At 45.5% G+C, this 57,671-nt stretch carries 47 protein-coding genes (2 of these 47 cut by a window edge); 21 read left to right on the top strand and 26 right to left on the bottom strand.

Annotated features, from left to right (window positions below):
- The 3 genes in view from thiB to F7R24_RS05045 are tightly spaced (each overlapping or abutting the next) and all read left to right on the top strand, a layout consistent with a single transcriptional unit that may run on beyond the window.
- Positions 1–455 carry the 3' end of a thiamine ABC transporter substrate binding subunit gene (gene thiB / locus F7R24_RS05055; protein ID WP_240775993.1) on the top strand. Its footprint begins 553 nt before the window's first position, so the window shows 455 of its 1,008 coding nt (coding positions 554–1,008); the start codon falls outside the window, past its left edge; it ends in the stop codon at positions 453–455.
- The gene (locus F7R24_RS05050; protein ID WP_151670164.1) at positions 439–2,034 is read left to right on the top strand and encodes an ABC transporter permease family protein; all 1,596 of its coding nucleotides are present in this window, start codon (positions 439–441) and stop codon (positions 2,032–2,034) included. The genes thiB and F7R24_RS05050 overlap by 17 nt, the downstream gene beginning before the upstream one ends.
- Positions 2,031–2,657, top strand: a complete 627-nt coding sequence (locus F7R24_RS05045; protein WP_168926780.1) for an ATP-binding cassette domain-containing protein — start codon at positions 2,031–2,033, stop codon at positions 2,655–2,657. Before F7R24_RS05050 ends, F7R24_RS05045 begins: the two co-directional genes overlap by 4 nt.
- Before the next feature lie 46 nt (positions 2,658–2,703).
- On the opposite strand, the gene F7R24_RS05040 is transcribed toward F7R24_RS05045, so the two are convergent.
- Complete coding sequence (locus tag F7R24_RS05040; RefSeq protein WP_151670162.1) at positions 2,704–4,422, bottom strand: hypothetical protein; 1,719 nt, start codon at positions 4,420–4,422, stop codon at positions 2,704–2,706.
- A 177-nt stretch (positions 4,423–4,599) separates the two neighbouring features.
- On the opposite strand from F7R24_RS05040, the gene F7R24_RS05035 reads away from it, so the two are divergent.
- Positions 4,600–5,205 carry a MarC family protein gene (locus F7R24_RS05035; RefSeq protein ID WP_151670161.1) on the top strand — a complete coding sequence of 202 codons (606 nt, stop codon included), beginning with the start codon at positions 4,600–4,602 and terminating at the stop codon, positions 5,203–5,205.
- A 22-nt stretch (positions 5,206–5,227) separates the two neighbouring features.
- Here the strand turns inward: F7R24_RS05035 and F7R24_RS05030 are convergent, their stop codons facing one another.
- From F7R24_RS05030 to dbpA, 6 genes are all read right to left on the bottom strand, one after another.
- A complete protein-coding gene (locus F7R24_RS05030) occupies positions 5,228–5,893 on the bottom strand; it encodes an anthranilate synthase component II (protein WP_151670160.1) in 666 nt (221 codons plus the stop codon).
- Positions 5,890–7,296 (bottom strand): anthranilate synthase component I family protein, encoded by a 1,407-nt coding sequence (locus F7R24_RS05025; protein WP_151670159.1) that lies wholly within the window; start codon positions 7,294–7,296, stop codon positions 5,890–5,892. Before F7R24_RS05025 ends, F7R24_RS05030 begins: the two co-directional genes overlap by 4 nt.
- 24 nt (positions 7,297–7,320) lie before the next feature.
- A complete protein-coding gene (locus tag F7R24_RS05020; protein ID WP_151670158.1) occupies positions 7,321–7,566 on the bottom strand; it encodes a Trp family transcriptional regulator in 246 nt (81 codons plus the stop codon).
- A 40-nt stretch (positions 7,567–7,606) separates the two neighbouring features.
- The gene (locus F7R24_RS05015) at positions 7,607–8,401 is read right to left on the bottom strand and encodes a lytic transglycosylase domain-containing protein (RefSeq protein ID WP_151670157.1); all 795 of its coding nucleotides are present in this window, start codon (positions 8,399–8,401) and stop codon (positions 7,607–7,609) included.
- Between the two features lie 84 nt (positions 8,402–8,485).
- Complete coding sequence (gene amt / locus F7R24_RS05010) at positions 8,486–11,914, bottom strand: ammonium transporter (RefSeq protein ID WP_151670156.1); 3,429 nt, start codon at positions 11,912–11,914, stop codon at positions 8,486–8,488.
- A gap of 207 nt (positions 11,915–12,121) precedes the next feature.
- Entirely contained in the window at positions 12,122–13,528 is a 1,407-nt protein-coding gene (gene dbpA / locus F7R24_RS05005) for an ATP-dependent RNA helicase DbpA (protein WP_240775991.1), read from the bottom strand.
- Positions 13,529–13,716: 188 nt separating this feature from the next.
- Here dbpA and F7R24_RS05000 point away from each other — a divergent pair, with 188 nt between their 5' ends.
- Both F7R24_RS05000 and F7R24_RS04995 read left to right on the top strand, forming a co-directional pair.
- A complete protein-coding gene (locus F7R24_RS05000; protein ID WP_151670155.1) occupies positions 13,717–15,003 on the top strand; it encodes an MFS transporter in 1,287 nt (428 codons plus the stop codon).
- Positions 15,004–15,251: 248 nt separating this feature from the next.
- The gene (locus tag F7R24_RS04995) at positions 15,252–15,818 is read left to right on the top strand and encodes a TMEM165/GDT1 family protein (protein WP_151670154.1); all 567 of its coding nucleotides are present in this window, start codon (positions 15,252–15,254) and stop codon (positions 15,816–15,818) included.
- 13 nt (positions 15,819–15,831) lie between these two features.
- Here the strand turns inward: F7R24_RS04995 and F7R24_RS04990 are convergent, their stop codons facing one another.
- The 3 genes from F7R24_RS04990 to F7R24_RS04980 form a co-directional block, all read right to left on the bottom strand.
- Entirely contained in the window at positions 15,832–16,473 is a 642-nt protein-coding gene (locus F7R24_RS04990) for a 2OG-Fe(II) oxygenase (RefSeq protein WP_151670153.1), read from the bottom strand.
- Between the two features lie 123 nt (positions 16,474–16,596).
- On the bottom strand, positions 16,597–17,049 hold the full coding sequence (locus tag F7R24_RS04985) for an NUDIX hydrolase (protein ID WP_151670152.1): 453 nt from the start codon (positions 17,047–17,049) through the stop codon (positions 16,597–16,599).
- 108 nt (positions 17,050–17,157) lie between these two features.
- The gene (locus F7R24_RS04980) at positions 17,158–19,335 is read right to left on the bottom strand and encodes a malate synthase G (RefSeq protein ID WP_151670151.1); all 2,178 of its coding nucleotides are present in this window, start codon (positions 19,333–19,335) and stop codon (positions 17,158–17,160) included.
- A 234-nt stretch (positions 19,336–19,569) separates the two neighbouring features.
- On the opposite strand from F7R24_RS04980, the gene F7R24_RS04975 reads away from it, so the two are divergent.
- Positions 19,570–20,577 (top strand): alpha/beta hydrolase, encoded by a 1,008-nt coding sequence (locus tag F7R24_RS04975; RefSeq protein ID WP_168926779.1) that lies wholly within the window; start codon positions 19,570–19,572, stop codon positions 20,575–20,577.
- A 29-nt stretch (positions 20,578–20,606) separates the two neighbouring features.
- Here F7R24_RS04975 and serA read toward each other — a convergent pair whose 3' ends face one another.
- Complete coding sequence (serA, locus tag F7R24_RS04970) at positions 20,607–21,839, bottom strand: phosphoglycerate dehydrogenase (RefSeq protein ID WP_151670149.1); 1,233 nt, start codon at positions 21,837–21,839, stop codon at positions 20,607–20,609.
- 270 nt (positions 21,840–22,109) lie between these two features.
- On the opposite strand from serA, the gene F7R24_RS04965 reads away from it, so the two are divergent.
- Genes F7R24_RS04965 through F7R24_RS04955 form a run of 3 tightly spaced genes read left to right on the top strand, consistent with a single transcriptional unit; the run spans position 22,110 to position 28,118 of the window.
- Entirely contained in the window at positions 22,110–23,678 is a 1,569-nt protein-coding gene (locus tag F7R24_RS04965; RefSeq protein ID WP_151670148.1) for a bifunctional metallophosphatase/5'-nucleotidase, read from the top strand.
- 10 nt (positions 23,679–23,688) lie between these two features.
- Positions 23,689–25,293 carry a GGDEF domain-containing protein gene (locus F7R24_RS04960; protein ID WP_151670147.1) on the top strand — a complete coding sequence of 535 codons (1,605 nt, stop codon included), beginning with the start codon at positions 23,689–23,691 and terminating at the stop codon, positions 25,291–25,293.
- Positions 25,290–28,118 carry an EAL domain-containing protein gene (locus tag F7R24_RS04955; protein WP_151670146.1) on the top strand — a complete coding sequence of 943 codons (2,829 nt, stop codon included), beginning with the start codon at positions 25,290–25,292 and terminating at the stop codon, positions 28,116–28,118. The genes F7R24_RS04960 and F7R24_RS04955 overlap by 4 nt, the downstream gene beginning before the upstream one ends.
- Here the strand turns inward: F7R24_RS04955 and F7R24_RS04950 are convergent.
- Positions 28,084–28,959, bottom strand: coding sequence for a LysR family transcriptional regulator (locus F7R24_RS04950; RefSeq protein WP_151670145.1), 876 nt, complete (start codon positions 28,957–28,959; stop codon positions 28,084–28,086). The two genes, F7R24_RS04955 and F7R24_RS04950, sit on opposite strands and share 35 nt — an antisense overlap.
- Before the next feature lie 111 nt (positions 28,960–29,070).
- On the opposite strand from F7R24_RS04950, the gene F7R24_RS04945 reads away from it, so the two are divergent.
- The 6 genes from F7R24_RS04945 to F7R24_RS04920 all read left to right on the top strand — a co-directional run bounded on the left by F7R24_RS04945 (position 29,071) and on the right by F7R24_RS04920 (position 37,043).
- Positions 29,071–30,285 carry an MFS transporter gene (locus tag F7R24_RS04945; RefSeq protein ID WP_151670144.1) on the top strand — a complete coding sequence of 405 codons (1,215 nt, stop codon included), beginning with the start codon at positions 29,071–29,073 and terminating at the stop codon, positions 30,283–30,285.
- Positions 30,286–30,346: 61 nt separating this feature from the next.
- Positions 30,347–31,006: a fumarylacetoacetate hydrolase family protein gene (locus tag F7R24_RS04940; RefSeq protein ID WP_151670143.1), complete on the top strand. Its 660-nt coding sequence runs from the start codon at positions 30,347–30,349 to the stop codon at positions 31,004–31,006.
- 159 nt (positions 31,007–31,165) lie between these two features.
- A complete protein-coding gene (locus tag F7R24_RS04935) occupies positions 31,166–32,800 on the top strand; it encodes a putative bifunctional diguanylate cyclase/phosphodiesterase (protein ID WP_151670142.1) in 1,635 nt (544 codons plus the stop codon).
- A 116-nt stretch (positions 32,801–32,916) separates the two neighbouring features.
- Positions 32,917–34,437, top strand: coding sequence for an acetaldehyde dehydrogenase ExaC (exaC, locus tag F7R24_RS04930; protein WP_151670141.1), 1,521 nt, complete (start codon positions 32,917–32,919; stop codon positions 34,435–34,437).
- A 102-nt stretch (positions 34,438–34,539) separates the two neighbouring features.
- Positions 34,540–35,697: a nitric oxide-sensing protein NosP gene (gene nosP / locus F7R24_RS04925; protein WP_151670140.1), complete on the top strand. Its 1,158-nt coding sequence runs from the start codon at positions 34,540–34,542 to the stop codon at positions 35,695–35,697.
- Complete coding sequence (locus tag F7R24_RS04920) at positions 35,694–37,043, top strand: hybrid sensor histidine kinase/response regulator (RefSeq protein ID WP_151670139.1); 1,350 nt, start codon at positions 35,694–35,696, stop codon at positions 37,041–37,043. The genes nosP and F7R24_RS04920 overlap by 4 nt, the downstream gene beginning before the upstream one ends.
- Here the strand turns inward: F7R24_RS04920 and F7R24_RS04915 are convergent.
- Both F7R24_RS04915 and F7R24_RS04910 read right to left on the bottom strand, forming a co-directional pair.
- Positions 37,040–37,696, bottom strand: coding sequence for a response regulator (locus tag F7R24_RS04915; RefSeq protein WP_151670138.1), 657 nt, complete (start codon positions 37,694–37,696; stop codon positions 37,040–37,042). The two genes, F7R24_RS04920 and F7R24_RS04915, sit on opposite strands and share 4 nt — an antisense overlap.
- 179 nt (positions 37,697–37,875) lie before the next feature.
- A complete protein-coding gene (locus F7R24_RS04910) occupies positions 37,876–38,157 on the bottom strand; it encodes a transcriptional repressor LexA (protein WP_151670137.1) in 282 nt (93 codons plus the stop codon).
- Between the two features lie 220 nt (positions 38,158–38,377).
- Here F7R24_RS04910 and F7R24_RS04905 point away from each other — a divergent pair, with 220 nt between their 5' ends.
- Positions 38,378–38,797, top strand: a complete 420-nt coding sequence (locus F7R24_RS04905) for a CopD family protein (RefSeq protein WP_151670136.1) — start codon at positions 38,378–38,380, stop codon at positions 38,795–38,797.
- A gap of 18 nt (positions 38,798–38,815) precedes the next feature.
- Here F7R24_RS04905 and F7R24_RS04900 read toward each other — a convergent pair whose 3' ends face one another.
- The 10 genes from F7R24_RS04900 to F7R24_RS04855 all read right to left on the bottom strand — a co-directional run bounded on the left by F7R24_RS04900 (position 38,816) and on the right by F7R24_RS04855 (position 50,289).
- Entirely contained in the window at positions 38,816–39,424 is a 609-nt protein-coding gene (locus tag F7R24_RS04900; RefSeq protein WP_151670135.1) for a ubiquinone biosynthesis accessory factor UbiJ, read from the bottom strand.
- A gap of 17 nt (positions 39,425–39,441) precedes the next feature.
- The gene (ubiE, locus tag F7R24_RS04895) at positions 39,442–40,200 is read right to left on the bottom strand and encodes a bifunctional demethylmenaquinone methyltransferase/2-methoxy-6-polyprenyl-1,4-benzoquinol methylase UbiE (RefSeq protein WP_151670134.1); all 759 of its coding nucleotides are present in this window, start codon (positions 40,198–40,200) and stop codon (positions 39,442–39,444) included.
- A gap of 64 nt (positions 40,201–40,264) precedes the next feature.
- On the bottom strand, positions 40,265–40,642 hold the full coding sequence (locus F7R24_RS04890; RefSeq protein ID WP_151670133.1) for a gamma-butyrobetaine hydroxylase family protein: 378 nt from the start codon (positions 40,640–40,642) through the stop codon (positions 40,265–40,267).
- Positions 40,643–40,731: 89 nt separating this feature from the next.
- Positions 40,732–42,063 (bottom strand): ATP-dependent protease ATPase subunit HslU, encoded by a 1,332-nt coding sequence (gene hslU / locus F7R24_RS04885; protein ID WP_151670132.1) that lies wholly within the window; start codon positions 42,061–42,063, stop codon positions 40,732–40,734.
- On the bottom strand, positions 42,063–42,605 hold the full coding sequence (gene hslV / locus F7R24_RS04880; protein ID WP_151670131.1) for an ATP-dependent protease subunit HslV: 543 nt from the start codon (positions 42,603–42,605) through the stop codon (positions 42,063–42,065). The genes hslU and hslV overlap by 1 nt, the downstream gene beginning before the upstream one ends.
- Before the next feature lie 104 nt (positions 42,606–42,709).
- Positions 42,710–43,441, bottom strand: coding sequence for an SPOR domain-containing protein (locus F7R24_RS04875; protein WP_151670130.1), 732 nt, complete (start codon positions 43,439–43,441; stop codon positions 42,710–42,712).
- Positions 43,442–43,444: 3 nt separating this feature from the next.
- Positions 43,445–45,202 carry an arginine--tRNA ligase gene (argS, locus tag F7R24_RS04870; RefSeq protein ID WP_151670129.1) on the bottom strand — a complete coding sequence of 586 codons (1,758 nt, stop codon included), beginning with the start codon at positions 45,200–45,202 and terminating at the stop codon, positions 43,445–43,447.
- Between the two features lie 142 nt (positions 45,203–45,344).
- On the bottom strand, positions 45,345–47,552 hold the full coding sequence (locus F7R24_RS04865; RefSeq protein ID WP_240775990.1) for a primosomal protein N': 2,208 nt from the start codon (positions 47,550–47,552) through the stop codon (positions 45,345–45,347).
- Between the two features lie 635 nt (positions 47,553–48,187).
- On the bottom strand, positions 48,188–49,888 hold the full coding sequence (locus F7R24_RS04860) for a hypothetical protein (protein ID WP_151670127.1): 1,701 nt from the start codon (positions 49,886–49,888) through the stop codon (positions 48,188–48,190).
- Between the two features lie 44 nt (positions 49,889–49,932).
- Positions 49,933–50,289, bottom strand: a complete 357-nt coding sequence (locus tag F7R24_RS04855; RefSeq protein WP_151670126.1) for a hypothetical protein — start codon at positions 50,287–50,289, stop codon at positions 49,933–49,935.
- Between the two features lie 228 nt (positions 50,290–50,517).
- Here F7R24_RS04855 and F7R24_RS04850 point away from each other — a divergent pair, with 228 nt between their 5' ends.
- The 3 genes from F7R24_RS04850 (at position 50,518) to F7R24_RS04840 (ending at position 52,883) form a co-directional block, all read left to right on the top strand.
- Positions 50,518–50,982 (top strand): hypothetical protein, encoded by a 465-nt coding sequence (locus F7R24_RS04850; RefSeq protein ID WP_151670125.1) that lies wholly within the window; start codon positions 50,518–50,520, stop codon positions 50,980–50,982.
- A 234-nt stretch (positions 50,983–51,216) separates the two neighbouring features.
- Entirely contained in the window at positions 51,217–51,435 is a 219-nt protein-coding gene (gene rpmE, locus F7R24_RS04845) for a 50S ribosomal protein L31 (protein WP_151670124.1), read from the top strand.
- A 182-nt stretch (positions 51,436–51,617) separates the two neighbouring features.
- Positions 51,618–52,883 (top strand): malic enzyme-like NAD(P)-binding protein, encoded by a 1,266-nt coding sequence (locus F7R24_RS04840; protein WP_151670123.1) that lies wholly within the window; start codon positions 51,618–51,620, stop codon positions 52,881–52,883.
- A 157-nt stretch (positions 52,884–53,040) separates the two neighbouring features.
- On the opposite strand, the gene uvrA is transcribed toward F7R24_RS04840, so the two are convergent.
- Positions 53,041–55,884: an excinuclease ABC subunit UvrA gene (uvrA, locus tag F7R24_RS04835; protein ID WP_151670122.1), complete on the bottom strand. Its 2,844-nt coding sequence runs from the start codon at positions 55,882–55,884 to the stop codon at positions 53,041–53,043.
- Between the two features lie 147 nt (positions 55,885–56,031).
- Here uvrA and ssb point away from each other — a divergent pair, with 147 nt between their 5' ends.
- A complete protein-coding gene (gene ssb / locus F7R24_RS04830; RefSeq protein WP_151670121.1) occupies positions 56,032–56,559 on the top strand; it encodes a single-stranded DNA-binding protein in 528 nt (175 codons plus the stop codon).
- 104 nt (positions 56,560–56,663) lie between these two features.
- Here the strand turns inward: ssb and F7R24_RS04825 are convergent, their stop codons facing one another.
- Positions 56,664–57,671, bottom strand: the 3' portion of a protein-coding gene (locus F7R24_RS04825) for an ABC transporter ATP-binding protein (RefSeq protein ID WP_151670120.1). 843 nt of this gene lie beyond the right edge of the window; the window shows 1,008 of its 1,851 coding nt (coding positions 844–1,851); its start codon lies off the right edge, out of view; its stop codon occupies positions 56,664–56,666.

Genomic DNA, 57,671 nt, shown 5'->3' with positions numbered 1-57,671 from the left:
AGAATGATGCAGTGAATGCATGGCGTCAGTTATCTGGAAACACCGTGACCGTTACCAAGGGTTGGTCGGAAGCCTATGCGATGTTTTTACAAGGCGAAGCGGATTATGTGTTGAGTTACACCACTTCACCTGCTTATCACCAGTTGGTTGAAGAGAATGACCAATACGCCGCAGCAACTTTTTCGGAAGGTCATTTAGCGCAAATAGAGGTAGCTGCCGTTTCAGCCTTTAGTCAGCAACCGGATTTAGCTAGAGAGTTTCTTACCTTTTTATTAGAAGTGGATACTCAGTCAATCATCGCCCAGAATAACTGGATGCTTCCGGTTCGCAGTGATGTTGAGCTACCCGATGCATTCAATTCAGCAGAGCGTTCGGCCTTGTCGCTATCTCCAGATGCGGCGGAAGAGAACAGACGTGAGTGGTTGAGGGTATGGCGAAGTGCCGCAGGCCGCTAAACTTAATTCACAGAGATATAGCCAAGGGTTAACACTCGTTTCCAAACAGTGGTTAGGGCTGTTGAGCCTTGGTTTTATCGTCACGCTCAGTTTACTTGCGTTCGTCTCACTGGCGGGTTGGAGTGGTGAGTCTGCTGCAACCTATCTTTGGAAAGATCCTTGGTTTTGGCAAGTGATCCGCTTTTCCTTATGGCAAGCGGGCCTGAGTGCTTTGCTATCTGTCTTGCTAGCCCTTCCTATCTCCAGAGCCTTAGCCTTAGACCCAAAACTACCAGCCCGCCGAGCATTTTTACGTTGGTGCCTGCTGTGTTTTGTGATGCCATCGCTTATTTTAATTACAGGATTAGTAGCGCTGTTGGGACGTTCAGGAGTCTTGACGCCTTGGTTGAGTGATGGTTGGCGGCTTTACGGTTTAAATGGAATTTTATTAGCGCATATTTTCTTAAATTTACCCTTTGCGATACGCGTCTTAACACTTCAGTGGCAATCTATTCCCTCTGCCGCTTGGAAGCTTTCAGCACAACTGGGCTTTTCTGGCTGGCAGCGCTTTTATCTGGTTGAATGGCCGGTGCTGCGAGGAGTGTTACCTGCCGTGATCGGGTTTATCTTCTTACTCTGTTTTAATAGTTTTGCTGTGGTCCTAGCGCTCGGTGGAGGACCTGCGGCAAGTACGCTAGAAGTCGCCATTTTCCAATCACTTAAATATGATTTCAATCCATCAGAAGCCTTGTTCTTGGCATGGACGCAATTGCTGCTGGCTGGCAGTATTTACGTGATGTTGAGTCGCTTTGGTCGTTTTCAGTGGTTGGCTCCTGCTCAGTCAGGCCAATCTGACTGGATACCTCAACAATCACTGTCGATGACGCTACTGGGTCGTATCGGTTATGTGATGGCATGGCTGTATCTGACCTTGCCTATTATGGTATTGCTCCCCTTGGCTAAGCAGGCGAACTGGCAACTATTATTGAATACAGGTTTATTGTCGATTCTTAGTCGGTCTCTGTTTTTAGCGGTGTCTGCCTCCCTATTATCCTTGGTGTTTGCTTTGTCTATTCTGTCTGTATGGGCCGCCTTGCGGCATAGTCGTTGGCATATGTGGGTATCCAGTATTGCTCTTTACCCTTTAGTGGTGCCTACCATGGTGCTATCCGTAGGATTGTACATCTTGATGATGCCCTATTTAGATTGGTATCGCTGGGGGTGGGTGGCGATAGTGCTGATGAATGCGGTTGTGGTTTTGCCTTTTGTGTTTAAACAGCTGCACCCCAGGGTCGCCAGTTATCAACAGCAATATGGGCGGTTACAAGCCGATTTGAATCAGGACCGCTTTACCTGTTGGAGGCACATCTATCTGCCTTACTTAAAGCCAGTGCTCTTACAAGTCATGGCGATGAGTTTTGTGCTGGCGCTAGGAGATATGTCGATTTTTGCCATCTTTGGTAATGACGATTGGCGAACTCTGCCGTGGTTAATTTATACGCTTGCGGGTAGCTATCGTTTGGCTGAAGCCGCACTGGTGTCTTTGTTGTTATTGGTTTTTGCTTATTTAGGACTGAGATGGTTGGAAAGGTCAGCATGAGAAAGTGGCAGGGTGATCTTCATATTGAGCACTTATGTATTCAAAGAGGTGAGCTAGAGTGGCGGCATCACTTTGACCTCATACCTGGGAAAATATTAGTGTTAATGGGACAAAGCGGCTCGGGAAAAACCAGCCTGCTTGAATGCTTGGGAGGTTTTCTGCCGGCGAAATCTGGTCATGTCGTGTATGCAGATCAACGGATAGACACGTTAGCGCCCGAGCAGCGTCCGGTGTCCAGTTTGTTTCAACAACATAATCTTTTTGAACATCTCTCCGTTGAACAAAATCTGAAGCTGGGTTTTCAACGAGGAAAGCCATCAAGTGTTCAATGGCAAGCAGTACTGAGTGCATGCGAGCGTTTGGGTGTTTTAGCCTTGATTAAGCGATTCCCTAGTGAGCTTTCTGGTGGGCAGCGTCAGCGAGTGGCTTTGATACGAACGGTATTACGAGAGCAGCCAATATTGCTGTTAGATGAACCCTTCAGTGCCTTAGATGATGAAACAAGAAGTGTTGCTGGTGATTGGATGAAAGATCAACTTTTAGAGACTGGGCAGTGTGCGATATTGGTATCACATCAACAGAGTGATAGTGAACGCTTAGCTGATCAGATCTTGCGGATCTGATCAGCTAAGTAGGGTTGTTACTTCAGCTCAACTGCTATCAGCTCAACTACTTAAGCTCAACTTCAACACCCAGTTCAAAACCTGAACCATCAACTCCCAGCCAGAAAGCCACTTTTTCATAGATTTCCGCCATGTAAAGCAGTTCAGCGGTATCCATACCGTCGGTATTCGGAAGTTGTGAACTAACCTCTGCAAGCGTTGCGAAAGTGTCGCTGCTTAAGTGTCCATACATCATTAAGTCAGCACGCCCAGCGCTTTGTTGTAGCTCAGAGGTCAGTTGTGCAGGATTATCTAAACCAACGCCCAACAAAATGGCACTGTTAGACATAGCCGCATGAACGCTAGGAAGATCGGGTGGTAACAAGCTAGGCTCAACTTGTTTTACATCACCATTGCTTTGCAGGTTCAGACTAGCAATTTGAGGCACAAACATGCTGATGGCAGAGATCAAACCTTGAGCATTAGGCGATGCAAATGCAACAACACCAGTGCCGCTCGGTTCGATCGGATCCATGTCAAAGCTGTCTATACGAACATTGACACCCGTCAGCGCAGGACCTACCAGCATGGTCATCGGATTATTAGTGAGAAGACCTAGCTCGCCCCACATGTCATTAATGCCTTGTAATTCTGGGCATGTAAATGGAATAGTGCGTACCTGACCGGCGTACTTTTGCAATGCACGTGTTACCGCCGGGATATCTAAAGCGATTCCCAAGCTGGCGATACCTTGACCTGTTCCTAAACCGGGAACAGATGTAGTGAAACTGCCCAGGTCATCAGCAACATTCGAGCTAGTTGCCAGTCTAACGCTGCCACTGATGCGTTGGGTATCGAGCGAGTGAACCCCCATGACAATAGCTGGGAAAAGGTCTGTTAAACGGTCAATATCATTACGGCATTGCTCAACATTAAACGCATCAGCATTACCTATAGCCATCAGTGCCTGAGTAGCAGGATGGGTTGGATTAATAATCTCATTGACGATCTGCTGAGTAGATAAGCGTCCACTCCCGTAGGGACTGTATCGATAGCGCTGTTCTAGCTGCTCAATAGCACCACTTTGCAACAAGCTCAGTGATGGAGGAGTGATACCAAACAGCTGCTCAATAACGGCTTGCTCAACCGTCGAAGGTAGAAGACCGATAATGACTTGCTGATCTTTGATGGTGATAAAGCTTTGTAAGACGTTATCCGCTGATGTGTGCCAGTAATGCGTATCACCGAGTTGCGAGGATTGAATATCAGCATCTAATTCAGCTAGCAGACCCTCAAAAAAGGCTTTGAAGCGTTCTTCATCATGCAGTTCAACTCGAATAGCTGGTAGCAGGCCAAGTCCGTAAATAGCCGAACGTGCATTCGGCATCATGCCTCGCTCGTGATAATCCTCTAATGTTTCGACTTCGCCAAAGGCTCTTAACACATTAATGGTGATGTATAAAAATTGCGCGATGGCTGGATCATCGCTGGTATCTCGCAGTTCTTCCAATTCCGCTATCTGAATATCCATATCATCCATGCTGCCCAGCTTTTCAATCAACGCCATCGCATCGGCTTCAGATAAGCGCTCACGGCTAACGAAAAAATAGGGTGTACTGGCTGGAATGTGACTTAACCAGCGATCTTCAGAAACTGCAGGAGTTGTTTGATCAGATGAGGTTTGTGCCGGTTCATCATTGCTGCATCCACTGAGTAGAAGAGTGACACTCAGTAGTGATGTGGTAGCAAAACTGGCTGATTTAAAGCGTGATAAACTGCTCGGCATGATGCTTTTCCTGTATTCCCTGTCCGCGGTTCGTAAATGCTGTTAAGTAGAACACCTTAGCGCCTGTCTGGCAATGTTGAAAAGGTTAGATTTTGATCTTCAGTTATGACTCTGGCTAGACATGGCGATGACATTCGAGGATTATGCGCAATTGTATATTTGGATATGATCATTTCTATGTCAATTCTGCTTTCCATTAGTTTTAAATTCATTTTTTTGTTTGCCCCTTTCTTTGTGGTGTCGATGTTTTTGTCTTTGACTCGAACCGATACGCGGAAAACACGCCAGTCCATTGCTAACCGAGCCGTGTTTGCGGCGCTATGTATCAGTTTGATTTTGTTTTTCTTCGGCGCGCAACTTTTTGAGGTGCTGGGGATAACGCTAGATTCATTCCGAATAGGGGCGGGTATTTTGCTGTTTTTATCCGGGGTTAGTCTGGTGCGAGATGGTGTGCGTGCTAATGCGGAAGTCCCTAACGAGCAGCGAGATGATATCTCTGTTGTACCTTTAGCCATCCCCACCATTATAGGACCCGCTTCTATCGGTGCGATTCTCGTGTATGGCGCTGAGCTTGAAGGGATTGATATGGTGTTTGGTGTTATTGGATTACTGCTAGCGCTATTGTTTTTACTCGCCTGCCTGCATTTAGCCTCATGGTTAGAGAAGATTTTAGGCCGAACAGGCTTAAATGTGCTGAGTAAGGTGACCGGATTAGTCTTAGCTGCAATGGCCTCACAAATTATCCTGACAGGCATTCACGGTTTTATGACCAGTATGGGCTAAGACTAAACCTTACATTTCCTTCTTAATGCTGCTGAAACAGAAAGTTAGCAATTAACTCTTTACCACCTTCGGTGGCAAAAGACTCAGGATGAAACTGTATCCCTTGAATTGGGTGTTCTTTATGACGAACGCCCATTATTTCAAAATCACCACCTTGTCTGATTTTAGCGTGGTTGTTGAAATCTACCTGATTAAGGTCACCGACACTGGCGGTCACTTCAAGGCATTCCGGTAAGCTTTGTGCCTCGGCAATTAACGAGTGATAGCGCATGATCTCCAATTGATCGGGAATGCCACTAAACATATCTTCACTGTTATGGTTAATTGGGCTGATTTTTCCATGCATCGGCAGTTGTGCTTTCACCACCTTGCCACCAAACACATGGACGATTCCCTGCATCCCTAAACACACACCCAGTAAAGGGGTCGAAGGACCGATTTCACGAATGACCGCAGCACAGATGCCAAAATAGTGCTCATCATCAGGTGATCCGGGTCCCGGAGAAATGATAATCCGATCTGGATTGAGCTGGCGCACCTCTTCTAAGGAAATTTGATCGTTACGTTTTACCTGAATATCAAAGCTATCTAACTGTCCATGAATTTCAGCAGTGGATAGAATTTCACCAATATATTGATAAAGGTTATAGGTAAAGGAATCGTAGTTATCGATAATCAAAATTTTCATAGACTGCTTCCTTTACTTCCTTCAGCCGCTAAAAATGGCTCTAAGGCTTTACGAGTACCGGCAAACTTACGACGAATCTCTTCATATTCATCTTCTGGATTAGAATCATAAACATTGCCCCCGCAGGTCTGAACATATGCTTGTTCACCCTTAGCAAAGACGGTGCGAATTGGAATCGCAAAGGTGCAATCACCATTAAACGAGAAGTTACCTACCGCACCACCATAAGGTCCGCGACCATCGGTTTCCAGGGCATCAATAATCTTCATCGCTTCGATTTTAGGCGCACCAGTGAGGGTTCCTGCAGGGAAATTGCTGGCTAATGCTGAGAACATGTCTTCTTTTTCGGAGATAATGCCGACAATTTCACTAGAAATATGTTGTACATGGCTAAAGCGTTTAATGTCCATCAAACTACGAACCTTGACGGTGCCAAAGCGTGCTACACGACCAATATCATTACGATGTAGATCGACAATCATATTGTGCTCAGCAATCTCTTTGGGGTCGTTCAGTAAAACTCGCGCCAATTGGGTATCTTCAGCACTGTCTTTACCTCGGCGTGTGGTGCCTGCAAGAGGGAAGGTTTCCATTTCACCTTGACGTAGACGGAAAAGAAGCTCTGGGCTAGCACCAATCAGTTTTTGATCACCAAACTTGAGATAGTACATTTGCGGTGACGGATTGACTTCACGAAGTTGTTGGTAAAGATTGAGTGTGTCACCTTTGAGACTGAGGTATTTCTTAAAACCAACTTCGCATTGGAATACCTTGCCTTCAATAATGTCCTGCTTCACTTTCATAACCGCATCAGCATGTTGCTCGCGAGTCATGGTTTCGCCGGTAAATTCGATCTTTAGCTCACCATTATCAGGACTTGGCGCTGCGATAAGCTCATTGACTAAATCCATGCGATTTTCCGCATAGTGGAAATAGATGACCTCGCCCGTCATTTTGTCGAGAATTAAACCATCTTTGTATAGGCCAAAACGAAAGGCATCAAACCAGTCACTGGTTTTCAGTGTCAGGCTAGGTTCAAAATAGCCCATCGCATCGTAGCCGATATAACCCGTTAAGCCACCCGCATATTTTCGCGAAATAATATTCTGCGGCATGATGTCACGCAGCAGATAGTAAGGGTTATCACTTTCATAATGGTCTTGAACTCCTTGTCGATCCTCAATGATCAGTTGTTTGCCATTGGCGTAGAGGAGTTTTTCAGGATCAAAGCCGATAATGGAATAGCGGGAAAAGTGGCTATCTTCACCCAGCGATTCCAGCATAAAGCAGACGTCAAAGCGTTTTTCTATTTTGCGAAAAAGGTCAAAAAAGTCACAGTCTGCGCTAACGGTTACGTAGCGGGGTTTGCGCGGCAATTCAATTTTTTCTGGTCGACGGGTCATAAAGGACTCTTACTGGTCGCGTTTCTACTGGTCACGTTTCAATGCGCGAGCACCGCGAGAAACCGTGGCGATACCCACACCCAAGTCCTCGGCAATGCGCCGTTGGGGTTCTCCGGCTTTTAGCCGTTTCAGAATTTGTAAACGTTTGGGAATCTCATTCAATTCAGCAGGGGTTAGTAGGCTTTGTAAGACGGTTAATAAAGCCTGTGAGTCCTTTGCTTCGAGCAATGTATCCAAAAGTTCTTCTGTGTATGGGTCTAGTGTATTCATGTACTAGTACACTATCACATGCCCTGAGAAAGTTAAAGGTTTAGTTTAACTGACGGTAGCGCTGATGAAGAATGGCAACACGCTCTGTGTAGGCTTGTGTTTCTGCAAAGGGAGGAATGCCACCGTAGCGCTGAACGGCGCCTGGTCCAGCATTATAAGCGGCTGTCGCTAAGCGAGTGTCGCCATTAAAGCGTTCTAGCATCCAAGAAAGATACTTGACGCCACCATAGATGTTTTGACTAGTATCCATGGCATTAGTGACCCCTAAGTCTGAAGCTGTCGGCGGCATCAGTTGCATTAAGCCTTGAGCACCCTTAGGGGAGATGGCTTGAGGATTGAATGCGGATTCGGCATGAATAACGGCACGAACTAAAGCAGGATCTACATTAAAACGCCGTGCTTCTCGTTCAATTTCGGCATTATAGCGATCGGTAAATAGTCGAGTTGTGTGCCAGTTAACGGTAGATCGAGGGCTGCAGGCATAGCAATCGAAGCGCATTACGTCGTATTTTACCCCAGAGGAGGGACGCTGGTCGGAGAATGTCAGTGTGCCGCTGGGTGATCGATAGGAGTATATATTTTGGCTACGAACAGCTGCTCTGTTGGGCGTTGAGGTGACTGACGATGAAGGGCTAGAGCTAGGAGATATATCGATGGTGGTCACACTGGCACCTGAGTTTGCAGCGCCACTTCCTGAACTATCGATATTGGTAAACTCTACTCGGCCATCAGGATGAACAATACGCCGTATGCCTGAATCAGCATGGCTGATACTGGTCAGAAAAATGCTGGCAAAGAGGGTTCCAGCGATAAATTGAGATAAGACACAGCGCATGGTGTATTCGGTTTAAAAATAAGTTAACCCATTATGGCACAGGCGATTGCTATAGGTTAAGCCTCCAGTGTTGAATCATCATTGTTACCGAGGCATCACGCGAACACTGTTCAGGGATTCAAGCGGTTCGGGTCGGCCAATATGGTAACCCTGAACATAATCCACGCCTATCTGCCTTAGTATATCCAAGGTGGCAGAATCCTCCACAAACTCAGCGATGGTTTTTAAGCCCATAATGTGACCGATGTTATTAATAGAGGCAACCATGGCTTGGTCAATAGGATTGTTTGCCAGTTCTTGGATGAAAATACCATCGATCTTTAAGTAATCCACTGGCAGCTGTTTTAAGTAACCGAAAGAAGAAAGCCCGCTGCCAAAATCATCTAGAGCAAACTGACAGCCAAGGCTTTTCAGTTCATTAATAAATCGTCCTGCATTGGCTGGGTCTGCGATAGCGGCAGTTTCGGTGACTTCAAAGCAGATGTTTTTAGGCGGTACCTGATGTTTTTCCAACTGAGCACGGATGAGGGTTAAGCAGTCTTCTCGGCCAATAGAGGCACCCGATAAATTGATTGCACAAAACACCGGCTGCTTCTTCTGGCGTAACTGATCACCCATCCAAGCTAAGGTGTTGCTTATGACCCATTTATCGATTTTGGACATCAAACCAAAACGCTCTGCTGCAGGAATAAATGCACCTGGGGGTATCATTTTTCCTTTTTCATCAATCATGCGAGTTAGAATTTCATAATGTGGCATGCCTTGATTTTCGACTTCAAGCGCCATAATGGGTTGATAGAATAGTCGAAATAGATCTCTATCTAGGGCCTCTTGTAAGCGGCTAGCCCACTGGATTTGTCCTTGTCTTTCTTGAGTATCCTGATCATCAGCTTGAAACAGCTGGACACGATTCCTGCCAAGATCCTTAGCAGCATAACAGGCGGCATCAGCATGACTGAGCACTTCATCAAGACTGCCGCAGCTATCGGTAATGCTGACTAAGCCAATACTGACCCCCACTGAGAAAACTTGTCCTTCCCAAGAGAAGCGAAAAGCGGTGACTGTTTTTCTTAAGGCTTCGGCTAACTCTAATCCTTTTTCAATGGGGCAGTGGCTTAGCAAAACACCAAACTCATCGCCACCAAGTCGTGCTAGCGTATCACTTTGCCTAAGCACGGGTTTAAGTAAAGCTGAGAGTTGTTTCAGCAGTGCATCCCCTGCTCGATGGCCGCAGGTGTCGTTGACCAGTTTGAATTGGTCCAAATCTAGGTAGCAAAGTAGATGAGCGACTTTGTCTTGGTGAGCCTCGATGATTAATTGTTCCAAGCGTTTCTCAAACTCACGACGGTTGATTAACCCCGTTAACGTATCATGAACGGCTTGAAAGCTAAGCTGCTCTTGCAATCTGTTATGTTGTGTAATGTCTTGAAGTGCGATTACCCAGCCCATATTTTGACGCTGAGTATCTAGTAAGGGTGCGCAGTTTAGTTGTACTTCAAAGTATTCATTGCGATGGTTTTTCAGTTGAAATAATCGTTTTGGCTGACTCTGCTTCAAGGCAGAGTTTGCCGATGACATACACAATTCGGAAACATTGACGACTTCACCTTCACGATTTTGAATTTGAATCAGTTGGTCAATCGGTAAACCGAACGCCTGTTCGGGCTTCATAGATAACAATTCGGTAGCCATTGGATTGATATAGACAGTATTGTGCGCAGCATCACAGGTGATAACCGCTTCTGTAATGGCTTCTAAGGTTACTTGGGCCAATTCAGAGTGTCGATGTAGTCGAGCTTCAATACGCTTACGTTCACGAATATCACGGAGCATAGCGCTGTACTGAACGCCTTCTTCAGTTGGACTGGCTGTCGTAGTAACCTCTAACATTAAAGGCTCACCTAGATGATCGCGAGCAGTAATTTCGTAAGGACCGGGATGTTGGCTACTGGCAAGGGCAACAAATAAACGATCAGGTGATGTGGCTGTATAGGTTTTGCTATTCGTATCGTGTAAAAGTGAGCTTGTTGGCTGTCCCACTAAGCGGTGCGAAGGCAGGTTGAAGAGTATTTCAGCACCGGGATTGGCACTGGTAATGATACCTTGGTCAGAAAAGGTAATAATGCCGTCGCGCATATCCCTGACAATCAATCGTGTTCTTGTCACCATGCGGTTTAAATTGGCAATCACCCGATTATATTGAGAGGCAATTTGGCCAACTTCCGTAAAGGGCTCTACAGGGACGCGTTGCTTTAAATCGCCACTGCGTTCCTGAGTTTGCATCGCCGAGAGTAAATCCCCTAATTCTGTTTTGGCCCCATGTTCAGACACATTGAGTCCCTGATGTTCTGCTTCCGCAGTCACACGCAGAGGCGTCAATCGATTTAGGATCAACAGGAAAGTTAAGGTAATAGGAAAAACAAACAGGGCACAGACAAAAATCCCCAGCAATTGAATGCCCAGCTGATCAGATCGGTTCAGTCCTGTATCGATCAAATCGAGGTCGCCAAAGATTGCAACGGCGAGTGTTCCCCATATTCCGGCAGCAAGATGCACAGGCACAGCGGAGATGGCGTCGTCCAGTTGAATACGATGCATCCAGCGTTCAGCTAAAAACATCCAGATGGCACCGATGGCACCAATAAGTGCAGCCGCGGGTGTTGAGACCACGTGACAACCAGCAGTGATGGCAACTAGGCCAGCTAGCGTGCCATTCACGGTTAATCCTGTTGTTTGGCTTTTATCTGCATTGAGTTGTGACAGTACCATACCCAAAAAACCACCTGCGGCAGCGGCGATAATGGTGTTTACAATGATCCCAGCGATCGCTGTTGAAAATCCAAGTGTGCTGCCACCATTAAATCCAATCCAGCCAATCATAAAGAACAGCATGCCCAATATCGCCAAAGGCATATTGCTGCCTGGGATGGATTGTACTTTGCCGTCGATAAAGCGTCCGGTACGAGGTCCAATGACAATCACTGCTGCCAATGCAACCCAACCCCCTAAGCTATGCACCACGGTACTGCCTGCAAAGTCGACAAAACCAAGATTTTCCAGCCAACCAGGTACCAAGTTAACGGCCCCGCTCCAAGTCCAGTGACCAAACACGGGATATAGGAATAGGCTGATTAACGCGGTAATAATGAGATAAACTTTAAAGCGACTGCGTTCAGCGATAGCACCGGAAACAATGGTGGCGGCTGTTGCACAAAAGGTCAGTTGAAAAAAGAAGAAACTGGCATGCCAAAATTCATCTTTAGTGAAATCAGCAACAAACCAGCGTGTATCGACAGTAAAGCCTTGGTGTGCACCGAACATGATGCCAAAGCCGATTAACCAATAAAGGAGAGCTGCCACGATCAGGTCAAAGGCATTCTTTAATGCGACATTAATGGCATTTTTACTGCGAGTGAGGCCGGACTCCAAACATAAAAAGCCTCCTTGCATAATAAGGACAAGGACGGCACCGATGAGAAGCCATAGCGCATCAAGTGCACTATTATCTGGCATAACCGCTCTCCATTTTAGTGAAGGCAGCACTGAATTGGTGCGCAGTGCTGGCGAATAGGGATCATCACTCCAATGTTAGTGATGCCTTTTTAAAACCTGCTTAACTAACTCATTTGATTAAGCAGGTTTTGTGCCAGCATTAGGTAAAGGTCTATAGGTTTGTCTATAGACAGTTATTTGGTTAAAAAATGGGGTAGAGTGAATGTCTTAAAGTCGGCGAGCGCGGAAAGTACGCCCTTTGATCTTACCTTCACGAAGATGATCAAGCGCATCAGCAGCCACTTTTTTATGCACTGCTACGTAGCACGCATGATCGCCTATGTCGATTTTGCCGATCATGGCAGCATCGATACCACCGGAACGGGTCAGCGCTCCCAAAAGATCGCCAGCTCGAAGTTTTTCTTTTCGTCCACCCGCAATACTGATGGTCACCATCTCAGCAGCAGGGGTGAGTCGCTCAGGCGTTGGCGCAGGTAACGGAGCCATCCTGCTTAACGGGTGAGACTGAAGTGCTTCAATTCGGCTAAGGCGATGTTGGTCTCTGTCGCTACAAAGGCTGATAGCAATACCACTTCGACCTGCACGTCCCGTGCGTCCGATTCGATGAATATACACAGCCGCATCCTGGGGAAGGTCAGCATTTATCACCAAGTCAACAGAATCTATGTCCAATCCGCGAGCCGCGACATCGGTTGCAATCAGATAACGACTACTGCCATTACTAAAACGAACCAGTACTTGATCACGCTCACGCTGTTCCAAATCGCCATGAAGGGCCAGTGATTTCAAACCTAAATCTCGCAGGGACTGTTGCATCTCTTGGCAGGCTTGACGGGTATTGCAAAAAATAATGCAGGCCTCGGGAGTGAATTCCTGAATTACCGATGCGACCGCTTCACTTTTAGATAATCGTTCGGTGTGCCAGACTCGCTGGTCAATCTGTGCAGTATTGTGATGAAGTTCAACGCTCACTCTGACAGGATCACATTGATAAGCCGCACTAATTGCTTCAATCTCATCAGGGTAGGTGGCAGAAAATAGCAGTGTTTGGCGTGCTGTAGGCGTTGCCCCTAGCAGTACACGAAGATCCTCTTCAAAGCCCATATCCAACATACGATCCGCCTCATCAAGCACTGCAACTTTGACATTGTCTAACTTCAGCGTTTCTTTGCGTAGGTGATCTTTCAAGCGCCCCGGCGTACCGACCACAATATGAGCACCATGCTCTAGCGATCCAATCTGTGGGCCAATAGGTTGTCCACCGCACAAGGTGACTATTTTAATGTTGTCGAGATAACGTGCCAGCTTGCGTAACTCTCCTGCGACTTGTGTGGCTAATTCACGGGTTGGGCATAGTACTAATCCTTGAATCGCAAACCAGCGTGGATTAAGCGCTTCCAACATGCCAATACCAAAGGCAGCCGTTTTGCCACTGCCTGTCTGTGCCTGAGCGATAATGTCTCTGCCTTCCAAAACAAGTGGAATACTCTGCTGTTGAATGGGTGTCATCGCTTCATAACCCATCTGAGATAAGTTATCTAATGCAGCAGCAGGCAAAGCAAGTTGGCTAAACGCAGCCGATTTTTCAGGGGTAGGTTTTTCGGGACTAGTCACAGGATTTCCAAGCGAGCAATTAAAAACGAAATTATAGCATAGCTCAGACATTTGACGTGCTTGTCGCAAATAGACATCCCGTCGACGTTTCAATATCCCCTTTCTACCGACACTCATGACAGGCTTCGCTTACGTTAAACCATCTATAAGAGCCCTAGCTTTTAGAACCAGCTTTCAGAGTAATGACAATGATCAGAGTGTTATATGGTGTGTGGCCGTTGCTGTTAGGCATTGTGTTAATCATGCTGGGAAATGGTATGCACTTTACCTTGATAGGGGTGCGTGGCGATATTGAAGGCTTTTCAGCAACAGAGCTAGCGATCATTACCTCGGGTTACTTTATCGGCTTTTTATCCGGGGCTCGTATTTCCCCAATTATGATAAGACGTGTTGGGCATATCCGTGTATTCGCGGCCTTAGGCAGCTTTATGTCCGCCGCCTTAATCGCTTTCCCTTTAATTACCGAACCTTGGGCTTGGACACCTTTACGAATATTGATCGGTTTTTGTATGTCGGGCATCTACGTAACCGCAGAAAGTTGGCTTAATTACAGTGCGAGTAATGAAACTCGAGGTAAGGTGTTATCAGCTTATATGATTGCGCAAACCCTGGGGATTATTGGTGCTCAGGGTTTATTAACACTCGGTGATGCAGCGACGTCGGTACTCTTTATTGGTGCTTCGATTCTGGTATCTATTTCATTCGCACCTATCTTGCTGTCCGTTAGACCTGTTCCGGTGGTGGAAGTGGTCAGTCCCATGCGTTTTCGAGAACTGTATAAATCCTCTCCGTTAGGGACGATAGGTATCTTTCTACTCGGTAGTGTTTATGCCACACAATCAGGTATGGGAGCGGTGTATGGCACTCAAATAGGTCTTGAAGTAAACCAAATTGCCTTGTTTATCGCCATGCTGTTTGCCGGTGCTTTGCTGCTGCAATATCCGATCGGTTGGTTGTCCGATAGAGTCGATCGAAGAAGTTTAATCTGTGTTGCGTCGATCATCGGTGCTCTCTCATGTGGTTTAGGGTGGTACTCTGACGGCAATTTACAGTTACTGATGATGGCGGCATTTTTAGCGGGTGGAGTAACGACGCCTTTATATGCTCTGTTTCTAGCCTATACCAATGATACGCTTTCAGTAGATCAAATGCCGGCAGCCTCTGGTGGTTTGGTGTTTACCTTCGGGTTGGGGGCTATTTTAGGACCCTTGATGACCGGTTGGGCAATGCAAGCTTTGGGCGCTTATGCATTTTGGCCCGTGTTAGGTGTTACGTTTGCAGCAATTGCCTGTTATGCCTTGTACCGCATGACCCAAAAAGCCAGTGTTCCTATCGCACAAACGGAAAGCTACCTTGGCGTGACGCCGACCTCATCCCCGGTTGCGGTTGAAGCAGCGGGTGTCTGGGCGGCGGAGCATGCGGAGGTGGAGCGAGAGGCAGAAGCTGAACAGACGCCATTCAAAAATAATCTATGACACTTCACTAACAACGGTGTCAATTGACAAGCCAATTTGTCGAGGCTAACATCCGCTCCACTCTTGGGGGAGTAGTCGTTCGGTCTATCCGAAGTAACCGTCAACATCATTGAACCTCATGTTCATGGCTGTTACATCAAGCGTTATTTGGCGTTTGACTGACGAGACCTAAGGTATACATACACAGACTGGGGTAGGATGTGTATCTATGCCTTTGGTTTTAATATCCTGCCCCGAGATAACTCAACATGGAAGCATTCCTCTTTTCCACTTTGGCCGTTGCTATTGCCGAAGTAGGCGATAAAACACAGCTGCTCTCATTACTCTTGATAGCAAAATTCCGTAAACCTTGGCCGATAGTCTTTGGAGTGACCTTAGCTACCTTAATCAATCATGGTCTGACTGCATACTTTGGTGGTTGGATTGCCAGTTTTGTCGAGGGTCTGTGGTTTCAATTGCTGGTTGCTGTTAGTTTTTTTGCTATGGCGATCTGGGTGCTGATTCCTGATAAAGAGGAAGAGGTCGATGGTCGTTTAGTCAAATATGGCGCATTTTTGACCACCTTAATTCTTTTTTCCTTAGCAGAGATCGGCGATAAAACCCAAGTTGCGACCCTGATGTTGGCCATCCAATTTGAGTCAGTGCTATGGGTTACCTTAGGAACAACCTTGGGTATGTTGATCGCTAATGTTCCAGTAATTTTTGCCGGTGGTTGGTTGCTTCAGCGTTTGCGAATGGAATGGTTTCACTGGGCTGCCGCATTACTCTTTGCGGCTATGGGAGCATGGATCTTAATTCATCTGATGATTGGTTGAGCGGCTGCTAACGCTAATGCGCAGGATCTATCTGTGCATTTAACGAATTGTTTACGCGATACCAACCTGCAATGCTGTATCGATCACGGTGTGTAGGCAGCACTTCATGAGGAAATTGGTCGCTTAAAAAAATCAGTAAAGTACCTGTTTCCGGTAATACCTTTTCTAACACGGTTTTTCCATCCTCTGCATAAAGAATGAGCTCGCCGCCCTGATCGCTTTGCCATTGATCATTAAGGTAATAAACGGTCGTTAATACCCGATTCGTTCTGCCTTTAAAGGCATCTAAATGCTGTTTGTAGAAGGCCCCTTTAGGGTAGTGTGCGAAATGGCATTCATAATCAAATAGTCCCATGAATAGGCGTTGATTGATTCCAGTTCTCAGTGCTTCCATCCACGCCAAGTAATCTTGCTCAGCTGGCTGGTTAGTTTGCAACCAGCGAATATGATCTTGTCGAATGTCACTATTAATCTGGTGATCCTGATCTCTTCCTATTCCAGCTCGTTTCAACGCATCTTCAGCATCTAGCTGCGCGATTCGCTGCTGCAAAGAGGAGGTGGGCAAGTTAGGTAAGGGTTTACGGGAGAAGTAATAGCCTTTATCGACCAATGCATCGGCGATGGTGTCAAAGAGTTGATCGGTCGAATCTGTCATAGATGAATAAAAACTTTAATGGTTTGTTCAGGTTATTTTAATCTAATCCATAGGATAGATTTGATACTCGCATATTACTCTGAAAAGGTAGAACAACACATCAAGAATCTATTTAACCCTCCATCATTCAAGATTTCCTTGAATCATCGATAAAGGAAACGCTTTGCCATTCAGGTCATCTTCAATCAGTTTGAGCACTAAATCGCTGCGCAGTTTGCCTTGTTGATTAAGTTCACGAATTTCGTCCAATGTTAACCAATGGCTAGCAATGATGTCTTGATCGAGCTGTGCAGTTATCTGTTTAACCGGATCAGCTTTAAAACCAAAGCGGTAATAGACTTTATCCTGCTCTGGTAAGTTCAGTATGTAGACGCCAATCAGGTGTTTAGGTTCAGCTTGCCAGCCGGTTTCTTCTAACACTTCACGTACGCAGGCTGAGTAGGGTGACTCTCCTGCTTCAATGTGTCCAGCCGGTTGATTGAAAACAGAGGATGCGGGATCACCTTCCTCGACCATTAAATAACGATCATCCTGTTTGATTAATGCGGCTACCGTTACGTGTGGAGAAAATGCCATTGAAACACTCCCAAAAAAGAAAGCCCGCTAAGAAGCGGGCTTATAGATAGGGTTTACGCCACTAAGACAGCTGAAGGTGTCTTAGTGGCGTAGTTAACAAGTTAGCGCTTAAACGCCAAATTTAGCCTTAGCTTCAATACGACGACGGTGTAATACCGGTTCAGTATAACCGCTTGGCTGCTGACGACCTTCAAAGACCAGTTCGCATGCTGCTTGGAAAGCAACGCTGCCTTCAAAGTCTGCCGCCATTGGGCGATACAGAGCATCACCCGCGTTCTGCTTATCTACCACCGCTGCCATACGCTTCAGGGTTTCCATCACTTGCTCTTTAGAGCAGATACCGTGATGTAACCAGTTAGCGATATGCTGGCTAGAGATACGCAGTGTCGCACGGTCTTCCATTAAGCCAACGTTGTTGATGTCTGGCACTTTAGAGCAGCCCACACCTTGATCAACCCAGCGAACCATATAACCCAAGATACCTTGAGCGTTGTTATCCAACTCTTGCTGAACTTCTTCAGCACTCCAGTTTGGATTAGTGGCTACTGGAATGGTCAGAATGTCGTCTAAGCTGGCGCGCGGGCGCGATTTCAGCTCGTTCTGACGGGCAAAGACATCTACCTTGTGGTAATGCAGTGCGTGCAGCGTAGCTGCCGTAGGTGAAGGAACCCATGCGGTGTTAGCGCCTGACATCGGATGTGCAATTTTCTGCTCTAGCATGGCTGCCATAAGTTCAGGCATTGCCCACATACCTTTACCGATTTGTGCTTTGCCTTGTAGGCCACACATCAGACCGGTATCGACGTTCCAGTCTTCATAGGCTTTGATCCACGCAGTGGCTTTCATTTCGCCTTTACGCAGCATTGGGCCTGCTTCCATCGAGGTGTGCATCTCATCACCGGTACGGTCTAGGAAACCGGTGTTGATAAAGACCACGCGCTCTTTCGCCGCACGGATACACTCTTTCAAGTTAACCGTCGTGCGACGCTCTTCATCCATGATACCCATTTTCAGGGTGTAACGCTCAAGACCTAATGCATCTTCAATACGTGCAAACAGCTCATTCGCAAAGGCAACTTCTTCAGGACCATGCATTTTCGGTTTAACGATATACATAGAGCCAGTGACGCTGTTGCGATATTCACTGTTACCTTTTAGGTCATGAATAGAGATCAGTGATGTCACTAAACCATCCATCATGCCTTCTGGGATTTCGTTGCCATCTTTGTCCAGAACCGCATTGATGGTCATCAAGTGACCAACGTTACGGACAAACATTAAGCTGCGACCCTTTAGGGTCACGGTAGAACCGTCGACAGCTGTGTATTGACGATCGGCATTCATTTTACGTGTGAATGAACGACCACCTTTCGAGATTTCCTCTGTCAGGGTGCCTTTCATCAGGCCCAGCCAGTTGCGATAAACGACGACTTTGTCGTCTGCATCAACCGCTGCAATGGAGTCTTCACAGTCCATGATGGTGGACAGGGCCGCTTCCATTAAGACGTCTTTAATTCCCGCAGCATCAGTTTTACCGATCACGCTTTCGCGGTCGAACTGAATTTCGAAGTGCAAACCGTTTTGCTTCAAGCAAACCGCGTTGGGCTCTTCTGCTTTGCCGACATAGCCAACTAATTGAGCCGCATCAGCAAGACCGGTTTGGCTACCGTTTTCAAGTGTCACTTGAAGTGCGCCATCAACAATGCGGTAAGCAGTGGCTTCTTTATGAGAGCCACTTGCTAGTGGTGCAGTGTCGTCTAGGAAGTTGCGTGCAAACGCGATGACTTTTGCGCCACGGACAGGATTATAGCTGTTACCAGCTTCCGCACCGCCTTCATCAGAAATAGCGTCTGTGCCGTAAAGTGCGTCATATAAACTGCCCCAGCGTGCGTTCGCAGCGTTCAGTGCATAACGAGCATTCATGACGGGAACCACCAGCTGTGGGCCGGCTAGACTCGCCATTTCAGGGTCGACATTGGTTGTCGTTGCGCTGAAATCTTCACCTTCGGGTAAGAGGTATCCTATTTCTTGCAAAAACGCCTTGTAAGCGTTCATGTCCAGTGGCTGACCCTTGTGTTCTAGGTGCCACGCATCGATCTGAGCTTGAATCTGCTCACGCTTTTCTAGCAATGCACGGTTACGTGGTGCAAGATCGTGGACGATAGCATCAAAATGTTGCCAAAAGCTGTTCTGATCGACACCAGTGCCGGGCAGTGCTTCTTGGTTGATAAAGTTATATAGATTTTCTGCGACCTGCAGGCCGCCAATTTGAACCCTCTGGCTCATGGTTATGCCTCAAGATTTTTATTGTCCCGGGCTGACACAAGGCAGCGCCCCTCGGGTAACGGTTGATTTAAAAAAAGCCCACGTACCATACCTCAAAATTGCTCTATTGTCCCTAACCTATGGGTATAAGAATCAGTTTTCCTAATTTTGTCATGTTACTGTGCAATGCTGTGGTCAACAGCCTAGAATAGTCGGATTACACATATGACCAGTGCATTGATCAGAAGGATAGAGATGCCAGAAGAACCCATAATACCGTTACGTGATCACTGGGTAGAGCAACTGAGGCATGAATTGGAAGTGTTTGACCCGAGTCGAGCAACGCTTTGCGATCAACGTTTAAAAGAGTATTACAAGCTCTATCAGTTTAACCGTATGCCTAATGATGTGGATTATTCTGCAGGCTTCCATTGGTTAAGTGACACGCAGCTTTTTATTCAGTATTTCCGTTGTAAGTTTGCTAAGGGAACCGTGGTGCTGGTGCATGGTTATACCGATCATTCAGGCTTGTATGGTCATTTGATCGAGCATTTGGTTAGAAATCAATGGAATGTCTTTACCTATGATCTGCCCGGTCATGGTGTTTCCTCAGGTGAAGCTTTGGCAATTGATAGTTTTGATCAGTATGTGGCCCAGCTTCAACATCTTTTGAATCATTACCGCGCTAGTTTTGTGGGACCTGTTGTGATGATGGGTCAAAGTATGGGTGGTTCAATTGTATTATCTTTTCTGGCAGCGTCTTCAGCACAGCAAAAGAAAGCCTGGTCAATCAGTGGCAGTGTGATGTTAGCTCCGATGATTCGTCCTGCGGATTATGATTGGATGAACAGACTATATCCTTTCTTTTACTGGTGGCTAGGGAGGCTAAAACGACGCTTTGCTCAATCGTCTCATAATCAGGCATTTTTAGATTTTCGCAGTCAAAGAGATCCTTTACAGCATCATTACATCTCGATGAAATGGATAGGCGCTATGCTGAAATGGGTAAAGCGAATTGAGAGTGCGAGTGCTCTTGAAGATGGTGCGTTAATCATTCAGGGTACGGGCGACCAAACCGTTAATTGGCAACATAACGTCCAGCAGTTAGAGCGCTTATGTCCACAGGCTCAGTGGTGTGTTATCGAAGGCGCGAGACATCATTTGGTCAACGAATCAAAACCCTTTAGAAAACAGGTGTTTGATGCAGTGGATGAATATTTAGTTAAGCATGCTAAAAAACCCACCCCCAAAAGGTTTAGCTAAACCTTTTGGGGACAGACTATCGGTGTCGATTAGAAAAGTCGACGACAGCGAATAGTACCTTCGATGCTAGATAGTTTATCTAAAGCGAGTGCAGAGTAGTCTGCATTAACATCGATGACTACATAACCCACGCTTTCATTGGTCTGTAGATACTGACCTAGTATGTTGATATTGTTCTCAGAGAAGATGCTGTTAATACGTGATAGCACGCCCGGCATGTTTTGATGAACATGCAACAAGCGGTGACTATCCGGATGGCCCGGTAGTGCAACTTCAGGGAAGTTAACAGAAGTAATAGAAGACCCGTTGTCACTGTAAGTGATCAGCTTTTCAGACACTTCATAACCGATGTTTTCCTGAGCTTCCATCGTAGAGCCGCCAACGTGAGGCGTTAGCAGTACATTGTCGAAGCGACGCAATGGAGAGATAAACTCATCGTCATTGCTCTTAGGTTCCACAGGGAATACGTCTATAGCGGCCCCTAGAATCTTTCCAGAATCGAGTGCATCGCACAGCGCTTCAATATCGACGACATTGCCCCTAGATGCATTCAAAAACACGCTGCCTTGTTTCATCTGTGCAAACTGAGCTGCACCGATCATGTTGCGCGTTGATGGCAATTCAGGAACATGTAGAGTCACCACATCACTGATGGATAGCAGCTCAAACAAAGATCCAACTGGTTTGGCATTACCCAGTGGCAGCTTGGTAACCACATCATAGAAGTACACATCCATGCCTAAATTTTCAGCAAGAATGCTTAGCTGAGTACCGATACTGCCGTAGCCGACAATACCCAGTTTCTTACCACGAATTTCATAGGAGTTTTTAGCGGTTTTCTGCCACTCACCACGATGAGCGCGTGCGTTCTTTTCAGGCACGCCACGCATTAACAAAATTGTCTCTGCAAGCACAAGTTCTGCAACTGAGCGAGTATTAGAGTAGGGCGCATTAAAGACGGCAATGCCGCACTGGGTCGCCGCACTAAGATCAACTTGATTGGTGCCGATACAGAAGCAACCGACAGCCACCAGCTTTTCAGCCGCTTCAAAAACGCGAGCTGTTAATTGAGTACGCGAACGAATACCAACGAAATGAACGTCACGAATACGCTCAATCAGTTCATCTTCAGACAATGAACCGCTGTGGGTTTCAATAGTGGTATAACCGTTAGCATTAAATGTATCGATTGCAGACTGGTGTACACCTTCCAGCAGCAGAATTTTAATTTTGCTCTTGTCTAGAGACGTTGTCTTAGTCATTGTGGGTAACTCACCGGTTTATGCGAAGAATTTCGCCATTGAATGTCAGGCGACGCATATTATCACATCAGCGACAAAGAGTGAGGGAAGATTGCAGTTCAGAGGTATCAAAATATTCATCCAAATGTGAAAAATTCTGATAAAGAAATCTTTTAAAACTCCTAAGCTCTAAAAATGACTGGTTATTTTGAATTCTAATACAGTAATCTAGTGTTATTGCTCAATTAGTTTAAAACTGTACCCTATAAAAAAGTAGTAAAGGAGTCGGTTATGCTTGCTCAACTGTTGTGTAAAACAGGCTTAAACAGCCTTAATTTGAATACAAAACTCTTCGTATCTTTGATGCTGTTATTGGCAATGGCTACTCAGTCAACAGCAGTCGTAGCGCAAACCGATCGGCTCACCTTGATATATGTCAGTGAGATGACCGAAATGGATAGCGAAGAAAAAGGTAGTTATCCAAAGCTAGCCAGTTTGCTTGAGCATTATCGACAAATAAATAATCACCTTGTGTTTATTTCTGGTGGCGGTGGTCTCGCACCCAGTGCCATGTCATCCCTTGATATGGGCGCACACATTATAGATCTATTGAATGCCATAGAACCCGTGGCGATGGTTGCTGGAAAACGTGAGTTCAGTTTCGGCGAAGATGTGCTTTCATTAAGAACCTATGAAGCAGCGTTTCCAGTGATCTCATCGAATATTTTTGATCCCATTACCCAAGAAAATCTGGATGGGGTTAACGATTCATTATTGATGACGGTAGACGGTGTCACCATAGGTCTGCTAGCACTTTTACCTCCTATCGCACATCAGGAGTACAACCTACAACGTGTAGAGATTCAATCTCCGGTCGATGCACTCAAACAACGAGCCAATGAACTGCGATCTGCAGGTGCTGATCGCGTGATTTTGACCTATTCCTGCTGTTACCGAGATTACTTAAACTATTTTGATGAGCTTGATCAATTACTTCATGATGGACTTATCGACTTAGCTTTGGGAAAAGATGAGCACCTTCTTCTGGCTGATCACCAGTTAGATCAAATGCATCCTGCTCATATTTGGATTACTCAAGGTGATGAAGTGGCTGTAGTAGAGCTAACTTTAGAAAAGGACGCGCCAACTTTCCTGATGAATTGGCAAACAGACAGTATGAATGCCTACCCTGCTGATGCTCAGGTGCAAATGTTAGTTGATGGCTACATTCAGCGATTAGAAAGTTTGCTAAATGAAGTGATTGCAGATGTGAAAACTGAGTTTGCCACCTTTCAAACTGACGTTAGAACGGCAGAAAATCCCTTTGGAAATTTGCTCGCTGATGTAATTAAAGCTCATGCTGATGCTGAAATAGCACTGGTTAATGGTGGTTATATTCGTGGTGAGCGTCAATATCAGATAGGGGAGCAGTTAGCTCGTCGCGATATCATGCGCGAATTGCCTTTTCGTGATCAAGTGGTGTTAGTCGAGGTCAGCGGTGAGCAGCTTCTCTTGGCACTGGAGAATGGCTTTAGCCAGATTGAAGAGATTAAAGGTCGTTTTCCTCATGTGTCAGGGATGCAAGTTGAATATGATAGGCGTAAACCAGTTGGAAAGCGTGTAGTCTCTGTGCGTGTCGCTGAACAACCCCTGTTACCTCAGCAAACCTATCGTTTAGCTACGCGACAGTTTATTGCTACGGGTGGTGATGGTTTTGATATGTTTGGTGATCTAGAGCCTTTGCGTTATGCAGGACAAAGCAATCGATTGATTGCCGATATACTGATTGACGCGATACAACAGAGTCAGCAAATTGCACCACTTAATGAAGGTCGTTTAATCGATTTGAGTTCACCTTAAGAGATTAATAATGCAGTTTTTTCGACCTATCGCAGTCAAACTTTCGGTAGCCTTAAGTAGTTTTTTAATGCTATTTATGCTGATGGCTGCGATCTCCTATTTCAATTCGAAGGAGTATGAAAGTTCATTAGTGACGGTGGTTGAACAGGCTCTCCCAGATCTGCGTCAATCAGCCAATGCAACTATTCAGGTCAAAGAGTTACCCTTTTTGACTGAACAATTGGCGCGCGCAGAAACCCAAGCGATGAGGCGTTTGGCGATGCAGGATATTCAGCACTTCAACCGGCAGATTGAAGCGTATCTAGCAGAGCAGTCGAATACTCAACTGCAGTTAAAGTTTGCGGCAATACAAAGTGAACTGGAGCATTTAGATCAACTTGTTGATCAGCAGTTAATCTATCAGCACAAAATCCAACAGCGCATTGCTGAACTCTATTCATTTTTTGAAATATTTGAATCCACGGTCAATAGGTCAACGTTTAGCACAGACTGGATTGTCGGTTTTTCTGCTACCCTGATGAGAGTCGCACGTTTATCCAATATAAATAGACTCAATGATTTAAGGCAGCTTGGATCGCAGATCGAGCAGTCTCTAGAAAAGCAGAAGTTGATGTTAGTGCAGATGGACGAAGCGACTCAACAGCAGGCACTGATTCTGCATGAGCAAATAGCTGCCATCATCTTCGATCAAGAAGGTCTGTTGCAGATGCGCACCGAGCAGCTCAGGTTACAAGGCAGAGCGACAGGTCGTAATCGTTTTATCCGATCTATGGTTCAAGATTTTGGTTTTGAAATTGAGCATCAAGGCATACAAATGCAACGTCAACTGAGTGAAGACGTTGGTATCTTAAGACAAAGTTTACATCAACAAACCTATTGGATTGGGCTGATATCAATATCAGCGTTGGTATTTTTGATCCTGATGGTTTGGTTTATCAAAATTCAAGTGATTAATCGGCTAGTTGATTTGAAGAAACGAGTCATAGAGCAGGTTGAAAATCCGGTTAAGCAGCTTTCGATCAAGGGGTATGATGAAATAGCTGAACTTTCAAAAGCATTTAATTTCTTTGCTGAAAAGGTAACCGAGCATAAAAATCGAGTCGAGCTGTTATCTCGAACAGATGCATTAACGGGTGTACATAATCGTCGCGGCTTTGATTACCATTTAGAACGAGTATTACATCAGGCTAAAGAGCAAAACCTACCCTTATCGCTATTAATGATTGATGTGGATTTTTTTAAAAACTACAACGATTTCTATGGTCACCAAGCGGGTGATCAGTCACTGAAAGAAGTGGCGAATTTGTTACGTAAAGTGTTTATGCGTCACCAAGACTTCGTTGCTCGATATGGTGGTGAAGAGTTTGCATGTATTCTTCCTGATACCAGCAAAGAGGCTGCATGCCAAATGGCAGAACAGTTGATTAACTTTTTACGTGCAATGAATATCGAACATCAAGCTAGTCAGGTTTCACAACATTTAACGGTCAGTATTGGTGTCGCCAGTTGTGAGGGGTCTAGGCTAGTGAGCGCTGAAGATTTGATCGAGTTGGCCGATACAGCATTGTATGAGGCAAAATCAAAGGGAAGAAACCGAATGGTAGTGAAGCAATGAGGATAAAACGACTAATCACCTTGGTCGTCACTATCAGCATGTGTGTAATAGTGCAGATATGCACCACTGCTGTTGCTAAAGAGCAAACGTTTAGTATCGGTACTCCGATGATTCAAACGCATGAAGAAACCTTGTTTCGTTGGCAACCTCTTGCGGACTACCTGAATAGCGTCGCTGATCCCAACCATCGATTTGAGATCAAGGTACTTGATTTGCAAGAACTTGAGACAGCTGTATCAGGTTCAACTATTGATTTTTTGTTTGTGAATCCCTCAGTTTACGTTAACTATAGTTATCGTTTTGGCCTCACTTCGCCCCTGGCAACTCTGGTTAATCGTGAACAAGGCTTTAATTCGAGTGAATTTTCTGGAGTGATTTTCACGCGTTCAGATCGTGAAGATATCAATCAGCTCGACGACTTAAAGGGCTTAGTGGTTGCGGCACCCTCCAAACAGTCGTTAGCTGCTTATCAAATGCAAGCCAGTGAACTGGTTAAAAGAGGGATTGATCCCAATTCAGATATTACCTTGCTTGAAACGGGCTTGCCTTTAACCAATACGTTGAATGCTGTCATGAGTGGAACGGCTGATGTCGGTTTTATTCGAGCGGGTGTGCTGGAAACCTGGCAGCAACAAGGCGTTATTCAGCCCAACAGTTATCGAATAGTTGAACCGCGTCAATTTGGTGGCTTTCCATGGGTGAGCAGTACGCGACTCTACCCTGAATGGCCATTTTCTGCCCTAGCACATACCGACCCTGACGTGGTTCGCCAAGTCACGGCGGCATTATTAAATCTACCCTTGAATAGTCCAACCAGCGAGGCATTGAGTATTGCTGGCTTTACTATACCAGGTGATTATCGCGGAATTGACCGATTACTCAGAGAGCTTCAATTAGAACCCTTTGATTACAGGCCACCCCTAACTTTCAAAGAGGTCTGGGCTGAGTGGCAGTTTCTAGGTTGGGTTTTTATTCTTAGCTTGGCGGGCTTAATGATCATCGCGGTCATAGTGTTGAAACGCAATAATGCAGCCCTAGCCTTGTCCCACTTAAATAATGCCATGATCACGCATCAATTACAGGAAAACGAGGCATTACTCAATCACGCGCAACAGGTGGCTCATATCGGTAGTTGGGAGTATGACCTAGATACGCATGAGTATAAATGCACAGAGCAGATGTGCTTAATGTTTGCTTTATCCTCAGAAAAAAAGCTAACGCTGGAAGATTTCATGAGGCCCGTAATTCAAGAAGATCAATCTGCTGTTCTGAGTGCATGGAATAAAGCTCACCAGCATGGTCGTGATTACGACATAGACTACAGGGTTAAGATTGGCGAACAAATTCGCTGGGTCCATGAAAAGCTCCATGTGATTCGTAATAGCCAAGGTCGTATGGTCAGGCTGCTGGGTACCATTCAAGACGTCACTGAAAAAATTGAATATGAACAACATATTGAGTCATTAGCATTTAAAGACACACTGACTCAGATACCTAATCGAGCTTGGTTACATGAATCATTAGACACATTACTTGAGAAAAAAATAATCGTTGAGCACTCAGCATTTTTAATATTACTGAACATTGATCGCTTTAAAACGATTAATAACGCTCGAGGAAGTCGTTTTGGTGATTCGCTACTCAAAGCAGTGGGTCACCGTCTGCAGTCCTGTCGAATAGGAGATGCTTCGATCAACGTTGCTAGAATGGCTGGTGATGAGTTCGCCATTCTGCTCGTCGCACAGCAATTTTCTGACATGTCGCTAAGTGATCTGGAAATATTTTTGTCAGATCATTGTGAGCAGATGTTTTCCGCTCCCTTTATTATTGAAGATGAACCAGTAGTCGTTACTGTCAGTACCGGTGTTACCCGCTTTCCTGAATCAGGTGTTGACCTAACATCAGATCAGATTTTCCAGCGAGCGAACATGGCCCTCGCGCACTCGCGCAAAGAAGGCGGTGCTCATCTTAGTTTTTATGAATCCCCGATGAGCGATGCCGCGGATTACCGTTTCAGATTAGAACGCGATTTGAAGCGTGCGGTGGAGCGCAAAGAGTTACGACTGTTCATGCAACCGCAATTTGATGTTAACGGAAACAAAGTAGCCGCAGAGCTGTTGTTGCGTTGGGAACATGCTGAGTTAGGGATGATCTCACCGGTCGAATTTATTCCTATTGCAGAGGCCAGCAACCTGATTGTTGAGCTTGATAGTTGGGTCATGACTCAAGCCTGTGATTTAATTCGAGATGCGGGTAAAAAAGGTATCAACTTGCATTTAGCGATCAATATTAGCCCTCGTCATTTCTGCAAAGAAACCTTCGTACCTTGGATTAGAGCGGTATTGAATGACCAGATGGTTGATCCTAAACGTTTTATCTTAGAAGTGACCGAAGGTGTATTTCTGCACAATATTGATGCAGTATCTGAAAAAATGAATACGTTGCGTCAATTAGGTTTGCAGTTTTCTATTGATGACTTTGGTACAGGATATTCATCCCTTGCTTACTTGAAGCGACTGCCGGTCAATGAAATTAAAATTGATCGGAGTTTTGTCCAAGATGCGCCAGATGATGCTGACGACGCTGCATTGATTGATGCTATCTTAGCCGTGGCAGATAAAATGCAGCTAAGAGTCGTTGCTGAAGGGGTCGAAACCTTTGAGCAGGCCGACTTCCTCAAAGAGCGCAGTGAATCAATTATCTATCAAGGTTATCTGTTTGGTCGTCCAGCACCCGTCGACGACTGGTTAGAACGATGGGAAGAACGCAGTTTTTCATCAAACACCTCAGCTATTGTCGAATTTGATCTTCCAGAAAATCAATAAAGGTTCGGTTAGCGCGTGATAGATATCCGCCTTTACGCCATGCTAAGGATAGATCAAGAATCACCGGCTGTTCAAAGGGGCGAGCAACCAAGGCAGGTTCATCACGAATCACCATCTGTAATAGTGTCGAGATGCCAAATCCCTGTTTAACAATCTGTTTAATTAACGGAATCAGGTTGGTTTCAAAGCCAATATGGGGCTGAAGTCCGGTCTCTTGAAGTAAGCGATTAATCACTTCACGGTGAAAGTAGCCTTCCTTGAATAACACCAATTCTTGGGCAAAGAAATCACTAGGAGAAATATGAGTGCATTCAGCCAGTGGATGATCATCGGCCATCACCACCATCATCTCTTCTCTCAAGAAAGGACAAAGTTCCAATTCCGTTGAGGCAGAGTCTTCAACAATAACTCCGATATCAATTTCACCACTCAGTAGCATCTGCTGAAGCTTTCGTGTTCCAGCCTCAATGACTGAAATTTGTAAATCGGGATAGCGATGACGAAACGCCATTAAAATAGGAGGGAAGTAATAAGACCCCAGCATTCCCGGAATACCGATACGAACCTCTCCGCGCTTTAAACCGCTTAACTCTTGCATTGCGTGTTCAGCTTCTTCTGCCGCCATCAGCACGCGACGAGCATGCATCAATAGCTCACGTCCTTCATCAGTCAGACTAATTTGTCGATCATGTCGATGAAAAAGTGAAATTTCTAGCGTTTGCTCAAGCTTCTGGATCGCCATGCTGACGGCGGGTTGGGCAAGTTTCAATTGCTCAGCCGCTGCAGTAAAACTGCCAAGCTCGGCCACTCTGACGAAGTAACGAAGGTGCTTTAGATTCATGATCACTTTCTCTTATGGTATCTATCATTAGTATATATTTTTATGATGGATTTGTCAGGGGTAGACTAGCCCTATTGTGTAACTAGTCAGTGTTCAACGAGGAAGCCCATCATGATCGAAAGCAGTAGTCCTCAGTTTTGGCGAGCAACGCTGGCGTTGTGTTTAGCCTCTTTTATTATTTTCGCCAATCTTCATGGTATGCAGCCGCTACTACCTATGTTAGCCGAAAGTTTGGGTCGAACCGAATTAGAAATAAGTCATGCTTACACTATTGCAACGCTTGTTTTAGGTTTGTCATTGCTTATTTATGGCCCTATTTCGGATGCTCTAGGGAGACGCGGTATATTGTTGTTTACCTTAACAGGGGTGTCGTTAAGTACCTTGGCATTAGGCTTTGCACAGGACTATGCCCAGTTGTTTTGGCTTCGCGCGTTGCAAGGTTTCTTTTTAGCAGGTGTCCCTGCCGTCGCTATCGCTTATATGGGTGATGAGTTCACCAAGCCTGCACTATTAACAGCAGTGGGCTTATACATAGCCAGTAACTCTCTGGGTGGGGTAACAGGACGTTTAGTCGCAGGTGCAGTGGGTGACTGGCTGGGTTGGTCAGATGTGTTTTTCATCTTAGGATTCGGAAGTCTGCTAGGTTTGCTCTGTGTTGTTTGGTTGCTACCCAAGTCAGAACACTTTACCGCGAGTGCCTTTCGTCCTGTGCAGATGTCTCGAGATCTAATCGGCCATATACGTAATCCGGTGTTGCTCTTGGCATATATCATCGGTGGGTTAAGCTTTTTAGTCTTCTTAAATCAATACACCTACATTACTTTTGTGTTATCAGTAGAGCCTTTTCAGATGTCAGCGACATGGATAGGGTTGCTATTTTTAACCTACCTGACAGGGACGATGGGCTCTTTGTTATCAGGACGGCTAAGTCGTCGTATCTCTGCTCCGGTTTGCATGGCGTTAGGTATCTTTGTCATGGTTATCGGAACGTTGTTAACGCTGACTTATAGTATCTCGGGTATCGTTGTAGGATTCTTCATTAACAGTTTTGGTTTCTTTCTAGCTCATTCGGTGGCCAGTGGTTGGGTCAGTCAGCATGCTTCTCATGCTCGAGCAAGTGCCTCAGCTCTGTATTTAGTGTTTTACTATGTCGGTGCCAGTGTAGGAGGCTTTTATCTTAATCCCTTCTGGTCAGCGGCGGGCTGGTCAGGTGTGGTGTTGGGTTCGCTAATGGTCTTTGCCGTCACTTTCGCCTGTGCGATGATACTGCTATTTTGGCAGCGCAGTGGTAGATCCAGCAGCGTGGTAAAACCAGCACAGTGCTAAATCCAGCGCGACACATAATCAATAGTTGTTTCAATCAATGAATACTAATAAGGAAAATAGCATGGCTTATCAGCATCTTCTTAATTCAACTCCTGTCGATCTCCCAGTGGGTAAAGTTGTTTGTGTCGGCAGAAATTATGCTGAACACGCGCGAGAGTTGAATAACCCTGTGCCAGATGAGCCGTTACTCTTTATCAAACCATCGACAGCGATTCAGTCAATGGAAGTTCCGATTATCCTTCCTAAAGATCGAGGTGGTTTGCATTATGAAGCGGAAGTTTCGGTATTGATTGGTAAGCCGCTTACCTGTGTCGATGAAGCTGAAGCGATGAAAGCGATCACTGGAGTGGGTGTTGCGTTAGATTTAACCTTGCGCGACCTACAAAGTCAGTTAAAGGAAAAAGGACTACCATGGGAAAAAGCCAAAGCATTTGATGGAAGCTGTTGTCTATCGTCGTTTACCTCTAGTGTAGGAGTAGATTTAACTCAACTTCCAATAAAATTATGGATCAACGATGAACTGCGTCAGGATGGCAATACTGATCAGATGCTGCGCACTATTGCCTCTTTAGTCGCGTATATTAGCCATTGGTTTACCCTGTTGCCTGGCGACGTCGTGCTGACGGGAACACCTGCAGGAGTAGGGCAGTTACAATCAGGAGATCAACTCACTTTGCAGCTATCTGATTTGTTGAAAGAATCGACGCAGGTTAGCAAATAAACTGCCAAATTAATCATCCTATTAGTCTAGTGGATGCCTTTCAACTAGGTTTTCTTAAACGCTATACCACTACTAATTGTATAGGATTTATATATTAACACCTGCCTTTAAAACTGTTAAGGTGCGAACAATTTTCATCAAAGGCAGGTGTTGTGTAGTTTGAACGCTGAGCAGTTACGACAAAAAATCTTACGTTTAGTTGCTGTTGGCATTATGCTGACCGGTTTAATGGTGGGTGGTATTTCTATCGTTCAGCTATATCGTGAAACAGATCGTCAGGCTGAAATTCTAGAGTTAACTGCTCCTGTGATTAAGGGGCAAGACCTATCTGCAATTCTGTCTACCTATGAAATACTATTTAGCACGTTGTTTATCACCCTACTGATTTTGGTAGCGGGCATGTTGTTAGTCACCCGTGCAATTCGTCCATTGCTGGACAAGATGGATCATATTAATCAGCAACGTCAGATTTCTGAACAAAAGCTACGTCACCTTGTTGAATACGATCAATTAACGGGCTTGCCTAATTGGTCACAGTTACATGTCCGTTTAGGCGAACGCCTTAACCTAGCTGAGAATGATCCCTTACGACAGTTCTCGGTCTTGTTCATCAATTTAAATCGTTTCAAAGCGGTCAATGAAAGCTTAGGTCATGAAGCAGGTAATCAAGTACTGCGACAAGTGGCTGAACGACTTAAACTACTCTTGCCAAAAGATGACTTGTTAGCCAGAGCCAGTGGTGATGAATTTTTGATGTGCGTTCAGGTTTATCAGGGCAAACCCGATATTGAAGCCATTGCAAAAGCGATCATCGCGAGCCTAAAGCAGCCGTTTAGAATTAATGAAAAAATGGTTTATTTAGATTCCACCATTGGCATCAGTCTCTTTCCAGATCATGCGCCGGATGCAGAAACCCTATTACGTAATGCTGATGCCGCTCAAGCGCATGCTCGACAGTTGGGACAAGGGCGCTATCAGTTTTATGAAAAAGATATGAGCGCTCAGAATCTGGAACGTTTTGAGTTAGAAACAGATCTTCGTGGTGCACTTGAGCGTGGTGAGTTTGAAGTCTATTACCAGCCCCAACTAGATTTAGACACTGGCAGCATTTCTGGTGCTGAAGCACTGATTCGTTGGAATCATCCTACGCGTGGCAGAGTTCCTCCTGTTCAATTTATTTCAATTGCAGAGGAAACTGGATTAATTCATCCAATGGGTGAGTGGGTATTAGAAGAAAGCTGTCGGCAAGCTTGCATCTGGCAGGCACAGGGACATTTTTTAAAAATGTCGGTTAACCTTTCTGCGCTTCAGTTAAATAACGGTGATATTGTCAATGTAGTCAGAGATGTGTTGTCTCGGACAGGTTTAGAATCGCGTTGGCTTGAGTTGGAGCTAACCGAAAGTTACCTGTTTGAAAACTTTGCCCGCAGTGCTCGAGTGCTAAAGCGTCTGCGCTTATTAGGCGTCTCTTTAGCCTTGGATGACTTTGGAACTGGCTATTCATCATTAAGTTATTTGCGTCGTTTAACACTTCACCGTCTAAAAATTGACAGAAGTTTTGTTAAAGGTCTGCCAGACGATCCCGGTGATTTGGCGATTGTTAATACGATTTTTGCGATGGCAAAAAGCTTATCGCTTGAGGTGGTTGCTGAAGGGGTTGAAACCCAAAAACAACATGAATGTTTAGTTGCCTTAGATTGCAAAACCAATCAAGGATACTTTTATGCTGCGCCGGAGTCTGCTGCCTCTTTTCAACAGCGCCTTTCCCAGTTAAAAATTGCTAATCAGTACTAAAGTACTGGTTTTTTCAGTGCTGTTGCAGAATAGCCAATCCTAGTCGTCTCTCGTTAGTATCAGGTCTGATCAAGTGATTGCTTCGATCACAACCAATAAAAATAAGAGGCGACAAAATGATATATGCACAACCAGGACAGCCAGATGCGCTGATCGCTCCTAAAGCACGTTATGAAAACTTTATCGGTGGCCAGTGGGTTGCACCGGTCAAAGGTCAGTATTTCAAAAACATCTCTCCAGTCACCGGTGAAGCTTTCTGCGAAATCCCTCGCTCCAGCGCAGAAGACATTGAATTGGCTCTGGATGCCGCGCATGCTGCAAAAGCCGCATGGGGAACCACATCTGTTACGTACCGCTCCAATTTGTTGCTGAAAATTGCCGATCGCCTAGAGCAAAATCTAGAAATCATGGCCGTCGCAGAGACTTGGGATAATGGTAAAGCTGTTCGTGAAACACTGAATGCTGATGTCCCTCTCGCGGTGGATCACTTCCGTTATTTTGCTGGCGCTATTCGTGCTCAAGAAGGCTCTATAGGCGAAATTGACCACAATACCGTTGCCTATCACTTCCACGAGCCGCTGGGCGTTGTCGGTCAGATCATTCCTTGGAACTTCCCATTATTAATGGCGGCATGGAAATTAGCACCGGCACTGGCTTCAGGTAACTGTATTGTACTAAAGCCAGCTGAACAGACGCCTTGGTCAATCCTTGTGTTTATGGAAATCATTGCGGATCTATTACCACCGGGTGTACTCAATGTTGTGAATGGTTATGGCGCAGAAGCAGGACAAGCCCTTGCCACGAGCAAGCGTATCGCCAAAATAGCCTTTACCGGTTCAACGCCGGTTGGATCGCATATCCTGAAATGTGCGGCTGAAAACATCATTCCATCAACGGTAGAGTTAGGCGGTAAATCACCGAATATCTTCTTCAAAGATGTAATGGATTTTGAAGACAGCTATCTAAGCAAATGTATTGAAGGTGTGGTGCTCGCTTTCTTCAACCAAGGTGAAGTCTGTACTTGCCCATCACGCTTACTGGTTCAGGAAGACATCTATGATGAGTTTATTGCCAAGGTCATTGAACGTACCAAGCTGATCAAGCGCGGTAATCCTTTGGATACCGACATTATGGTGGGTGCTCAAGCCTCTGAAGAGCAATATAAGAAGATCCTAGGCTATTTTGATATTGGTCGTGAAGAGGGTGCAGAAATTCTGATCGGTGGTGGTAAAGAGCAGTTGGATACTAGCTTAAATCAGGGCTTCTATATTCAACCGACCCTGATCAAAGGTCACAATAAAATGCGCGTCTTCCAAGAAGAGATTTTTGGCCCTGTGGTGTCTGTCACTACTTTCAAAGATGAAGCAGAAGCACTGGCGATTGCCAATGACTCTGAATTTGGCTTAGGAGCAGGTCTATGGACGCGAGACATGAACCGAGCTTATCGTATGGGTCGTGGTATTGAAGCCGGTCGAGTATGGACCAATTGCTACCATCATTATCCAGCGCATGCGGCTTTTGGCGGCTATAAAAAATCCGGTGTCGGTCGTGAAAACCATAAGATGATGCTCAATCATTATCAGCAGACCAAAAATATGCTGGTTAGCTATGATGTCAATCCGATGGGCTTTTTCTAACAGCATTTTAGCCTCTTAGGATAAGCGCTACGATTATTCAGGCTATACTGATAACGCCCGTCACAATGATGGGCGTTTTTCGTGATAGATCAGAGTGTAAACATGACCGACACTAACCGCATCCCTCCTGTTATTACGGCAATGTCGGATGCTTCTGACCCCTATGTTGCAGCAAGTGAATTAGCACAAGCACTGTGTCATCCTGAATTGGAAGGAGTGATCTTTTTTTGTTCTGCTGAATATGACTTAGAACACTTAGCCGCTGCGCTCAATCAGTCATTTGCCAACACTTGTTTAGTTGGTTGTACCACTGCCGGCGAAATCACCCCAAGAGGTTATGATCGTGGCACCATAGTGGGGTTAGGCTTTCATCGTGATAGCTTTACCATGGAGGCTTCTTTGATTGCAGACTTGGATCAATTCAGTTTGCCTGAAGCACAAGCTCAATTGGATCAACTGATTCGCGCACTTCGGCAGCGCACAACGGACTCCTTAGCGGGTAGATGCTTTGCCATGACCCTGCTAGATGGTCTATCAAGTCAAGAAGAGTTAGTCTTGGTTGCTTTAGATTCTGCACTGGGTAGTATTCCCCATTTCGGTGGTTCTGCGGGTGATGATATTCAGCTCGCGGGCACTCATGTTTTTTATCAAGGAGCTTTTCACAATGAAGCGGCGGTGTTGACTTTGATGCATACCGTCTTGGATTTTGAAGTCTTTAGTACCCACCATATGCAAAGTTTGGCGACCAAGCTGGTGGTGACACAGGCGGATTCTGATAAGCGTCAAGTGATAGAGCTGAATGCCGAGCCTGCTGCTCAAGTTTATGCACGCATGTTGGGTATAGAACCTGAAGAACTCAATCCCAAAGTTTTCGCATTACATCCTTTAGCGGTAAAGCTAGGACAAGAATACTATGTCCGTTCCATCCAAAAAGTGAATGAGGATATGAGTCTGACCTTTTACTGCGCCGTCGGCAATGGAATGGTATTGACTGCCATGCAACCGCAACCGATATTGCCCGATCTAGAGCGACGCTTTGCACATATAGAAGCACGTATTGGCGAGCCAATGATCACCTTGGGGTGTGACTGCTTTCTTCGCCGCTTAGAAACGGAACATTTAGGTAGTTTGGATGAAGCATCGGCCTTTTTTCGTGAACATAGGGTGATAGGGTTTAATACCTATGGTGAACATTTCGATGGTGTTCATATCAACCAGACCTTCACGGGCGTTGTGATTGGAAAGGAAACTGTTCGATGAGTGATCTTACCTCCACCAATCTATCTTCATACGGAACCTTATTGGCTGAAAATCAGCGACTTAAAAAGATAAATGCTGCTTTGATTGAGCGTGTCGAAGCAGGCAGTGCGTTTAACGCCGCACCTTATGCTGCTTTTGAACATTCAGCTTCATTAGCAGAGCAAGTGAGAGAACGAACAGAGGCGCTGTCCGTTGCAATGGGGGAGCTAAGGCAAACCAACCAAGCATTGAAGCAGGCAAATCTCTCCCGAACCAAGTTTCTGGCAGCCGTCAGCCATGACCTGCTGCAGCCATTAAATGCCGCACGACTATTCACGGGCGCGTTGTTGGAACAGCCATTACAGGGCGAACTCAAGCATCTGAGTGAATCCATTCATCGTTCTTTGCAAGATGTTGATAGTTTGTTAGGAACGTTGGTGGACATATCGCGTTTAGATGCTGGAGTGATCAATCCCGATATCAGTATCTTTCCAATTTCGGATCTATTGGATAATTTGGCGGCTGAGTTTACCCAAATCTGTGACATGGAGCAGCGGCATTTTCGTTATCAATCCAGTAGTCGCGTTGTTTCAACGGATTTAGTGTTACTGGCTCGTATACTGCGGAATTTTTTAACCAATGCAGTACGCTATACGACGCCTAGCTCGCGCATTGTGTTGGGTTGCCGTCGTCGTCCTAATAGCTTGGAAATACAGGTATTGGATAGCGGTATTGGTATTGCTGACGATCAACTTGAGCATATTTTCGAAGAGTTTCGACGCATTCAACCAGAATCAGGACTACATGATCGCGGTTTAGGGTTGGGTTTGGCGATTGTTGACAAGATTGCTGGCATGTTAGGTCATCAAGTTCGGGTAATGTCGATCAAGGGTAAAGGTTCATTATTCAGTGTTACTATTCCATTGGCTGAACCGCAACTCAATACTTTTCCCGCCCTTCAGACAGAAAGCTCTGATCAGCAGTTGCTTCAAAATAGTGAAGTATGGGTCTTGGATAATGATCCGGCGATTTGCATTGCGATGGTTTCTTTACTGACCAGTTGGGGTTGTAAGGTGAAAACCTTTGAGAAAAGTGCCCGTCTTAGCAAAGAGTTAGCATGTTACCCTCAAGGTCCAGACCTGTTAATTGCCGATTATCATCTAGATGAACACGAATCCGGAATAGAAGCGATACAGCGGCTTCGAGGTGAATACGCATTTCAATCCGCGGTATTGATGATCACTGCTAACCATACCAGCAGCCTAAGGCAGCGCGTTCGTAGTTTAGGTTATAGAATGCTGAATAAACCGGTAAAACCTCTCAAACTGAAAGTCACTATCGCCCACCTTCTAAGGCAAGTGACTTAGCGTCGAATCAGTTGTGAAAAGTCCACTTCACTGGCGGCTAAAATGGCCTGCACTCGGTTTTGTACATCTAATTTAGACAAAATAGCTGACACGTGAGCTTTAACGGTGGTTTCTGCAATATTCAAGTGAGCAGCAATTTGTTTATTCGAATCCCCTTCAACCATTCGTTGTAACACCAGTAACTGCTTACGAGTCAGGCTATACAATTGCTCTAATGGTAGCTTTGCCTTAGCTTTAGGTTGTGGTGTTGACGATTGACGCATAATGCTTGCTGGAAGGTAAACTTCACCCTTTAAGATCAACTCAATGGCATGACTCATTTCATGACGAGAAGAGGATTTAGCGATAAAGCCGATAGCGCCTTGATCCATGGCCTGTAAAACAGTTTTTTTCTCTTCATCCGCAGAGATGATGGCAATGGGAATGGTTGGCGCTTGTTGGCGTAAATGATACAGACCTTCTAAACCATTCATTCCTGGCATATTGATATCAAGCAAAATAAGATCGGCATCTTCATGCTCGATGGCCAGTTCTAACGCTTCATCAAAGCTACCGGCCTCTAAGATTTCGGGCTTGTTTAAGCTGCTGTTGATGACATGAATAAGTGCTTCTCTGAACAGGGGGTGATCGTCAGCAATCAAGAACTTATGCACAGTCTCTATCCTTTGTTTTTTATTAACTCTACACCAAAACCACAGCCTTCAAAACGGCCTTTACCAAAACAGTACATAGAAAAAAGCCCGCTACCTAGGACAGTGAGTAGGTAGCGGGCTTAAAAAACTGTAATTTAAGGTTAAATGTTTAACTCAGTCGCATTAGGATGGCAAGCGGATTAAGATGTCACGCAAAAGCTTGGAATGAAATCGAGTTTGTCATTCTCAAGTTGCTCTGCCAACGCGAGCCCTGATTGGCTAATAAACACACCACGGGATTTGCCCGCAGCTATTCTCAGGTAGCCATGTTCTTGCAGCGTTAATACGTGTTGGATGAAGGTGTTGTAGTCCATATCATTAAATTGATCTTTCAGTGTCATCATCACTGGCGGAAAAAAACCGTTACGTTTTCCTAGACGCTTCAGCGCTAGAAGTATGTTCATTTCAACCGTGCTAATCATGGAAATCACCTATCATTTGTTACTCATGCACGACCAAAGTATAGTCCTTTTTTGTTGCGGTGCAACATTTATCGTTCAAGATTGGTGTTTTTTTAGTCGTATATGAGCTGAATAGGCACTGGGTCATGAGTGGTGTTCAGGGTAGAATGGTATTCTAAGTGACTGAAGTTCATACACTGAACGCAAACCGTTAAAGAGCTGTGAATCTATAGGTACTGATATGACTTTTTTGTGGATTAAACTGTTACATATACTGGGTATGACCAGTTGGATGGCGGGTATTTTTTACCTTCCAAGAATCTTTGTGCACTATGTGGAAGGACGAGAAGCGGGTCAGGATGTCGCACGTTTAGAAATCATGGCTCGTAAACTTTTTGGTTTTATGACCATTATGGCGGTGTTTACCTTAGGTTTTGGTTTGTGGTTATGGTTTGGTTATGGGTTTAGAGGAGGTTGGTTGCACGCCAAACTACTCTTTGTTGGCTTTCTGATCGGTTATCACTTCTGGTGCCTAGCTTACCTGAAAAAGTTACAACGTGGTGTGTTAGATCGCAGTGGTCGTTACTTTAGGCTTTTTAATGAGCTGCCTTTGCTGATCTTTATCCCGATCCTTTATTTTGTGTTAATGAAGCCTTTTTAAGCTTCCTTAATCAAGACCTTATCGAAGCGCGTTAATGCGTGCTTCGAGTCTCTCTACATCATCCCGTAGTTGATCTACCTTTTCCATGAACTCCTCGATTTCAGGTCGAGGAGGCAGGACACCGAGTTCCTCTTGCAGGTATTCAACTGTATTGTCGGTCAGGCTTTGTCTTGCCTGCGAAAAAAATTGACGCTGTTGATTGATAAATTGAGCAAGGGGGTGAGCGGTAGTGTCTCCGACGATATCAGCAAGCCAGGCTTCCCAGTCGATGCTGAAGTCACGAAGCAGTTGACTAAATTGAGTCGCAAGACCTGTGTCTCCCAGCACATCGATGCCTTTGCCAAATAATTTTTCATCGGGATTACTGCTATACAGCATCTGTATGAAATCAGATGCTTGGCCACTTAGGGTGAGATCAGCCGTTGCTTCACTGTGAAGTAAGAGATCAATCCCTTCAGCATTAGGAACCAGCGTTAGATGCAGTGTTGGCTGGCGAATATCGAATCTGATTACCTTACCTGAGAGTTTTTCAAGTTGTTTGAGTGTTTTGGGATCTTTCTTTAATAATTGGTTTAAGCTGGTTTCAGCCGTTCCGATCATTGCAGCAGTCAACAACTCAACAGACATGATAGTCTCCCGCTCAGTTAAGGTTTTATACCCGTGTGTAGCGCAACCACGCCACCTGTCATGTTTTCATAACGACAGTTCACCAGTCCCGCTTCTTCCATCATATCCTTCAGCGTCTCCTGATCGGGATGCATGCGGATGGATTCTGCCAGATAACGGTAGCTTTCGGCATCGTTGGCAATCAATTTACCCATTTGCGGTAAAATATTGAACGAGTAAAAATCGTAAATTTTGGTTAAGGCGATATTTTGCGTTTTAGAAAACTCCAATACCATTAACTTACCACCTGGCTTTAACACCCGTTGCATTGAGCGTAAGGCCGCATCTTTGTCAGTCACGTTACGTAGACCAAAGGCGATGGTAATGACATCAAAGGTGTTATCAGCAAAGGGAAGTGCTTCAGCGTTGGCTTGAACATACTCGACATTTCCGGCTGTGCCGCTGTTGATCAGTTTGTCACGACCAACTTTCAGCATGGAGTCGTTAATGTCAGCCAGTATAACTTTTCCGGTTGGGCCCACTAAACGCGAGAATTTGCGTGTCAGATCGCCTGTGCCACCAGCAATGTCTAAAACGCTTTGACCTGAGCGAACGCCGCTGCGCTCGATAGTAATACGTTTCCATAAACGATGAACGCCGCCGGACATTAGGTCATTCATCAGATCGTATTTACCAGCAACAGAGTGAAACACATCAGCCACATGGCGAACTTTTTCGTCTACTGGAATTTCCCGAAAGCCAAAATGTGTAGTGTTATCCTGTGGTTTTTCGCTCATGCTGTCTCCGCTGGTTGCATGTAAAAAGGGGCATTGTAGCGCTGCTGAAAGAGTTTGTCCTGCTTCAGCCGCGTGCAATCAGACCGCCATCACGTGACCCACCTTCAGCGGCAAGCTTTGCCAGATAATTCTGCCAGTAATGGGCTTGATTATGCGCTAAGTCGAATAGGTATTCCCAGGTATATAAGCCGGAATCATGACCGTCATCAAACACTATTTTAAGTGCATAGTTGCCACTCGGTTCAATAGCTTTAATGCCGACCAAGCGTTTGCCTGTTTGCAGTTTTTCTTGGCCAATGCCATGGCCGCGCACTTCTGCAGAAGGAGAGTGGACACGCAAAAACTCTGCCGTGAGCTCGTAAGATCCCTCTTCATAAACCAGTTCAAGTGTTCTGGATTTAAGGTGTAAGCGGATATCAGAAGGTAAGGGAACCTGTATCATCGGACTCTATTCCAAAGTTAGGCTGGGCAGAAGACTCTTTTTGGAAAGCATTGTCCAGAGAGCTCTGCCCAGTAAGTTATAGAGTCAGCTTATAAAATATAGTGACTCAAATCTTCGTTATGGCTCAATTCAGCGAGTTGCTGGTTAACATACGCAGCATCGATCACAATTGATTCACCGGAACGATCAGAAGCGACATAAGAAAGCTCGTCAAGTAGACGCTCCATCATGGTATGTAAACGTCGAGCGCCGATGTTTTCAGTTTTTTCATTCACTTGAAAAGCCAGCTCAGCAATCCGGTTGATACCATCTTCGGAAAACTCGATATGAACTCCTTCTGTTGCAAGAAGCGCTTTGTATTGTTCAGTCAAAGACGCGGTAGGCTCTGTCAGGATACGACGGAAGTCTTCTGGCGTCAGCGCTTTTAATTCAACTCGAATCGGTAAGCGGCCTTGAAGTTCTGGAATCAGATCAGAAGGCTTAGCCAGATGGAAAGCACCCGAGGCGATAAACAAAATATGGTCAGTTTTCACCATGCCATACTTGGTTGAAACCGTGCAGCCTTCAATCAGCGGTAATAGGTCACGCTGAACCCCTTCACGTGACACATCCGCGCCACTGGTGTTGCCACGCTTACAGACCTTGTCTATCTCATCGAGGAACACGATACCGTTTTGCTCGACCTTATAAACGGCTTGCTGCTTGATATCATCTTCTTTGATGAGGGTGCCGGCTTCTTCATCCGTCAGCAGTTTCATCGCTTCTTTCACTTTTAAGCGACGTGACTGTTTCTTCTGCTGCCCTAGATTAGAGAACATGCTTTGCAGCTGGTTGGTCATCTCTTCCATACCCGGTGGCGCCATGATTTCTACGCCGACCTTGGGTTGAGCGACTTCAATCTCTATCTCTTTATCGTCTAATTGACCTTCGCGTAGTTTTTTACGGAAGATTTGACGTGTAGCACTATCGGTTTTGCTGCTGTCATTGCTGTAGCTGTCAGTTCGAGCAGGTGGTAGAAGTGCATCTAATACGCGTTCTTCGGCCAGATCTTCAGCTTTAACACGAACCTTAGCCATGGCTTCTTCACGGACCATTTTGACCGCCATTTCAACCAGATCACGCACAATGGTTTCTACATCACGGCCAACATAACCGACTTCGGTAAATTTAGTGGCTTCTACCTTGATGAAAGGAGCATTCGCTAGGCGAGCTAAACGACGGGCAATCTCAGTTTTACCGACACCGGTAGGACCGATCATTAGAATATTTTTCGGGGTGACTTCAGGGCGCAATACGTCATCTAACTGCATACGACGCCAGCGGTTTCTGAGGGCAATCGCAACTGAACGCTTGGCTTGCTCTTGACCAACGATATGGCGATTAAGCTCATGTACGATTTCGCGAGGGGTCATATCAGACATTAATCATTTCCTCCGGAGACAGATTCCAGCTGTTCAATGGTCAAGTTGCTATTCGTAAAGACACAAATACCTGCAGCGATGTGTAGGCTTTTTTCCACAATATCGCGAGCACTGAGATCGGTGTTGTCTTTTAACGCACGGGCAGCGGCCAGGGCATAGTTACCACCAGAACCGATGGCCACTAGGCCATCTTCTGGCTCAATGACATCACCATTGCCGGAGATTAAAAAAGTTTTTTCTTTGTTGGCAACGAGCATCAGGGCTTCTAGACGGCGCAGAACACGGTCACTTCGCCACTCTCTGGCAAGATAAATAACCGCATTGACGATATTGCCTTGATGTTTATCGAGCTGCTGCTCGAATAAGTCCCGAAGTGTGATTGCATCCGCTGTTCCCCCAGCAAAGCCGGTAATCACTTGATGCTTGCCTAGAACGCTTACTTTACGAGCGGTGCCTTTCATTACGGTGTTGCCCAGTGACACCTGGCCATCACCCCCTACAACCACCTGATTACCGCGGCGGACAGATACAATCGTTGTCATAGTTTATTCATTCCATAGCGCATTAATGTGGATGATATGGATGCTAGAAAACGTTTTTCAAGTGAAAGGTACCTAAGATAACCGAAATTTCTGTCATCTTAGGACTAGTTTAATGGAATCGGCATAGGTGATATGCCTAAACTGGTGAGTTGATTTCGAGCGCGATTCAATTCTGTTCGATTGTTAAAAGGACCCGTGCGAACGCGGTACCAAATGCCATTATCACCCTCGACTCTGGAAGTGTGCACGTTAGGTAACCCACTCAGCAGCAGTTGAGCACGCATACGCTCTGCATCTGCTTCTTCGCGAAATGAACCTGTTTGCAATAAAAAGCGTGACTGGGCATCGGGTGCATCTCTCGGAGTCGAGTGATAAACACCCTGCGGCGCCTGAACTTGAGAACGTGGCAGAATATCGTAAAAATCAAATCGAGCTTCAGGCGCTTCAGGTGGTGGTGGAATTTCAACGACCTGTGGCTCTGGCACAGCTTCTGTAGCTGCTGGCACAACAACGGGAGCGGGAGGTTGAACAGGAACTGGAGCAGGCTGTGGAACAGCTTGTTGTCTTGGCGCTTGAGGTGCAGGCGCGGGTTGCTGTCGAGGTGCCACTCGTTCTTGACGAGGTTCCACTCGAGTATCTTGAAGATCAGAGGGACCGGTAGCGATCAGTAATTTTAACAGGTACACCAAACCAAACAAACCAACGCCAGCCAGTATCGCACGAGGCCACCAAGGTTTTTTACGACGAGGTGGCGGAGCGCTGCTCTGGCGTTTGGCGGGTGTGCGACTGGCAGAGTTACTGCGTCGTCGTTTCTGTGCGTAATCCTGTCGCGCCATAAGTTACATCTGCTCGGGTGCAGAAGCTCCCAAAAGTTCTAATCCATTAGCGATGACTTGGCGCACAGCGATACTGAGCGTCAAGCGAGCATTACGAAGATCGCTTTCATCAATTAGCATTTTATGACCGTTGTACCAGGTATGGTAATCACCCGCTAATTCACGGAGATAGTTCGCCAATTGGTGAGGTTCATAGTTCATCGCAGCATTTTGTAATATTTCAGGGTAGCGAGACAGTTTAGTAATAAGGTCTTTTTCAGCTTCGCTATTCAGTAACTCTAGCGCCGCGATCCCTTCATCTTGATGCCAATGCATACCGTCAGCTTCCAGCTTACGGAGAACCGAGCAGACGCGGGCATGAGCGTACTGAATATAGTAGATCGGGTTATCTTTAGATTCTGATTTCGCTAACTCTAAGTCAAAATCCATGTGCTGTTCTGCTTTACGAGTCACGTAGAAGAAACGACAGGCATCTTTACCCACCTCATCACGCAGTTCGCGTAGCGTCACAAATGAGCCTGAGCGAGTCGACATCTGCACACGCTCTTCACCACGGTACAAAATAGCAAACTGAACCAGTTTGACGATCAGTTTTTCAGGATCATAGCCAAGCGCAGAGATAGCCGCCTTAACACGAGTGATGTAACCATGATGGTCAGCACCCCAGACATTGATCACTTGATCAAAACCACGGTCGAACTTGTTCATGTGATAAGCGATATCGGATGCAAAATAGGTCGTCTGTCCATTGGCGCGCTTCACTACACGGTCTTTATCATCACCAAAGGCGGTAGAGCGGAACCAGATATTGCCATCTTGCTCATATAAATGCCCTTTAGACTCAAGAATATTGAGCGCTGTATCGACATCACCACTGCTCGTCAGTGAGCGTTCAGAGAACCATACTTGGTAATCCACGCCAAACTCACTTAGATCTTCACGAATATCGCCGAGAATAGAGTCCAAACCGGCATTAAATACTAGGTTATAGTCATCACCTAAAAGCTGTTGTGCGCGTTCAATCACTGCATCAATATACTGATCTTTATCTCCACCTTGTGGTTCATCGGCGGGTAGATTGGTAAAGACCGCATCAATCGATTGCTCAAAGCGATTTTGATGGTCAATGACCAAACGATGGGCAATATCACGCACGTAATGGCCTTGATAGCCGTTGCTTGGGAAAGTTAAGTCAGCACCCAACTCTTCTAAGTAACGCAACCAAACGCTGGCAGCTAAGATGTTCATTTGGCGGCCAGCATCATTCACATAGTATTCGCGTTCTATTTCAAAGCCCGCTGCTTCCAGTAAGTCTGCAACGGTGGCGCCATAGGCTGCCCCACGACCATGACCGACGTGCAAAGGGCCCGTTGGGTTGGCGGATACAAACTCAACCTGTACACGTGGACCCGAGTTAGGGATGGCACGACCGAAGCTTTTACCTTGCTCTAGAATCTCTTTAACGACAGAAAAAATCGCATTAGGATTGAGAAAGAAGTTAATGAATCCGGGGCCGGCGATCTCTGTTTTGATCACTTGGTTCGAGGCAGGTAGTGCTGCACAGATTTTATCAGCCAGTTGTCGAGGATTGCTTCGCGCTGCTTTAGCCAATGTCATGGCAAGATTAGTTGCCAAATCACCGTGTGCTTTATCACGGGTATTCTCAATATGAATGTCGGCCTGCGTTTCTGCAGGCAGGGTACCTTGATTGATGAGTGCTTGAATGGCTTGGTTAAGCAGTGTGACTAAGTGTTCTTTCATGCGTCTTCCGTTGGATGGCTGATACCGGACCGAAACTGGTCGAATGAGCCATTATAATTCCTCATTCCACTGGAATGCCAACATCACAGCTCAATAACAGGCTGGTTTGGTCAATAATCGTCAAATCGACTAAAAAATGAACTTAATAGCTATCTAAAGGATCGACATCGATCGACCAGCGAACTCGATTGCGCCCCGTATGTTGATTAAGGAAACCTAATACCTGTGTCAGCAATCGATGAAGATCTGCTCGTTGATGGCTATGTAAGAGTAATTGAGCACGATACATGCCAGCGCGCTTTTCCATTTGTGATGGGAAAGGTCCAGACCAGTGAGTACCTTGAGTGCGCAAAATTTGACTTTCCATCTGCTGACGAATATCCATTAAAAAAGCTTCCGCTCGTCCTGATTGGGCAGCCTCCGCACGAACAAGGGCATGAGCACTAAAAGGGGGCAAATGAGCTGCCGATCGCATTTGAAGTTCTGAATCGGCAAACGCTCCATAACCTTCTCGGATCAGTGCATTCAACATCGGGTGTTCTGGATGACGGGTTTGTAAGACGACCTCTCCTGGATGATCTGCTCGACCTGCTCTTCCGGCAACTTGGAGAATGAGTTGGGCTGTTTTTTCCATACCCCGGAAATCAGCACTAAAAAGACCGCTATCTGCATCTAAAACGGCCACTAAGGTTACCATGGGAAAATGATGCCCTTTTGCTAACATCTGCGTACCCACCATAATGCAGGGCTTGCCTGTGTGGATCTGCTCCATTAAATGTTTCATCGCATCTTTGCGAGAAGTACTGTCACGATCAATACGTAGTACCGGGATTTTTGGGAAATGATGCGCCAAAAAATCCTCTGTTCTTTCCGTGCCAGCGCCCGAAGGTCGTAAATCTTCACTGCCACACTGATGACAGGCTTTGGGGATAGGTGTTTGTCTATCACAGTGATGGCAGTGCATATGGGGTGGAGATCGATGCAGCGTCATGCGTGCATCACAGCGAGTACATTCATTTACAGCGCCACACTGATGACAGATCAGTGAGGGTGAAAAACCGCGACGGTTTAAGAAGATAAGAACTTGAGTATTGTTCTTTAGATGTTTGTCTATCCGTTGCAGCAAGCTATCGGATAAGCCTGAATGTAAGTTTTCGCCACGAATATCCATCAATTCAAAAGTAGGTGGTTTGGCATTACCTGCACGTTGTGTCAGTGTTAAGTGTTGGTAACGGCCAGTTCTCGCGTTGTGAAGGCTTTCTAGAGAAGGTGTGGCGCTCCCTAACAGCAATGGAATGTTTTCTTTACGTGCTCTAAGTACCGCTAAATCTCTGGCGGAATAACGAAAACCATCCTGTTGTTTAAAAGACAGGTCATGTTCTTCATCAATAATAATCAATCCAGGATTGCGCATCGGTGTAAAAATGGCTGATCGGGTACCAATTAAAATACGTGCAGTGCCTTGACGAGCCATCAGCCAAGCATCTAGTCGTTGTCGATCATTAAGGCCTGAATGCAACGCCATGATGGGTACTTGGAAGCGACTTTTAAACCGCACCAGTGTTTGAGGTGTTAGTCCGATTTCAGGCACTAGTACTAAGGCTTGTTTGCCCTGACTCAATACCTGTTGAATCGCTTGAAGATAGACTTCGGTTTTACCAGAGCCTGTCACACCCTCCAATAATAGCGTGTTAAAACCAGCTTTCTGTTGAATTCGTTGAACGGTTTGTTGTTGCTCAGTATTGAGCGTCAGGGGTGCTTCGCGAAGCAAATCTCCTGTTTCATGATCGTTGGCATGAATAGGAGTGGGCTGGTGTGTAAAGGACTCAGCTAACCCTTTATCCTGAAGCGTTTTGAGCAAATTAACGGGTAAGGACTCCACTCGCATCAGGTCAGTGCTGACGCCATCAGGATTGCGTAGCAGTAATTCAAGCACTTCTCGTTGGCGTACAGCGGTTTTCGAAAGAGTGCTGATGTCGGCTCCCGAGGTTGCGCGCCATAACGTAGAATGAGCAAATTCAGCCGCTTCACCTTTTCTTAATAAAGTGGGTAATGCTTGATTCAAGGCCTCGCCTAAAGGGTAAAAATAGTAATTGGCTGCCCACTGAGCCAAGTAGAACTGTATCTCATCTAAAGCGGGCTGTTGATCGAGTACGTCAAGGGCATATTTTAATTTATCTATTGGATAGTCTGAGTCCGCAGCGCATTCCACTAAAACACCAATCATTTCGCGGTTTCCGAAAGGCACGCGCACGCGACAACCGATACGTGGTTGTATTCTCAAGCCCTTAGGCAGGCGATAATCAAACAGCTTAAATAGCGGTGTTGGCAATGCCACTCTTAGAATCACAAGATGTCTCGATCTGATCTGTAAAAGCTAACAGTCTAGTCACTTTTAATTGGTGATAAAATACACCGTTATTTAGTAGATACTCAATAAAAAGTCTATTGTGTACTAAGTTATAGCAAAAAGTATTGCAAATCAATTCAGTTTGAAATCGTGAATAATTATGCTGAAGTGGTTTTTGAAAATTCAATGCACGTACGTAGTGTTATGGTATTTGGTCGCTTGTCGCCATATTTCCAAGTGGGGTCTTAAGCGATTTTTTATTTCGCATCTGTAAAAAACTGATTCATCCGATGAATCTTGCTTTTTAGTAGCTATTGATAACGGTAACGAATTGATTGTGAACCTGATATTGCTGCTATCATGAAGTCAGTTTCTAATAGTGTAAGCAATCAAAAGTTTTATGTGATTTTTGCTGGCCTCATGATCACGGTAATTGGTATACCAATAGCATTTGTGTATTTAGTTTGGATATGGATTATCAGATCAATAAAATTAAATAGTCTATATACAAAAGCCGTAAAAAGAATATCTAGCAGGCCTGAAATATTTTAAATTTTACTTAAGTTGTTCTTCAGAGCCCGCTAGTTAAGTCAAAGTAGAGAGCAATAGATGTTATCTCTACTTTGACAGTAATTCTATTCAGACCACCCAGTCATTCGCTGAATAGGTCTGGCATAACGTTCCAGAATAGGCTGTGTTCTGACGGTCCAGTCAATTAACCAAGCGGCATGCGGCTGAATTTGTGACGTTCGCTCAATCAGTGCCTTGTAAGGCTTGCTTTCGGTTACTTCACTGTTAGCCGCATAGGGAACAGTCACCACAAGCAGCATAAACACACCAATAATAGAAAACTTAATTAAGTGTTCGGCTAGTTTACTGGCTATATGATGGTTGCCACTAAACATGTACGTGACAATCGTGGCGATCATGCTCATGGCATTCACAAAAATCATCATCAGGGAAAGCGATAGTGCGATAGCGGGAACCCATAATGCTTTAACGTATTGCGATCCTGTCCTTGAATTGGACGATTCTTGTATGTTTTTAAGACGAACGTTCATCGAGTCAAGGGTGTTGTAGACTAAATTGCCTCGGGTTAATCTGCTGAAATCGTTGAACTGAAGTCCCCATGGAACAAGACCTTCCGCATCTAGTCGGATGACCGCACCACGGTTAGTGGTAGAAAATAGCTTATCTAGTCCACCGCTAACACCACGATACAAAAACATTTCCATGCTCGGAGATACTTTCGTTAAATGATAGTAAAGATGGATATTCAAAAACGGTGACTGAAGAAACTGCTGCCGGCTTTGATTGGGCTTTACATTATCTTCACTTCTCAAATTACGATCGAAGATAAATTGTGAGCCTTCTTTTCTAAGCTCTCGGTTCATTGCTTCCCTAATTTTATCAGGGGTAACCATTTGAGGTAGCATTTTGTTAATGAAATCGTTTCGATCACGCAAGTTGAACCGCCCAGGGCCTCTTAATCCTGTGGCTGATCTAATATTTTGGTCGATTTGATTATAAACACGCTGATTAGCATATCCTTGACGATTGACTCTGACGTTACTTCTGTTGACGCCAGATATCACACTATCGTACATCTCACTTGCTTTTTTTCGAGCCTCTGTACGAACCGTTCTGTCTACTTCGACATAAAGATCGGCAAGCTTTCCACGACTATTGGACAGTTCGACATAGGCATTATAAGCACTACGGACATACTTCTCATGTTCACGCTCAGCGATGGTAGTAATGTAGGCATTTCGATTTCTATGCAATCGTTGTCTAAATTCGGTTGATGAGTACACCAGTGGACCAAAGAGGGTTAGTACGGTTTTCGTCTCGGTTGAATCTAAATTGTTATTTAGAAACTCCATGCCATCAATACTGATAGCATTATTCGCAATACCTTGTTTAACGGCCATCAGTAAGTAAGCGTCGCTTCGATCCTGAGCGGATCGTGATTCGCTGTACATTTCGATAGCCATGTTCTGGAGATGGTAAAATGCGTAAGTCATTGCAAGGAGGAACATCCCCAGTAGTGCATAGTTAACCTCGCCGTATGAACCTTTCTTTTTGAGCTGCCGCTTAAATAAAAAACGACAAATAACCAAACCCAGTCCAAACGAGCTTAATGTTCTACCAATGACTTCAATTCGATCTACTTCGTCACTACTGCCGCCACCACCGGCTACATCGAGCAGTGAGATGTTAAACGCTATCTCTGCAAGTAGATAAACCGTTATTAATCCGATATACATCTTAAAGAGTGAAGAGGGCGCTCTGCCCAGGGTTTTGGCTTTTTCAGCGTTCCTATTTGATGTGGTCATGCTACATTCCTTAAGCAAAGCGCTTGATGTATTCAAATGTTCAATTAGTGGACCCGAATTCTAACCGGTTCACTGCTTACATCGATCTCTTCCACTGTCCGTAGCATTGGCTCATCTCTTATCGGTGATGGTGCTGGTGCAGTTGTACGTGTGGTGGTGGGGCGCGTTGCAGTCGTTGAGACTCGCTGAGTTTGAGTGGGCTGCGTTTGTTGTTTAGGTTGTTCGGTTACAATGGGTCTAGTTTGCGCAGGGGAGGGATCTTGTTGTCGTTGTTCAGAAGGCACGAAAACAGGTTGTCCTTGCTGGCCTAATTGCCTAACAGGTAGTTGCTGCATACAGCCGGTCAGCAATAACGATCCAACGATAGCGAAAGGGAAAAAACAGCTCTTAGTAATGTTCATTTGCATGTCCTTATTACTTATATTTGAGATATAAAGTCCAATTTTACCAAAACCTAGATTCTTGTTATTAAGTCTTCTGTGGTGTTGATGGTAGTTTGATTGATTATTTTCTTCATGTACATGAAAAAAATCAACTTAATTTATATTTAATGTTTCATTTTTTCTGTGTTGGTGATATATTTTTCTCGTTGCTGCTGCGTCATTGGAATATTTTAAAAAGGAGTTATTATGTCTCAAAACTCGTTCAAGTCTCATATCCTTCCTGCTGTAATACAGTCCCTAATAATTGCGATCGTTCGTCTTTTCACTATACCTTGGCATATTTGGTACGGTGCAATGCTTCGACTCTCTGAAAAAAGAACTGCGCCTAAAAGTGATAGTGAAAAATCTTCAGAGTTTCCTGTTTTTGAGTGGTTCAAGTCATTATGGGATGCCACTATTTTCTTGGCTTGGTTTGTTTCTATTCTTATCGCAATAGGTACTTTTTTAAGCATAGTTAGCTGGTCGTTCATGGGTGCTATATCAGCCGCTATTGGGGTTCTTATTTCTGGATATTTCTCAGTTATATTGATGTCTTTAGCCAAAGAAACTCTGATTTTGGTTTTATCTATTGCGCTGAATGTAGAACAAATTTCAAAGTCAAAAGGTCAACCTAATCCTTCAAGCAATGATGGTTCGGTAGTACCCAACTAGCATTTTTTAGACGTAGCAGTTAACAAATGCACTTAGAGTAGGAATAGTTTCTGCTCATACTCACGTAATGGATTGTGTCACTTTTATCTTGAGTGTATAATCCTCGCCCTTATTTAAAGACACGGGTGGGTCAGCCTTTTATATCGCTGAATCCTGTCCAATCCTTGTTAGTGCGGTGCTTAGCAAACAGATTGACTAAGTGGCGGCACACACATAACTCCCATGAGGTTTATAATGAAAGCTGGTATCCATCCTAACTACACAGACATTACTATTACCTGTTCTTGCGGTAACGTAATGGAAACTAAATCCACGCTAGGTCAGAGCAGCATGCTGGTCGACGTATGCAGTAGCTGCCACCCGTTCTACACTGGTAAGCAGAAAGAAGCGACTTCTGGTGGTCGTGTGGATCGCTTCAACAAGCGCTTTGGTGCTCGTTCACTTAAGAAGTAAAACGACTCTGCGCAATGTGACAGATTCTGCAAAAAGCATCCTTCGGGTGCTTTTTGTTTTTTCAGCCCCAAGGCTGTGCAAAGAATGGTGCATTTGCACCGTAAAAGGGCGGTTGTCGTATGCATGACTTTTGGTTATGATGCAAGGCCGTTTAACTACAACCTTAGTTGGAATCTGCAACCATGTCTCAAGATTTTAAGCAAGCGGCTCTTGATTACCATGAGTTCCCCCGTCCGGGTAAAATCAGCATTGAGCTCTCAACGTCTGCCGAGACGTCAAGAGATCTCTCTCTGGCCTATTCTCCAGGTGTGGCGGAGCCGGTACGCGAGATCGCCAAAGATCCTGATGCGGCCTATCGTTACACAGCGAAAGGTAATCTGGTTGCCGTTATTTCTAACGGGACTGCCATTTTAGGTCTGGGTGATCTTGGACCTTTGGCGTCAAAACCTGTCATGGAAGGCAAGGCACTGCTGTTTAAGCGTTTCGCTAATATTGATTCGATCGATATTGAAGTCGACGCTGAAAGCCCACAGGCGTTCATTGATACGGTTGCCCGTATTGCTGAAACCTTTGGCGGCATCAACCTAGAAGACATTAAAGCGCCTGAATGCTTTGAAATAGAGCGTACGCTGATTGAGCGTTGCAATATTCCTGTATTCCATGACGATCAACACGGTACTGCGATTGTAACCGCAGCCGGTATGATCAACGCGCTTGAGCTTGCTGGCAAAACGCTAGAAGAAGCTCAAATCGTCTGCTTAGGTGCAGGTGCTGCAGCCAGTGCATGCATGAAGTTGCTCATTAACATGGGCGCGAAAGTCGAGAATGTCTATATGATCGACCGTAAGGGTGTGATCCACTCTGGTCGTGATGACCTGACCGCCGAAAAAGCGGCGTTCGCTACTGAAACAGATAAACGTACTCTGGATGATGCCATCGAGGGTGCAGACGTTTTCCTAGGTCTGTCTGGTCCAGACCTGCTGTCACCTGAACAGCTATTGAAAATGGCAGATAACCCTGTTGTTTTCGCCTGCGCCAACCCTGATCCTGAAATTCGTCCGGAAGTTGCCAATGCGACTCGTTCTGACGTGATCATGGCGACAGGTCGTTCTGACTTCCCCAACCAGGTTAACAATGTACTAGGCTTCCCATTCATCTTCCGTGGAGCACTTGATGTTCGTGCATCTGCTATTAATGAAGAGATGAAAGCCGCAGCAGTAAAAGCACTTGCGGGTTTAACTCGTGAACCGGTTACTGAAGAAGTACTGACAGCCTATGGTTTACAGTCCCTGGAATTCGGCCGTGATTACATTCTGCCTAAAGCGACTGACTCTCGTTTGCTAGGTCGCATCTCTTATGCGGTGGCTCAAGCAGCGATTGACAGTGGTGTGGCGCGTTTACCGATGCCAGATCATTATCCAATTCGTAGCCAAGCTGAGCTGGATTAATTCCTTCAGCTTAAGAATTAGATAACAAAAAAAGCCGCTAAGGATTATCTTTAGCGGCTTTTTTGTTTGTATGGATGCACGTGAAGGGTGTCTTCTAGATTTTTTAGTAACTTAGCAGTTAAACCTGACTGCTAAGTTTATTAACCTTCTAAGGTGATTAAGCCTTCTGATGCTTTAACAGCAAAGGCTTTAAGAATCGACCGGTATGTGATCGTTCAACTTCCGCTACTTCCTCCGGTGTTCCCGTTGCAATAATCTCACCGCCACCCGTACCTCCTTCAGGGCCAAGATCGACAATCCAGTCAGCAGTTTTGATCACGTCCAAATTGTGCTCTATCACCACAATGGTATTGCCGTGATCACGCAATCGGTTTAGTACGTTCAATAGTTGTTGAATATCAAAAAAGTGCAAACCTGTTGTCGGCTCATCCAGAATATACAGTGTTTTTCCGGTATCCCGTTTAGACAATTCTCTTGAAAGCTTGACGCGCTGTGCTTCACCGCCTGAAAGGGTAGTGGCGCTTTGCCCTAAGCGAATATAGCTGAGTCCGACATCAATCAGAGTTTGTAGTTTGCGTGCTAGCGCAGGGATCGCATCGAAGAACTCACGGGCATCTTCAACGGTCATGCTGAGCACTTCATCAATGCTTTTGCCTTTATAGCGAACTTCCAAGGTTTCACGGTTGTAACGTTTACCATGACAGACATCACAAGGCACGAAGACATCAGGTAAAAAGTGCATTTCTACCTTAATCACACCATCACCCTGACAAGCTTCACAGCGTCCACCTTTAACGTTAAAGCTAAAGCGACCGGGTTTATAACCACGTGAACGAGCTTCCTGAGTTCCAGCAAAGAGTTCCCGAATAGGTGTGAAGATGCCGGTATAGGTCGCTGGGTTAGAGCGGGGCGTACGTCCAATAGGGCTTTGATCTATATCGATTACTTTATCGAAATGATCAATACCTTCAATATGGCTGTATTCAGCCGCTTCTAGGGTGGTGGCATGATTCAATTCGGTTGCGGCAATCGGATAAAGCGTTGCGTTGATCAAGGTTGATTTGCCAGAACCCGACACCCCCGTGATACAGGTCATTAAACCCACGGGGATCTCGAGCGTAACATTTTTAAGGTTATTACCCACAGCACCACTGAGTTTCAGGAGCTTGGTTGGATCGACTGGATGGCGTTTTTGGGGTACTTCTATACAGCGGACCCCCGAGAGATATTGTCCGGTGATGGAGGCAGGATTATCCATCACTTCCTGCGGTGTACCAGAGGCAATCACACGTCCACCATGAACTCCGGCACCGGGTCCGATATCGATCACATGATCCGCCATGCGAACCGCATCTTCGTCATGTTCAACGACGATAACAGTGTTACCAAGATCACGGAGATGGCGAAGTGTTTCTAGCAGGCGATCATTATCACGTTGGTGTAAGCCGATAGACGGTTCATCGAGGATATACATAACGCCTACTAATCCCGCACCTATCTGGCTTGCCAGACGAATACGCTGCGCTTCACCACCGGATAGCGTTTCGGCACTGCGTTCTAGGGATAAATAATCTAAGCCGACATTGACCAAAAAAGATAAGCGCTGGCGAATTTCTTTTAGAATTTTTTCGGCAATCTCACCCTGTTTACCTGTTAAAGAGAGTTGGTCATAGTAGGCTTTCGCTTCACCGATGGGCATTCTCACAATTTCAGGCAGGGTTCGCTCATCAATATAGACATGGCGAGCTTCGCGGCGTAAGCGTGTGCCATGGCAAGAAGGACAAGGCTGCATGTTTAGGTACTTTGCCAGATCTTCACGCACCATATCTGACTCGGTTTCTTTGTAGCGGCGCTCTAGGTTGTTCAACACACCTTCAAACGGATGGTGCTTGCTGACTTTAGTGCCACGATCATTGGTATAAGTGAATTCGATATTCTCGTTATCACTACCCTTGAGGATCACCTTTTGATGTTCAAGGCTGATATCCCTGAAAGGCGTATCCATGTTAAAACCATAGTGATCAGCGACCGCTTTTAATTGTTGGAAGTAATACAGACTACGACGATCCCAACCGCGAATAGCTCCTTCTGAAAGGGTCAGCGAAGGATCATGAACCACTTTTACGGGATCAAAATACTGTTTTACCCCTAAACCATCGCAAGTGGGACAGGCGCCATGGGGGTTGTTGAACGAGAACATGCGCGGTTCTTGTTCCTGAATACTGTGACCGCAGACAGGGCAGGCGAAACGGGCAGAAAAGATTAGATCTTCTTTTCCTTCTTCCTCATCCATCCAAGCAACACGGGCTATACCGTCGGTCAGATTTAAGGCCGTTTCAAAAGATTCGGATAAACGTAGCTGAAGATCATCACGCACTTTGAAACGGTCAATAACCACTTCAATGGTGTGCTTCTTATTCTTGTCCAGCGCTGGCGCACTGTCCAAATCAACAATAATGCCGTTGATACGAGCACGGACAAAACCTTGCGATCTCAGTTCACTGATCGTATGTAAGTGCTCACCTTTTTTCCCCTGTGCTACCGGTGCTAATAGCATCAGCTTGCTGCCTTCAGGTAAAGCTAAGACTTGATCAACCATTTGCGAGACAGTTTGAGCAGCCAGTGGTAAGTCATGATCGGGACAGCGTGGTTCACCTGCGCGAGCGTAAAGAAGACGCAGGTAGTCGTAAATCTCGGTAATGGTACCTACGGTAGAGCGAGGGTTGTGTGACGTTGATTTCTGTTCAATCGAGATAGCGGGGGACAAACCCTCGATATGATCGACATCCGGTTTTTCCATCATTGATAAAAACTGTCGAGCATAGGTCGACAGGGATTCAACATAACGACGTTGCCCCTCAGCATAGAGAGTATCAAACGCCAGCGATGACTTACCGGAGCCTGACAAGCCGGTGATGACGATGAGCTTGTCTCGGGGAATCTCTAGGTCGATATTTTTCAGGTTGTGGGTACGTGCGCCCCTGACCAGTATTTTATCCATTACCGCGCTGACTCCAGTGCAAAAACGAGTATTATAAGCCTTTAGCTGTTCAGCCTAAACCTAAGCTTGTGTTATTCTCTTATTTCTACGCAAAGTTGGGCGCAGGGAGCACCCGCTGAAAAAATATATGAAGATCTGGAGAACAACATGGCACGCGGCATTAACAAAGTGATTCTAGTCGGCAACTTGGGTCAAGACCCGGAAGTTAAATACATGCCCTCTGGAAATGCAGTGACGAATATCACTCTGGCAACCAGCGATACATGGAAAGATAAGCAGACCGGCCAGCCTCAAGAACGTACTGAGTGGCACCGTGTCGTTTTCTTCAATCGCTTGGCAGAAATTGCCGGTGAATACCTACGCAAAGGCTCAAAAGTCTATGTCGAAGGTTCGCTACGTACTCGTAAATGGCAAGATCAAGGCGGACAAGACCGCTACACCACAGAAATCGTCGCTAGCGAAATGCAGATGCTAGATGGCCGTGGTGGCGACAGCAATATGGGTAGTCAAGGTGGATATGCTGGCAATCAAGACCCCATGGGTTATGGTCAGCCTCCAGCACAGCAAGCGCGTCCTGCTGCGGCTCCACAATCTCGCCCACAAAATCAGCCACCGCAGCAGCAACCACAGCCTGCCGCTGGATTTGATGATTTTGATGATGACATACCATTTTAGTGAGTAGTATCTCTAAGATGTAATGCAGAAGGCGGAATTTCCGCCTTCTTCTATTTTAATCATCGGTTTACATGATTGGTTAACGGTTACAAGACAACCTTTTACTACTCTATGTCTTCAGCTAGAAATCCACCCGATTGTCTTGCCCACAAAGCTGCATAAATACCTTTATGATTCAGTAGTTCTGTATGATTTCCGGATTCAACTATTTCACCTTTATCCATTACCACTAATCGATCCATGGCGGCAATGGTCGATAGTCGATGAGCGATCGCGATCACGGTTTTACCTTCCATCAAGCGATAGAGATTTTCTTGAATCGCTGATTCAACCTCAGAATCTAACGCTGATGTTGCTTCATCTAAAATCAAGATAGGCGCATCTTTCAGAATGACTCGAGCGATGGCGATACGTTGGCGTTGACCCCCAGAGAGTTTAACGCCACGTTCGCCGACTTGGGCATCATAGCCAGTCCGACCTTGAGAGTCGCGTAGCTCTAAAATAAAGTCATGTGCCTTAGCTCGTTTAGCCGCTTGAATAATTTCCTCTTCGCTGGCGTTGGGTCGGCCATAGGCAATATTTTCTCGAACCGAACGATGCAGCAAAGAGGTATCTTGGCTAACCATGCCGATGGCTGCACGTAAAGACTCTTGTTGAACGTCGCTGATCGATTGATGATCAATACTGATTTGGCCTTTTTCTAAATCATAGAAGCGTAGTAACAAATTCACTAGAGTCGATTTACCTGCACCAGAGCGACCGACTAAACCGACCTTTTCACCTGCTTTAATAGACAAAGATAAATCTTCGATTACCCCTGAACCTTGTCCATAATGAAAGCTGATATGGTCAAACTGAATCTGTCCCTGATTGGCAATCAATACCGGTGCATTAGGTTTATCTTGAACATTTTGAGGAACTGAGATTGAATCTATACCATCACGAACCGTGCCAATGTTTTCAAATAACGAGGAAACTTCCCACATTATCCATTGCGACATACCTGATAAGCGCAGTACTAAGCCCAGTGCAACTGCCAGTGCGCCAATATTGATGAGTTCTTCCAGCCATAGCCAGATACTCAGTGCTGAAACGGTCAGTAACAACAAAGA

Origin of the sequence: Nitrincola schmidtii (genome assembly GCF_008973715.1) — a bacterium.
In the GTDB taxonomy this organism is placed as follows: Bacteria; Pseudomonadota; Gammaproteobacteria; order Pseudomonadales; family Balneatricaceae; genus Nitrincola; species Nitrincola schmidtii.
The sequence above is the reverse complement of the archived record's forward strand: the minus strand, read 5'-3'. Positions and strand labels throughout refer to the sequence as shown.

Coding starts and splice junctions, on each gene's coding strand:
- F7R24_RS05045 (WP_168926780.1), top strand. CDS start 2,031: ATGAGAAAGTGGCAGGGTGATCTTCATATTGAGCACTTATGTATTCAA.
- F7R24_RS05040 (WP_151670162.1), bottom strand. CDS start 4,422: ATGCCGAGCAGTTTATCACGCTTTAAATCAGCCAGTTTTGCTACCACA.
- F7R24_RS05035 (WP_151670161.1), top strand. CDS start 4,600: ATGTCAATTCTGCTTTCCATTAGTTTTAAATTCATTTTTTTGTTTGCC.
- F7R24_RS05030 (WP_151670160.1), bottom strand. CDS start 5,893: ATGAAAATTTTGATTATCGATAACTACGATTCCTTTACCTATAACCTT.
- F7R24_RS05025 (WP_151670159.1), bottom strand. CDS start 7,296: ATGACCCGTCGACCAGAAAAAATTGAATTGCCGCGCAAACCCCGCTAC.
- F7R24_RS05020 (WP_151670158.1), bottom strand. CDS start 7,566: ATGAATACACTAGACCCATACACAGAAGAACTTTTGGATACATTGCTC.
- F7R24_RS05015 (WP_151670157.1), bottom strand. CDS start 8,401: ATGCGCTGTGTCTTATCTCAATTTATCGCTGGAACCCTCTTTGCCAGC.
- amt (WP_151670156.1), bottom strand. CDS start 11,914: ATGCCAGATAATAGTGCACTTGATGCGCTATGGCTTCTCATCGGTGCC.
- F7R24_RS05000 (WP_151670155.1), top strand. CDS start 13,717: ATGATCAGAGTGTTATATGGTGTGTGGCCGTTGCTGTTAGGCATTGTG.
- F7R24_RS04995 (WP_151670154.1), top strand. CDS start 15,252: ATGGAAGCATTCCTCTTTTCCACTTTGGCCGTTGCTATTGCCGAAGTA.
- F7R24_RS04990 (WP_151670153.1), bottom strand. CDS start 16,473: ATGACAGATTCGACCGATCAACTCTTTGACACCATCGCCGATGCATTG.
- F7R24_RS04985 (WP_151670152.1), bottom strand. CDS start 17,049: ATGGCATTTTCTCCACACGTAACGGTAGCCGCATTAATCAAACAGGAT.
- F7R24_RS04980 (WP_151670151.1), bottom strand. CDS start 19,335: ATGAGCCAGAGGGTTCAAATTGGCGGCCTGCAGGTCGCAGAAAATCTA.
- F7R24_RS04975 (WP_168926779.1), top strand. CDS start 19,570: ATGCCAGAAGAACCCATAATACCGTTACGTGATCACTGGGTAGAGCAA.
- serA (WP_151670149.1), bottom strand. CDS start 21,839: ATGACTAAGACAACGTCTCTAGACAAGAGCAAAATTAAAATTCTGCTG.
- F7R24_RS04965 (WP_151670148.1), top strand. CDS start 22,110: ATGCTTGCTCAACTGTTGTGTAAAACAGGCTTAAACAGCCTTAATTTG.
- F7R24_RS04960 (WP_151670147.1), top strand. CDS start 23,689: ATGCAGTTTTTTCGACCTATCGCAGTCAAACTTTCGGTAGCCTTAAGT.
- F7R24_RS04955 (WP_151670146.1), top strand. CDS start 25,290: ATGAGGATAAAACGACTAATCACCTTGGTCGTCACTATCAGCATGTGT.
- F7R24_RS04950 (WP_151670145.1), bottom strand. CDS start 28,959: ATGAATCTAAAGCACCTTCGTTACTTCGTCAGAGTGGCCGAGCTTGGC.
- F7R24_RS04945 (WP_151670144.1), top strand. CDS start 29,071: ATGATCGAAAGCAGTAGTCCTCAGTTTTGGCGAGCAACGCTGGCGTTG.
- F7R24_RS04940 (WP_151670143.1), top strand. CDS start 30,347: ATGGCTTATCAGCATCTTCTTAATTCAACTCCTGTCGATCTCCCAGTG.
- exaC (WP_151670141.1), top strand. CDS start 32,917: ATGATATATGCACAACCAGGACAGCCAGATGCGCTGATCGCTCCTAAA.
- nosP (WP_151670140.1), top strand. CDS start 34,540: ATGACCGACACTAACCGCATCCCTCCTGTTATTACGGCAATGTCGGAT.
- F7R24_RS04920 (WP_151670139.1), top strand. CDS start 35,694: ATGAGTGATCTTACCTCCACCAATCTATCTTCATACGGAACCTTATTG.
- F7R24_RS04910 (WP_151670137.1), bottom strand. CDS start 38,157: ATGATTAGCACGGTTGAAATGAACATACTTCTAGCGCTGAAGCGTCTA.
- F7R24_RS04905 (WP_151670136.1), top strand. CDS start 38,378: ATGACTTTTTTGTGGATTAAACTGTTACATATACTGGGTATGACCAGT.
- F7R24_RS04900 (WP_151670135.1), bottom strand. CDS start 39,424: ATGTCTGTTGAGTTGTTGACTGCTGCAATGATCGGAACGGCTGAAACC.
- ubiE (WP_151670134.1), bottom strand. CDS start 40,200: ATGAGCGAAAAACCACAGGATAACACTACACATTTTGGCTTTCGGGAA.
- F7R24_RS04890 (WP_151670133.1), bottom strand. CDS start 40,642: ATGATACAGGTTCCCTTACCTTCTGATATCCGCTTACACCTTAAATCC.
- hslU (WP_151670132.1), bottom strand. CDS start 42,063: ATGTCTGATATGACCCCTCGCGAAATCGTACATGAGCTTAATCGCCAT.
- hslV (WP_151670131.1), bottom strand. CDS start 42,605: ATGACAACGATTGTATCTGTCCGCCGCGGTAATCAGGTGGTTGTAGGG.
- F7R24_RS04875 (WP_151670130.1), bottom strand. CDS start 43,441: ATGGCGCGACAGGATTACGCACAGAAACGACGACGCAGTAACTCTGCC.
- argS (WP_151670129.1), bottom strand. CDS start 45,202: ATGAAAGAACACTTAGTCACACTGCTTAACCAAGCCATTCAAGCACTC.
- F7R24_RS04860 (WP_151670127.1), bottom strand. CDS start 49,888: ATGACCACATCAAATAGGAACGCTGAAAAAGCCAAAACCCTGGGCAGA.
- F7R24_RS04855 (WP_151670126.1), bottom strand. CDS start 50,289: ATGAACATTACTAAGAGCTGTTTTTTCCCTTTCGCTATCGTTGGATCG.
- F7R24_RS04850 (WP_151670125.1), top strand. CDS start 50,518: ATGTCTCAAAACTCGTTCAAGTCTCATATCCTTCCTGCTGTAATACAG.
- rpmE (WP_151670124.1), top strand. CDS start 51,217: ATGAAAGCTGGTATCCATCCTAACTACACAGACATTACTATTACCTGT.
- F7R24_RS04840 (WP_151670123.1), top strand. CDS start 51,618: ATGTCTCAAGATTTTAAGCAAGCGGCTCTTGATTACCATGAGTTCCCC.
- uvrA (WP_151670122.1), bottom strand. CDS start 55,884: ATGGATAAAATACTGGTCAGGGGCGCACGTACCCACAACCTGAAAAAT.
- ssb (WP_151670121.1), top strand. CDS start 56,032: ATGGCACGCGGCATTAACAAAGTGATTCTAGTCGGCAACTTGGGTCAA.